Annotated in this window: 53 protein-coding genes and 1 riboswitch (2 of these 54 cut by a window edge); of the genes, 36 read left to right on the forward strand and 17 right to left on the reverse strand. The window is 65.7% G+C overall.

The genetic code is table 11. The features are described 5' to 3' along the window. The 8 genes from QA639_RS16690 to QA639_RS16725 form a co-directional block, all read left to right on the forward strand. Positions 1-1,000, forward strand: the final stretch of a protein-coding gene (locus QA639_RS16690) for an ABC transporter permease (protein WP_346283732.1). Its footprint begins 1,133 nt before the window's first position; 1,000 of the gene's 2,133 nt are visible here — the last part of the coding sequence; the start codon falls outside the window, past its left edge; it ends in the stop codon at positions 998-1,000. Then, positions 1,000-2,121, forward strand: a complete 1,122-nt coding sequence (locus QA639_RS16695; RefSeq protein WP_283090249.1) for an SMP-30/gluconolactonase/LRE family protein — start codon at positions 1,000-1,002, stop codon at positions 2,119-2,121. The genes QA639_RS16690 and QA639_RS16695 overlap by 1 nt, the downstream gene beginning before the upstream one ends. Before the next feature lie 11 nt (positions 2,122-2,132). After that, the gene (locus QA639_RS16700) at positions 2,133-3,668 is read left to right on the forward strand and encodes a sugar ABC transporter ATP-binding protein (protein ID WP_283090591.1); all 1,536 of its coding nucleotides are present in this window, start codon (positions 2,133-2,135) and stop codon (positions 3,666-3,668) included. Between the two features lie 347 nt (positions 3,669-4,015). Continuing rightward, positions 4,016-6,331, forward strand: a complete 2,316-nt coding sequence (locus tag QA639_RS16705; RefSeq protein ID WP_283090250.1) for a bifunctional salicylyl-CoA 5-hydroxylase/oxidoreductase — start codon at positions 4,016-4,018, stop codon at positions 6,329-6,331. Then, complete coding sequence (locus tag QA639_RS16710) at positions 6,328-7,107, forward strand: SDR family NAD(P)-dependent oxidoreductase (RefSeq protein WP_283090251.1); 780 nt, start codon at positions 6,328-6,330, stop codon at positions 7,105-7,107. Before QA639_RS16705 ends, QA639_RS16710 begins: the two co-directional genes overlap by 4 nt. A gap of 11 nt (positions 7,108-7,118) precedes the next feature. Then, positions 7,119-7,958 (forward strand): enoyl-CoA hydratase family protein, encoded by an 840-nt coding sequence (locus QA639_RS16715; RefSeq protein ID WP_283090252.1) that lies wholly within the window; start codon positions 7,119-7,121, stop codon positions 7,956-7,958. Position 7,959: 1 nt separating this feature from the next. Next, positions 7,960-8,355: a RidA family protein gene (locus tag QA639_RS16720; protein ID WP_016845838.1), complete on the forward strand. Its 396-nt coding sequence runs from the start codon at positions 7,960-7,962 to the stop codon at positions 8,353-8,355. A gap of 306 nt (positions 8,356-8,661) precedes the next feature. After that, positions 8,662-9,903 carry a flavin-dependent oxidoreductase gene (locus tag QA639_RS16725; RefSeq protein WP_283090253.1) on the forward strand — a complete coding sequence of 414 codons (1,242 nt, stop codon included), beginning with the start codon at positions 8,662-8,664 and terminating at the stop codon, positions 9,901-9,903. Between the two features lie 113 nt (positions 9,904-10,016). Here the strand turns inward: QA639_RS16725 and QA639_RS16730 are convergent, their stop codons facing one another. After that, on the reverse strand, positions 10,017-10,466 hold the full coding sequence (locus tag QA639_RS16730; protein WP_283090592.1) for a cupin domain-containing protein: 450 nt from the start codon (positions 10,464-10,466) through the stop codon (positions 10,017-10,019). Positions 10,467-10,547: 81 nt separating this feature from the next. Continuing rightward, positions 10,548-11,714: an ABC transporter substrate-binding protein gene (locus QA639_RS16735; RefSeq protein ID WP_283090254.1), complete on the reverse strand. Its 1,167-nt coding sequence runs from the start codon at positions 11,712-11,714 to the stop codon at positions 10,548-10,550. Between the two features lie 293 nt (positions 11,715-12,007). On the opposite strand from QA639_RS16735, the gene QA639_RS16740 reads away from it, so the two are divergent. From QA639_RS16740 to QA639_RS16750, 3 genes are all read left to right on the forward strand, one after another. After that, positions 12,008-12,502 carry a MarR family winged helix-turn-helix transcriptional regulator gene (locus tag QA639_RS16740; RefSeq protein ID WP_016845834.1) on the forward strand — a complete coding sequence of 165 codons (495 nt, stop codon included), beginning with the start codon at positions 12,008-12,010 and terminating at the stop codon, positions 12,500-12,502. A 3-nt stretch (positions 12,503-12,505) separates the two neighbouring features. After that, on the forward strand, positions 12,506-13,321 hold the full coding sequence (locus QA639_RS16745) for an alpha/beta hydrolase (protein WP_283090255.1): 816 nt from the start codon (positions 12,506-12,508) through the stop codon (positions 13,319-13,321). Between the two features lie 165 nt (positions 13,322-13,486). Beyond that, positions 13,487-15,130 (forward strand): benzoate-CoA ligase family protein, encoded by a 1,644-nt coding sequence (locus QA639_RS16750; RefSeq protein ID WP_283090256.1) that lies wholly within the window; start codon positions 13,487-13,489, stop codon positions 15,128-15,130. 57 nt (positions 15,131-15,187) lie between these two features. Here the strand turns inward: QA639_RS16750 and QA639_RS16755 are convergent, their stop codons facing one another. Both QA639_RS16755 and QA639_RS16760 read right to left on the reverse strand, forming a co-directional pair. Further along, positions 15,188-16,723: a DHA2 family efflux MFS transporter permease subunit gene (locus QA639_RS16755; protein ID WP_157346105.1), complete on the reverse strand. Its 1,536-nt coding sequence runs from the start codon at positions 16,721-16,723 to the stop codon at positions 15,188-15,190. Between the two features lie 86 nt (positions 16,724-16,809). Then, complete coding sequence (locus QA639_RS16760; RefSeq protein WP_283090257.1) at positions 16,810-17,994, reverse strand: HlyD family secretion protein; 1,185 nt, start codon at positions 17,992-17,994, stop codon at positions 16,810-16,812. A 155-nt stretch (positions 17,995-18,149) separates the two neighbouring features. Here QA639_RS16760 and QA639_RS16765 point away from each other — a divergent pair, with 155 nt between their 5' ends. Continuing rightward, positions 18,150-18,854, forward strand: a complete 705-nt coding sequence (locus QA639_RS16765) for a TetR/AcrR family transcriptional regulator (RefSeq protein ID WP_283090258.1) — start codon at positions 18,150-18,152, stop codon at positions 18,852-18,854. Positions 18,855-18,863: 9 nt separating this feature from the next. Here the strand turns inward: QA639_RS16765 and QA639_RS16770 are convergent, their stop codons facing one another. Together QA639_RS16770 and QA639_RS16775 are read right to left on the reverse strand one after the other, a co-directional pair. After that, positions 18,864-20,558 (reverse strand): ATP-binding protein, encoded by a 1,695-nt coding sequence (locus QA639_RS16770; protein ID WP_080666911.1) that lies wholly within the window; start codon positions 20,556-20,558, stop codon positions 18,864-18,866. Between the two features lie 149 nt (positions 20,559-20,707). Continuing rightward, positions 20,708-21,634: a LysR family transcriptional regulator gene (locus QA639_RS16775; protein ID WP_028331483.1), complete on the reverse strand. Its 927-nt coding sequence runs from the start codon at positions 21,632-21,634 to the stop codon at positions 20,708-20,710. A 155-nt stretch (positions 21,635-21,789) separates the two neighbouring features. Here QA639_RS16775 and QA639_RS16780 point away from each other — a divergent pair, with 155 nt between their 5' ends. The 8 genes from QA639_RS16780 to QA639_RS16815 all read left to right on the forward strand — a co-directional run bounded on the left by QA639_RS16780 (position 21,790) and on the right by QA639_RS16815 (position 30,518). After that, a complete protein-coding gene (locus QA639_RS16780) occupies positions 21,790-22,821 on the forward strand; it encodes a class 1 fructose-bisphosphatase (RefSeq protein ID WP_428841179.1) in 1,032 nt (343 codons plus the stop codon). 10 nt (positions 22,822-22,831) lie between these two features. Beyond that, positions 22,832-23,707: a phosphoribulokinase gene (locus QA639_RS16785; RefSeq protein WP_028331481.1), complete on the forward strand. Its 876-nt coding sequence runs from the start codon at positions 22,832-22,834 to the stop codon at positions 23,705-23,707. Next, entirely contained in the window at positions 23,704-25,725 is a 2,022-nt protein-coding gene (gene tkt, locus QA639_RS16790; protein WP_283090259.1) for a transketolase, read from the forward strand. Before QA639_RS16785 ends, tkt begins: the two co-directional genes overlap by 4 nt. Before the next feature lie 15 nt (positions 25,726-25,740). Then, positions 25,741-26,823, forward strand: a complete 1,083-nt coding sequence (gene fba / locus QA639_RS16795) for a class II fructose-bisphosphate aldolase (protein ID WP_283090260.1) — start codon at positions 25,741-25,743, stop codon at positions 26,821-26,823. Positions 26,824-26,859: 36 nt separating this feature from the next. Then, on the forward strand, positions 26,860-28,317 hold the full coding sequence (locus tag QA639_RS16800; RefSeq protein ID WP_038377118.1) for a form I ribulose bisphosphate carboxylase large subunit: 1,458 nt from the start codon (positions 26,860-26,862) through the stop codon (positions 28,315-28,317). A 12-nt stretch (positions 28,318-28,329) separates the two neighbouring features. Then, positions 28,330-28,755, forward strand: a complete 426-nt coding sequence (locus QA639_RS16805) for a ribulose bisphosphate carboxylase small subunit (RefSeq protein WP_028331477.1) — start codon at positions 28,330-28,332, stop codon at positions 28,753-28,755. A gap of 108 nt (positions 28,756-28,863) precedes the next feature. Beyond that, the gene (gene cbbX / locus QA639_RS16810) at positions 28,864-29,805 is read left to right on the forward strand and encodes a CbbX protein (protein ID WP_057015875.1); all 942 of its coding nucleotides are present in this window, start codon (positions 28,864-28,866) and stop codon (positions 29,803-29,805) included. Further along, entirely contained in the window at positions 29,802-30,518 is a 717-nt protein-coding gene (locus QA639_RS16815; RefSeq protein WP_283090261.1) for an HAD family hydrolase, read from the forward strand. Before cbbX ends, QA639_RS16815 begins: the two co-directional genes overlap by 4 nt. 25 nt (positions 30,519-30,543) lie before the next feature. Here the strand turns inward: QA639_RS16815 and QA639_RS16820 are convergent, their stop codons facing one another. Beyond that, complete coding sequence (locus QA639_RS16820) at positions 30,544-30,993, reverse strand: hypothetical protein (protein WP_283090262.1); 450 nt, start codon at positions 30,991-30,993, stop codon at positions 30,544-30,546. Between the two features lie 140 nt (positions 30,994-31,133). On the opposite strand from QA639_RS16820, the gene chvE reads away from it, so the two are divergent. From chvE to QA639_RS16840, 4 genes are all read left to right on the forward strand, one after another. Continuing rightward, a complete protein-coding gene (gene chvE / locus QA639_RS16825; protein ID WP_050386983.1) occupies positions 31,134-32,207 on the forward strand; it encodes a multiple monosaccharide ABC transporter substrate-binding protein in 1,074 nt (357 codons plus the stop codon). 163 nt (positions 32,208-32,370) lie between these two features. Then, complete coding sequence (mmsA, locus tag QA639_RS16830; protein ID WP_028331473.1) at positions 32,371-33,951, forward strand: multiple monosaccharide ABC transporter ATP-binding protein; 1,581 nt, start codon at positions 32,371-32,373, stop codon at positions 33,949-33,951. Next, a complete protein-coding gene (gene mmsB, locus QA639_RS16835; RefSeq protein ID WP_283090263.1) occupies positions 33,948-35,138 on the forward strand; it encodes a multiple monosaccharide ABC transporter permease in 1,191 nt (396 codons plus the stop codon). The genes mmsA and mmsB overlap by 4 nt, the downstream gene beginning before the upstream one ends. A gap of 57 nt (positions 35,139-35,195) precedes the next feature. Then, complete coding sequence (locus QA639_RS16840; RefSeq protein ID WP_346283733.1) at positions 35,196-36,029, forward strand: inositol monophosphatase family protein; 834 nt, start codon at positions 35,196-35,198, stop codon at positions 36,027-36,029. Positions 36,030-36,295: 266 nt separating this feature from the next. Here QA639_RS16840 and QA639_RS16845 read toward each other — a convergent pair whose 3' ends face one another. Then, positions 36,296-37,663: a glycosyltransferase family 87 protein gene (locus QA639_RS16845; protein WP_157346020.1), complete on the reverse strand. Its 1,368-nt coding sequence runs from the start codon at positions 37,661-37,663 to the stop codon at positions 36,296-36,298. Positions 37,664-37,874: 211 nt separating this feature from the next. Between QA639_RS16845 and QA639_RS16850 the strand changes: the two genes are divergently transcribed. Beyond that, positions 37,875-38,570: a DUF4336 domain-containing protein gene (locus tag QA639_RS16850; protein WP_157346109.1), complete on the forward strand. Its 696-nt coding sequence runs from the start codon at positions 37,875-37,877 to the stop codon at positions 38,568-38,570. Positions 38,571-38,602: 32 nt separating this feature from the next. Here the strand turns inward: QA639_RS16850 and QA639_RS16855 are convergent, their stop codons facing one another. Continuing rightward, a complete protein-coding gene (locus QA639_RS16855) occupies positions 38,603-39,529 on the reverse strand; it encodes a GlxA family transcriptional regulator (protein ID WP_157346022.1) in 927 nt (308 codons plus the stop codon). A 104-nt stretch (positions 39,530-39,633) separates the two neighbouring features. Between QA639_RS16855 and QA639_RS16860 the strand changes: the two genes are divergently transcribed. Beyond that, entirely contained in the window at positions 39,634-40,461 is an 828-nt protein-coding gene (locus QA639_RS16860; protein WP_157346024.1) for a dienelactone hydrolase family protein, read from the forward strand. Here QA639_RS16860 and QA639_RS16865 read toward each other — a convergent pair. From QA639_RS16865 to cobU, 5 genes are read right to left on the reverse strand one after another with little or no spacing between them, the layout of a single operon-like run. Further along, the gene (locus tag QA639_RS16865) at positions 40,444-41,202 is read right to left on the reverse strand and encodes a CbtA family protein (protein ID WP_028331467.1); all 759 of its coding nucleotides are present in this window, start codon (positions 41,200-41,202) and stop codon (positions 40,444-40,446) included. The two genes, QA639_RS16860 and QA639_RS16865, sit on opposite strands and share 18 nt — an antisense overlap. 10 nt (positions 41,203-41,212) lie before the next feature. Beyond that, positions 41,213-41,425 carry a CbtB domain-containing protein gene (locus QA639_RS16870; protein WP_244978649.1) on the reverse strand — a complete coding sequence of 71 codons (213 nt, stop codon included), beginning with the start codon at positions 41,423-41,425 and terminating at the stop codon, positions 41,213-41,215. Beyond that, positions 41,422-41,766, reverse strand: coding sequence for a hypothetical protein (locus tag QA639_RS16875; protein WP_157346026.1), 345 nt, complete (start codon positions 41,764-41,766; stop codon positions 41,422-41,424). Before QA639_RS16875 ends, QA639_RS16870 begins: the two co-directional genes overlap by 4 nt. Next, positions 41,744-42,376 (reverse strand): 5,6-dimethylbenzimidazole synthase, encoded by a 633-nt coding sequence (bluB, locus tag QA639_RS16880; RefSeq protein WP_157346110.1) that lies wholly within the window; start codon positions 42,374-42,376, stop codon positions 41,744-41,746. Before bluB ends, QA639_RS16875 begins: the two co-directional genes overlap by 23 nt. Before the next feature lie 32 nt (positions 42,377-42,408). Beyond that, a complete protein-coding gene (gene cobU, locus QA639_RS16885; RefSeq protein ID WP_028331465.1) occupies positions 42,409-42,912 on the reverse strand; it encodes a bifunctional adenosylcobinamide kinase/adenosylcobinamide-phosphate guanylyltransferase in 504 nt (167 codons plus the stop codon). 147 nt (positions 42,913-43,059) lie between these two features. Between cobU and cbiB the strand changes: the two genes are divergently transcribed. Both cbiB and cobD read left to right on the forward strand, forming a co-directional pair. Next, positions 43,060-44,001, forward strand: a complete 942-nt coding sequence (cbiB, locus tag QA639_RS16890; RefSeq protein ID WP_028331464.1) for an adenosylcobinamide-phosphate synthase CbiB — start codon at positions 43,060-43,062, stop codon at positions 43,999-44,001. An 11-nt stretch (positions 44,002-44,012) separates the two neighbouring features. After that, entirely contained in the window at positions 44,013-44,981 is a 969-nt protein-coding gene (gene cobD, locus QA639_RS16895) for a threonine-phosphate decarboxylase CobD (RefSeq protein WP_157346030.1), read from the forward strand. A 201-nt stretch (positions 44,982-45,182) separates the two neighbouring features. On the opposite strand, the gene QA639_RS16900 is transcribed toward cobD, so the two are convergent. After that, positions 45,183-46,631 carry a cobyric acid synthase gene (locus QA639_RS16900; protein ID WP_157346032.1) on the reverse strand — a complete coding sequence of 483 codons (1,449 nt, stop codon included), beginning with the start codon at positions 46,629-46,631 and terminating at the stop codon, positions 45,183-45,185. Between the two features lie 11 nt (positions 46,632-46,642). Further along, positions 46,643-47,296, reverse strand: a complete 654-nt coding sequence (gene cobO, locus QA639_RS16905) for a cob(I)yrinic acid a,c-diamide adenosyltransferase (RefSeq protein WP_051375969.1) — start codon at positions 47,294-47,296, stop codon at positions 46,643-46,645. 36 nt (positions 47,297-47,332) lie between these two features. Next, positions 47,333-47,542, forward strand: a riboswitch (cobalamin riboswitch). A gap of 94 nt (positions 47,543-47,636) precedes the next feature. Here cobO and QA639_RS16910 point away from each other — a divergent pair. The 7 genes from QA639_RS16910 to cobJ are packed head-to-tail and all read left to right on the forward strand — an operon-like array spanning position 47,637 to position 55,544. Beyond that, positions 47,637-48,011 carry a DUF1636 family protein gene (locus tag QA639_RS16910; protein WP_028331460.1) on the forward strand — a complete coding sequence of 125 codons (375 nt, stop codon included), beginning with the start codon at positions 47,637-47,639 and terminating at the stop codon, positions 48,009-48,011. Then, positions 48,008-49,042, forward strand: a complete 1,035-nt coding sequence (cobW, locus tag QA639_RS16915) for a cobalamin biosynthesis protein CobW (RefSeq protein ID WP_157346034.1) — start codon at positions 48,008-48,010, stop codon at positions 49,040-49,042. The genes QA639_RS16910 and cobW overlap by 4 nt, the downstream gene beginning before the upstream one ends. Next, the gene (gene cobN / locus QA639_RS16920) at positions 49,042-52,290 is read left to right on the forward strand and encodes a cobaltochelatase subunit CobN (RefSeq protein WP_283090264.1); all 3,249 of its coding nucleotides are present in this window, start codon (positions 49,042-49,044) and stop codon (positions 52,288-52,290) included. Before cobW ends, cobN begins: the two co-directional genes overlap by 1 nt. Continuing rightward, positions 52,287-53,450 (forward strand): precorrin-3B synthase, encoded by a 1,164-nt coding sequence (cobG, locus tag QA639_RS16925; protein WP_283090265.1) that lies wholly within the window; start codon positions 52,287-52,289, stop codon positions 53,448-53,450. The genes cobN and cobG overlap by 4 nt, the downstream gene beginning before the upstream one ends. Continuing rightward, on the forward strand, positions 53,450-54,079 hold the full coding sequence (locus QA639_RS16930; RefSeq protein ID WP_283090266.1) for a precorrin-8X methylmutase: 630 nt from the start codon (positions 53,450-53,452) through the stop codon (positions 54,077-54,079). Before cobG ends, QA639_RS16930 begins: the two co-directional genes overlap by 1 nt. A gap of 2 nt (positions 54,080-54,081) precedes the next feature. Beyond that, complete coding sequence (locus QA639_RS16935) at positions 54,082-54,813, forward strand: precorrin-2 C(20)-methyltransferase (protein WP_028331455.1); 732 nt, start codon at positions 54,082-54,084, stop codon at positions 54,811-54,813. Then, positions 54,810-55,544 (forward strand): precorrin-3B C(17)-methyltransferase, encoded by a 735-nt coding sequence (gene cobJ, locus QA639_RS16940; RefSeq protein WP_283090267.1) that lies wholly within the window; start codon positions 54,810-54,812, stop codon positions 55,542-55,544. Before QA639_RS16935 ends, cobJ begins: the two co-directional genes overlap by 4 nt. Here the strand turns inward: cobJ and QA639_RS16945 are convergent. Continuing rightward, positions 55,520-56,269, reverse strand: coding sequence for a cobalt-precorrin-6A reductase (locus QA639_RS16945; RefSeq protein ID WP_283090268.1), 750 nt, complete (start codon positions 56,267-56,269; stop codon positions 55,520-55,522). The two genes, cobJ and QA639_RS16945, sit on opposite strands and share 25 nt — an antisense overlap. On the opposite strand from QA639_RS16945, the gene cbiE reads away from it, so the two are divergent. Next, positions 56,268-56,548 carry the beginning of a precorrin-6y C5,15-methyltransferase (decarboxylating) subunit CbiE gene (gene cbiE / locus QA639_RS16950; protein WP_283090269.1) on the forward strand. 901 nt of this gene lie beyond the right edge of the window, so only the first 281 of its 1,182 coding nucleotides appear in the window; the start codon lies at positions 56,268-56,270; its stop codon lies off the right edge, out of view. The two genes, QA639_RS16945 and cbiE, sit on opposite strands and share 2 nt — an antisense overlap.

Genomic DNA, 56,548 nt, shown 5'->3' on the forward strand with positions numbered 1-56,548 from the left:
GATCGGCGTCGATCAGGTCGAGGGGCCCGAGGACGTCATCCTCGATCGCCAGGGCCGGCTCTACGGCTCGACCCGCGACGGCAATGTGATCCGTTTCTCCGGGCCGAACTTCGAGACCCGCGAAGTGTTCGCCCATATCGGCGGCCGGCCGCTCGGCATGCAGTTCGATCGCGACGAGAACTTGATCGTCGCGGTCGCCGGCATGGGCGTCTACGGCGTCGCGCCCGACGGCCGCATCTTCAAGGTCACCGACGAGACCAACCGCACCTGGTACAAGCTGAACGACGATTCCCGCCTGCGCATGGCCGACGACCTCGACATCGCGCCCGACGGCAAGATCTATTTCAGCGACTGCACCACGCGCTACGAGATGACCACCAACACCCTCGACATCCTCGAGGGCAGGCCGAACGGCCGCGTGGTCTGCTACGACCCCGCGACCAGGACCACGCGCACGGTGATCAACCACTTCTATTTCCCGAACGGGATCTGCGTCTCGCATGACGGCAAATCGATCCTGATCGCGTCGACCTCGCTGTGCAAGGTGTTCCGGCACTGGATCGGCGGGCCGAACAAGGGCAAGACCGAGGTGCTGATGGACGAGCTGCCGGGTAATCCCGACAACATCAACCGCGCCTCCGACGGCACCTACTGGCTGGCGCTGGTCGGCATCCGCACGCCGACATTCGACCTTGCCGCGCGAAAACCCGGCTTCCGCCTGCGCATGGTGAAGCAGGTGCCGACCGACGAGTGGCTGGCGCCGGCGCTCAACCATGGCTGCGTGCTGAAATTCAACGAGCAGGGCGAGGCGCTGGAATCCTGGTGGGACCCGACCGGCATCTCGCATTCGACGTTGACCTCGATGCGCGAGCACCAGGGCTATCTCTATCTCGGCGGGCTCGAGAACAACCGGATCGGCCGCATCAAGCTCGACGGCGTCGACGACAGCTGGACCGGCTACGATGCCTATTGGGGCGCAAAGAGCAGGGTGACGACGTAATGGGATTTTTCGATCATCTGCTGCGCGACGTCCGCAGCGTCATCGACCGCGACGGCGGCCAGAACGCGATCCCGCCGCTCGACGGCGCGCTGAGCCCGAACGACCGGCTCGACACCGCCACCCCGATCGGCGAGCCGCTGCCCGGCGTCGACGACGTGATCGCCGCCGGCGACGGCGCGGTCTATGTTTCCGCAGGACGCCAGGTCCTCAAGCTCGGCGGCAATGACTTGTCGACACGTACAGTCGTCGCCGAGTTCGAGGATGATGCCGGCGGGCTCGCGCTGCATCCGGACGGCCGCCTGCTGGTCTGCGTCGCGAGCAGGGGCCTTGCGGCGATCGATCCGGCGAAGCCCGATCCGCGCTGGCTGGAGGCTGCCGGCGGTGGCGCGCTCACGGGGCTGTTGTCGGTGACGGCGGCGCCCGATGGCCGCATCTATGCCGTCGAAGGCAGCACCAGCCGGCGCCCGGGCGAATGGCGGCACGACCTGATGGAGAAGCGCGCCAATGGCCGGCTTATCGGCTGCGGCGCCGGCCTCGACAATCCGCAGGTGCTGCTGCGCGATCTGCCCTATCCCTATGGCGTGAGTGTTTCGGCCGACGGCAACAGCCTGTGGCTCACCGAGAGCTGGGCGCATCGCCTCAGCCGGTTCGCGCTCGGCGGCAACGGGCTTGGTCCGCGCGAGACCGTCGCCGCCAACATGCCGGGCTATCCGGCGCGGCTGCATCCGGACGGCCACGGCGGCATGCTGCTCGGCATCTTTGCCCGCCGCACCCATCTGATCGAGTTCGTACTCAAGGAAGACGATTTCCGCGAGGAGATGATGGCGACGATGCCGCCGGATTACTGGGTCGCGCCGGCGCTCGCCGGCGGCAGCGATTGCCTTGAGCCGATGCAGATCGGCAGCGTCAAGGCGCTCGGCATCCAGAAGCCGTGGGCGCCGCCGCGCTCCTACGGTCTGCTGGTGCATCTCGACGCCGAGGGCGATGCGACCGACAGCCTGCACAGCCGCGCCGGCGGCCGCTTCCACGGCATCACCGCCGCCTGCGCCACGCCATCGGGCGTCGTGATCGCGGCGCGCGGCGCCGGACGCCTGCTGCGCACTACGGGAGAGCTGCGATGAATGACGGTGTGATGCAGGCGGCCCCCGGCGCCAAGACGGCAGAGACCTCCGCAGCCCGCGAGCCGGTGCTGCGGATCACCAACGGCTCGAAAATCTATGGCGGCGTCCACGCCATCGAGGGCGTCAATTTCGACCTCTATCCCGGCGAGGTGCATGCGCTGGTCGGCGAGAACGGCGCCGGCAAATCGACGCTGTGCAAGGCGATCGCGGGCGCGATCCAGCTCACCTCCGGCGACTATCTGCTCGACGGCAAGCCGACCGGTTTCGAGCAGCCGCGCGACGCGCTCAATGCCGGCATCTGCATGGTCTATCAGGAGACCAGCCTGGTGCCGACCATGACCGCCGCGCAGAATATCGAGCTCGGCAACGAGAAGCTGCTGACCCGGTTCCGCACCCTGAACATCCAGGCCCAGCAGCTGTTGCAGTCGCTCAACTTCCACGTCGATTCGGCAACGCCAGTGGCGCTGCTCGGCACCGCCAAGAAGCAGATGGTGGAGATCGCGCGCGCGATCTACAACAAGGCGCGCATCATCATCTTCGACGAGCCGACCGCGTCGCTGACGCCGGAGGAGATCGTCCATTTCTTCCATCTGGTGCGTGACCTGCGCGCCCGCGGCGTCTCGATCATCTACATCTCGCATGCGCTGGAGGAGTCGCTGCAAATCGCCGACCGCATCACCGTGCTGCGCGACGGCAAGCTGGTGATCACGGCGCCGGCCAAACAGCTCACCCGCGACGCGCTGGTGCAGCACATGGTCGGGCGCGAGGTGGCGCAGGCGGTCTATGGCGGCAAGGCGAAAACCCATCAGCGCCGCGAGAAGGTGCTGACGGTCGAGAACGTCACCATGGGCATGGCGGTCAAGAACATGTCGTTCTCGGTCTATGCCGGCGAGGTGGTCGGCATCGCCGGCCTGATTGGCTCCGGCCGCACCGAGATCGCCAAGATCATCTACGGCGCGCTGAAGCGCAATTTGGTCAATGGCGGCACCATCCGGCTGCGCGGAAAGCCGATCCGCTACCGCGTGCCGCGGCAGGCGATCAATGACGGCATCGCCTACATCACCGAGGACCGCAAGGCCAACGGCTTCTTCGAGACCATGGTGGTCGACGACAACGTCTATATCGGCAGCCTCGCCACCGGAAAAGGCTGGAGCTTCCTGCTGTCGCGCGCGCGGCGCAGCAAGCTCGCCAGCTACTGGGTCGATCGGCTCAAGATCAGCGCATTGCAGCGCAAGGCCAGGATCATCGAGCTCTCCGGCGGCAACCAGCAGAAGGTGGTGCTGGCCAAGACGCTGGTGCAGGACCCCTCGATCATCATCTTCGACGAGCCGACGCGCGGCGTCGACGTCGGCACCATCCCGCACATCCACGGCGAAATCCGCCGTCTCGCCGACGAGGGCAAGGCGGTGGTGGTGATCTCCTCCTACCTGCCGGAGATCCTCGCGGTCTCCGACCGCATCCTGGTCGCCCGCACCGGCCGCATCGTCGCCGAGTTCGATGCGGCGGATGCGACGCAGGACAAGATCCTGTACGCCGCGGTGCATTGAGGGCGCAGTGGGTACGTCCTCGGCGTAGGGCGGATCAGCGCAACGCGATCCGCCACCTTGCCACGCCTTCGACGGGCAAATCAGCAGCAACAAGTTCGGTGTCGTCCCGGCGCAGGCCGGGACCCATAACCACAGATTGTCATTGTTGTACGTTGCTGGAACGACGAGTCCCGTCGACAACATCTGCTGCGGCGTATGGGTCCCGGCCTGCGCCGGGACGACAGCGTGGGGTGCAGCGCCAACTCCCTTGACAATTATTTTAAGTATAAAATATTATCCCTTGTCGGCTCCAGGGGGAATGTGCCTCGTCCGCAACCCCGATCCGCCGAAGCCAACGGGAGAACGCCATGCGTATCGTTTGCATTGGAGGCGGGCCGGCCGGGCTTTATTTCGGCATCCTGATGAAGATGCTGGATCCCGCGAACGTCATTTCGGTGGTCGAGCGCAACCGGCCTTACGACACCTTCGGCTTCGGCGTGGTGTTTTCAGATGCGACCATGGACAACATGCGCAAATGGGATCCGGTCACCGCTGACACGATCGAGCAGGCCTTCAACCATTGGGATGACATCGAGGTCCTGATCAAGGGCCGGCGCATGCGCACCACCGGTCACGGCTTCGTCGGCATCGGCCGCAAGCGGCTGCTCAACATCCTGCAGGCGCGGGCCGAGGAGCTTGGTGTCGAATTGATCTTCGAGCGCGAGGTGAATTCCGATCTCGAATTTCCCGACGCCGACCTCATCGTGGCGTGCGACGGCGTCAATTCGAAGGTGCGCGTCAAATATGCCGAGACGTTTCAGCCCGACATGCTGATGCGGCCGAACCGCTATATCTGGCTCGGCACCGTCAGGCCGTTCGACGCCTTCACCTTCGACTTCCGCAAGACCGAGCACGGCTGGTTCCAGGCGCACATCTACAAGTTCGAGGAGGGCGCGGCGACCTTCATCGTCGAGACCACCGAGGAGGCCTATCTCGCCCACGGTCTCGACAAGATGGAGCAGGGCGACTCGATCGCGTTCTGCGAGAATGTGTTCGCGGAAATCCTCGAGGGGCATCATCTGGTCTCCAACGCGCGGCATCTGCGCGGCTCGGCCTGGCTGTCATTCCCCAGGCTGATCTGTGACAAATGGACCGCGTTCAACGGCAACAGCCATGTCGTGCTGATGGGCGATGCCGCCCACACCGCGCATTTCGCGATCGGCTCGGGAACCAAGCTCGCGCTGGAGGATGCGATCGAGCTCACCAACCAGTTCAAGATCCACGGCGCGACGCGGGACAGCATTCCCGCGGTGCTCAAGGCCTACGAGGAGCTGCGCCGGGTCGACGTGGCGCGGATCCAGAACGCCGCGCGCAACGCGATGGAATGGTTCGAGGTGGTCGGCTCGCGCTATGCCGACACGCTGGAGCCGGAGCAGTTTATGTATTCGCTGCTGACTCGCTCGCAGCGCATCAGCCACGAGAACCTGCGGCTGCGCGACAAGACCTGGCTCGAGGGGTATGAGCGCTGGTTCGCGGAGCGCAGCGGCGTGGCCGCGACCAACGACCGCGTCACGCCGCCGATGCTGACGCCGTTCCACATCCGCGGCCTGTCGCTTCACAACCGGATCATCGTCTCGCCGATGGCGATGTATTCGGCGGAGGAGGGCGTGCCGACCGACTTCCATTTGGTGCATTTCGGCTCCCGCGCGCTCGGCGGCGCCGGCCTTCTCTTTACTGAGATGACCTGCGTCTCGCCGGAGGCGCGGATCACGCCCGGCTGCTGCGGTCTCTGGAACGACGCGCAGGCGGCGGCCTACAAGCGCATCGTCGACTTCGTGCACCAGAATTCGCAAGCCAGGATCGGCATCCAGCTCGGCCATGCCGGCCGCAAGGGCTCAACGCGCGTCGCCTGGGAAGGCATGGACGAAGCGCTGCCGGACCACAACTGGCCGCTGGTGTCGGCTTCGTCGGTGCCTTATCTGCCCGACGGCCAGATCCCGGAGCCGATGAGCCGCGCCGAGATGGACGAGGTGCGCGACCAGTTCGTCGCGGCGGCACGGCGCGCTGCGGCCGCCGGCTTCGATATCCTGGAGCTGCACTGCGCGCACGGCTATCTGCTGTCGAGCTTCCTGTCGCCGCTGACCAACCGCCGCACCGACGACTATGGCGGATCGATCGAGAACCGCGCGCGTTATCCGCTGGAGGTGTTCCGCGCCGTCCGCGCGGTGTGGCCGGAGGACAAGCCGATGTCAGTCCGTCTGTCGTGTCACGACTGGGCCGAGGGCGGCAACACGCCCGAGGATGCACTGGCCTTCGCCAAGCTGTTCAAGGAGGTGGGAGCCGACCTGATCGACTGCTCCTCGGGGCAGGTCTGGGCCGACGACCATCCGGTCTATGGCCGGCTTTACCAGACCCCATTCGCCGACAAGATCCGCAACGAGGTCGGCATCGCCACCATCGCGGTCGGCGCGATCTCGGAGGCCGATCACGCCAACTCGATCATCGCCGCCGGCCGCGCCGATCTCTGCGCCATCGCGCGGCCGCATCTCGCCGACGCCGCTTGGACGCTGCATGAGGCCGCGAAGATCGGCGTCAAGCAGATTGCCTGGCCGAAGCAGTATCTGTCGGGCAAGTCGCAATACGAGGCCAATCTCGAACGCGCGGCCGCGGGAGTGAAGGCATGATGAGGTTCTGGTCCAACGCACATGCGCTGGTGACCGGTGCCGGTTCCGGCATCGGCGCCGCGACGGCAATCGCGCTGGCAAAAGCCGGCGTGCGCGTCAGCATTGCCGGACGGCGGATCGACGCGCTGAAGGCGACCGCGGCATCGCTCGACAAGCAGACAGGCGCCGCCGTTTCGATTGACGTGACTGATCAAGCCGCGGTGAGCAAGGGTGTCGCGCAGATCGAGGCTGAGGCGGGGCCGATCGATATTCTCGTCAACAATGCCGGCAAGGCCGCGAGCGCGCCGTTCGACAAGACTGGCGCGGCGCTGTGGACCGACATGCTGGCGAGCAACCTCTCCAGCGTGTTCCTGGTGACGCATGCCGTGTTGCCCGGCATGGCGCAACGCGGCCGCGGGCGGGTGATCAACGTCGCCTCGACCGCGGGCCTCACCGGCTATGCCTACGTCTCCGCCTATGTCGCGGCCAAGCACGGCGTCATCGGCCTGACGCGCTCGCTGGCGCTGGAATATGCACGGCGCGGCGTCACCGTGAATGCGGTCTGCCCCGGCTACACCGATACGCCGCTGGTGGCGGATGCCGCCGCGAACATCGTCGCCAAGACCGGCCGCAGCGCGCAGGAGGCGCGCGCCGCGCTTGCCAAGGTCAATCCGATGCAGCGGCTGGTGACGCCGGAGGAGGTCGCCGACGCCATCCTCTGGCTTGCCGCCGAGGGCGCATCGTCAATCAACGGACAAGCCGTCGCGGTCGCCGGCGGCGAAGTCCTTACCGGGTGAAGGAACACGTCATGTCCGAGATGAAAGCAAAGCTCCGGCCGTTCAAGGATTATCCCGCAAAGCACTTCCGCTGGCAGGTCGATGCGAGCGGCCGTGTCGCGACCATCACGCTGAACCGGCCGGACAAGAAGAACCCGCTGACGTTCGAGTCCTATGAGGAGCTGCGCGATCTCTTCACCAACCTCAAATATGCCTCCGATGTCCGCGCCATCGTGCTGACCGGCGCCGAGGGCAATTTCTGCTCCGGCGGCGATGTGTTCGAGATCATCGAGCCATTGACGCGGATGGCGATGCCGGACCTGCTCGCCTTCACGCGGATGACCGGCGAGGTGGTGCGCGCGATGCGCAAATGCCCGCAGATCATCGTCGCCGCGATCGACGGCATCTGCGCCGGGGCCGGCGCGATGCTGGCGCTGGCATCCGACCTGCGGCTGGCGACGCCGCAGGCCAAGACCGCGTTCCTGTTCACCCGCGTCGGCCTTGCCGGCGCCGACATGGGCGCGTGCGGGTTGCTGCCGCGCGTGATCGGGCAGGGCCATGCGGCCGACCTGCTCTACACCGGGCGTGCGATGAGGGCCGAGGAAGGTTTTGCGTGGGGCTTCCACAACCGCCTGGTGCCGCCGGCGGAGCTCGCCGGTGCCGCGCAAGACCTGGCGCGCTCGCTCGCGGATGGGCCGTGGTTCGCGCATGGCGTGACCAAGACGATGTTCAACCAGGAATGGGCGATGGGCGTCGACGAGATGATCGAGTCGGAAGCGCAGGCGCAGGCGATCTGCATGGTCACCGGCGATTTCCGCCGCGCCTTCGAGGCGTTCGCCGCCAAGCAGAAACCGGCCTTCGAGGGCAATTGAGATGATCGAGATCCTGCAACCGGAAGGATGGGCCAAGCCGATCGGCTACGCCAACGGCATGGCCGCGCGCGGCAAACAGCTCTTCATCGCGGGCCAGATCGGCTGGAACGGACAATGCGTGTTCGAGACCGACGATCTCGTCGCGCAGATCGGCCAGACCTTGCGCAACATCGTCGCGGTCGCCGCCGCCGGCGGGGCCGGGCCCGAGCACATCGTGTCGATGACCTGGTACTTGCTCGACCGCAAGGAATATTCGGCGCGGCTGAAGGAGATCGGCACGGTCTATCGCGACATTATTGGCCGGCGCTTTCCGGCGATGACCGCGATCCAGGTTGCCGGCCTGATCGAGGATCGCGCCAAGGTGGAAATCCAGGCGATTGCGGTGGTGCCGGAGTGACGGGAATGCGCTCCTACCAGTTTCGTCATCCTGAGGTGCGAGCCTTGCGGCGCACTTGCGCCGCTGGGCGAGCCTCGAAGGATGAACGGCCCCGCTGGTGGCCCGTCGACCCTTCGAGACGCGCGTTCCGCGCTCCTCAGGGTGACGGGGATAAATTGGAGTTCGCTGAAGTAATGTTAAGCCTAAGCCCAATCATCGCGGGCGCGCCCAAGTCCCAGACGACAAACCTGCTTGCGGCCGGGCGAGCGGGCATGCGACCCTAGGCCAAAGCGTAAAAGCGTCCTGTTGTGAGTGGAGGTGAGGACGATGAAGGCGATTATCGTCGGAGGCGGAATCGGAGGCCTCACCACTGCGCTGATGCTGCGCTCGCGCGGTATCAGTTGCGAGCTGTACGAGCAGTCCGAGACGATCCGCGAGCTCGGCGTCGGCATCAACACATTGCCGCATGCGATCCGCGAGCTGGCGGGGCTTGGCTTGCTCGACAAGCTCGACGAGGTGGCGATCCGCACCTATGAGCTGTTCTATCTGACGCGACATGGCCAGCAGGTCTGGCACGAGAAGCGTGGGCTCGATGCCGGCCACGACGTGCCGCAATTCTCGATCCATCGCGGCCGCCTGCAAAGCGTAGTCCATCAGGCCGTGGTCGATCGGCTCGGCGCGGATGCGATCCACACCGGCTGCCGGCTCGGCTCCTTCACCCAGGATGAGGGCGGCGTCTCGGCCTATTTCTTCGACCGCAGCGGCGCCCATGTGCATACGGCGCGCGGCGACATCCTGATCGGCGCCGACGGCATCCACTCAAAAGTGCGGCAGACGCTGTTTCCGGACGAGGGCGGGCCGTGCTGGAACGGCCTGATGCTGTGGCGCGGCGCGACCGACTGGCCGGCGTTCCTGACCGGGCGCTCGATGATCATCGCCGGCGGGCTGAACGCCAAGGCCGTAATCTATCCGATCGCGCCGGGCTCGAGCCCGGCAAGCCGCCTCACCAACTGGGCGGTGCTGGTGCGGATCGGCGACGGCACCTCGCCGCCGCCGCGCCGCGAGGGCTGGTCCAATCTCGGCCGGCGCGACGAGATGATGCCCTATGTCACGAGCTTCACGATCCCGCAGGTCGACTTCACCGGACTGATCAACGCGACGCCGGAATTCTGGGAGTATCCGTGCTGCGACCGCGATCCCTTGCCGTATTGGTCGAGCGGCCGCGTCACGCTGCTCGGCGACGCCGCGCATCCGATGTATCCGGTCGGCTCGAACGGCGCATCGCAGGCCATTCTCGATGCGCGCTGCCTGGCCGACATGCTGGCGCGATCGGAGCATCCGCGGCAGGCGCTGGCGGCCTATGAGCGGCAGCGGCTGCCGATGACCGCCGACATCGTCGCCTCCAACCGCCGCGGCGGGCCAGAAGGCGTGATCGACGCAGTAGAGCAGCTCGCGCCGCAGGGCTTTACCGACGTCGACACCATTCTCAACTATGAAGCCCGCGAGGCGATCGTGCGCGGCTATGCCGCCAAGGCCGGCTTTGCCGCGCGCGTGGTGGCGCGGCAGTAGGAGGCAAGGTAGTCATATCCACGTCATTGCGAGCGAAGCGAAGCAATCCATCGCTCGCATGTGCGGTGGAATGCATTGTTTCGTCGCTTCGCTCCTCGCAGTGACGGAGTAAACTACGCCGGCGGCGGCAGGAAGTGGATGTTGTGCTCGGCGGCGAGCCGCACCACGTCATCCGGGTTCTGCTCCTTCATGTTGTGGATCGCCCAGAACAGGTCGTAGAGCCTCCGCGTCGGCGACACCCAGAACAGCGTCTTGGCCGGCTGCTGCGACTTGTTGAAGATGCCGTGCGGCTTGCCCATCGGCAGGCGCACCAGATCGCCAGGAGTTGCGGATTCGTCGGCGCCGTCGAGCATGAAGTCGAGCTTGCCCTCGAGGATGTAGAGGTACTCGTCCTGGTCGGGGTGGATATGCGGAGGAACGAAGGTGCCCGGCGGGAAGGTGGCGTGCCAGGAGAATGAATGCTCGGTGCGGCTCTTCGGGACGTAGGTCTGGCCGAGGATGCTCCAGGATATGCCCTGGATGCCTTCATTGGCGCGGGTGATGCCGGCGATCTCGTCTTTCATCGTCATGTCTCTTGATCTCCATTTGACGCGTTTTCTTCACGCGAACCGGTACCCACTTCGCTCGAAAACGCTTTGAGTGCCTTACTTGGCGGCGCAGTCCTTGGCGTAGCGATCGCCATAATTCGAGAACACCTTCTCGACGATCTCGGTCTGGAATTTGCCGTCCGGGCGCTTCGCGACCTTGGTGAGGTAGAAATCCTGGATCGGATAGCCGTTGTTGCTGAACTTGAAGTCACCGCGCAGCGAGGTGAAGTCGGCCTTCTTCAACGCGGCCGCGACCGCGTCCTTATTGGAGAGGTCGCCCTTCACGGCCTTGACCGCGCTGTCGATCAACAGCGCCGCATCATAGGCCTGCATGGCGTAGGTGCCGGGCACGCCGTTGTAGGTCGCCTCATAGGCGGCGACGAACTTCTTGCTTTGGGGATTGTCGAGGTTCGGGGCCCAGTTCGCCCCGCCGAACATGCCGACCGCTGCGTCCTGCTGCGCGGGCAGGGTGGATTCATCGACGGTGAAGGCGGAGAGCACCGGCACGGTGGCGCCAGCCTGCTTGTACTGCTTCACGAGATTGACGCCCATGCCGCCCGGCATGAAGGTGAACAGCGCGTCCGGCTTCTGCGCGGCGATCTTGGAGAGTTCAGGCTGGAAATCCAGCGTGTTCAGCGGCGTGTAGGATTCCTCTGTTATCTCGCCCATGTAGTCGAGCTTGAAGCCGGCGACGGAATCGCGGCCGGCCTGATAATTCGGCACCAGGAGGTAAACGCGCTTGTAGCCGCGGTCCTGCGCCACCTTGCCGAGGATCTCGTGCACCTGGTCGTTCTGGTACGACGTGACATAGAAGAACGGGTTGCACTCCTTGCCGGCGTAGCTGGAGGGGCCGGCATTCGGGCTGATCAGGAAGGTCTTGCTGTCGGTGACCGGGCGGTGGATCGCCTGCAGGATGTTGGAGAAGATCGGGCCGACCACGAAATCGACCTTGTCGCGCTCGAGCAGGCCGCGCACCTTGACCACCGCGCCGTCGGGCTTCAGTTCGTCATCGGCGTTGACGATCTCGACATCGCGGCCGGCCATCTTGCCGCCGAGGTCCTTGATCGCGAGCGCAAAGCCGTCGCGGACCTGCTGGCCGAGCGCCGCGGCCGGGCCCGACGTTGTGACCAGCACGCCGATCTTGATCTTCTCCTGCGCGGTCGCCGGGGTGACGGCGACACCCAGCAGCGCCGCCAATCCCGCGAGCTTCGTCAATTGTTTCATGTCTCTCCCCCGACCACTGCTTTGATGTTTCGGCTTCGGCCCAATTGGCCTCAGCTTAGTCTGACGCGCGCAACCGCTGCAAGCGATGTGGCATCGCGTCAGGGCGATCGTCGCGCATCATGCAGGCGCTGCCCATGCAAGCGCCGCGCCAATTGCTTGAAGTATAAAGAAATTGCAGGATTGCCCAGACGGATCAGGCACGATTCGCAATTGTCCTTGCGGGACGCCGCGAATTGCTTGAAGCTCAAAACAATTGGTCCGACCGGAACCCGCCGCGGAGGCACGATCGCCGCATGATCCTCGATTCCGAAACCAAAGCCGTCGAACTGCCCGACGATCACGGCACCGAGCTGCGGCTGTGGCTGCGCCTCTTGACCTGCACCACGCTGATCGAAGGCGAGGTGCGCAGCCGGCTGCGCGAGAAGTTCGACGTCACGCTGCCGCGCTTCGACCTGATGGCCCAGCTCGACAAGGTGTCCGACGGCATGACGCTGTCGGACCTGTCGAAGCGGATGATGGTATCGAACGGCAACGTCACCGGGCTGGTCGAGCGCCTGGTTGAATCAGGCCATCTCGATCGCCGCACCTCGGAGACGGACCGCCGCGTGCAGTTCATCCGGCTCACAAAACTCGGCCGCGCCGAATTCCGCAAGATGGCCGCCGAGCACGAGAAGTGGATCGCCGATATCTTCGGCGATCTCTCGCCGAAGGATATCCGCGAACTGATGCGGCTGCTCGCCAAGGCCAAGGGCTCGGCGCAGCGCTCCGCCAAGGCGAGGAGCGCTTAAGCCGTGACTGAGGTCGATTACGAGGTCGAATACAACAACCGGGCGCGGGTGCCGGAAAATCCGGCGCTTATGGCCGGCTGGGCGAGGGACTCCGCGGCCTATCGCGAGCAGCATCCGCCGCGGCGGCTGACCTATGGTCCGGGCAGCCGCAACGTCATCGACCTGTTCGAAGGCGATCGTGACGGGCCGCTCGTGGTCTTCATCCATGGCGGCTACTGGCAGGTGCTCGACGGCTCGTCATCGAGCCACTGCGCGCGAGGGCTCAACGGCCACGGCATCAGCGTCGCGGTGCCGAGCTACGATCTTTGCCCCAATGTCACGGTCGGCGACATCATCGGCGAGATGCGCGCGGCGTGCCGCGAACTGGCCAGGCTCGGGCGGCCGCTGGTCGTGTCGGGACACTCCGCAGGCGGACATCTTGCCGCATGCATGCTCGCGACCGATTGGCCGGCCTATGATGCGTCGCTGCCGAAGGACCTGGTCAGGGCTGCTTACGCGATCTCCGGCCTGTTCGAGCTTGAGCCATTGGTCGGCACCTCCATCAACAAGGCGCTTGGCCTCGACCGCGCCGCAGCACGGGCGTCGAGCCCGCTGTTCTGGGCGCCGCCTGCCGGCGCAACGCTCGATGCCGTCGTCGGCGGCGCCGAGAGCGCGGAATATCACCGGCAGAGCCGGACCGTCGTCGATGTCTGGGGCAAAGCGGGCGTTGCAACGCGGTTCGGCGTTGTGCCCGACGCCAATCATTTCACCGCGATCGCGCCGCTCGCCGACCCGGGCTCGGCGATGGTCGCGCGGTTGAAGCAGCTTACGCAAATCTGAGGTTGTGAAGGATCGGCCGGCGATTGCCCCGCGATTTCCACCCTTGCGCCGAATTATTTTAAGTATAAAATGATTGGCGGTTGGAACGCTGCCGGGCGTCCTCGATATGTTGGTCTTCTCGATATTGGTCTTGGCCTTTCTGGATGGAAAGCGAGGGGCGATCGAATGTCAGGTGAATTTCCCGGGCTCGGCCCATCCGGGCATGTCGACGATTTCGCACGGCGCAACCTGCCGCCATCAGAGCAATGGCCGCAGCTCGTGCTCGACCGGCCCGAATTCAAATATCCCGACTATCTCAACGCCGCGGTCGAGCTGACCGACCGCATCGTCGCGCAGGGGATGGGCGATCGCATCGCGCTGATCGGCAACGGCCGCCAGCGCACCTACAAGGAACTGACCGATTGGTCGAACCGCCTGGCGCACGCGCTGGTGGAGAATTACGGCGTCAAGCCCGGCAATCGCGTGCTGATCCGCTCGGGCAACAACCCGGCGCTGGTCGCGGCCTGGCTCGCGGCGACCAAGGCCGGTGCCGTCGTCGTCAACACCATGCCGATGCTGCGCGCCGGCGAATTGGCCAAGATCGTCGACAAGGCCGAGATCTCGCTGGCGCTGACCGACAGCCGCATCGCGGATGAACTGGTGGCCTGCGCCAAGACCAGCAAATTCCTCAAGCAGGTCGTCAATTTCGACGGCACGCAGAACCACGACGCCGAGCTCGACCGGATCGCGCTGAACAAGCCGGTCAAGTTCGATGCGGTGAAGACCGGCCGCGACGACGTTGCGCTACTGGGCTTCACGTCGGGCACGACGGGCGAGCCCAAGGCGACCATGCACTTTCACCGCGATCTCCTGATCGTTGCCGACGGCTATGCGAAGGAAGTGCTCAAGGTCACACCCGACGACGTGTTCGTCGGCTCGCCGCCGCTTGCGTTTACGTTCGGCCTCGGGGGGCTCGCGATCTTCCCGCTGCGCTTCGGCGCCACCGCGACGCTGCTGGAGAATGCGGCGCCGAGCGAGATGATCCGGATCATCGAAACCTACAAGGCGACGATCTGCTTTACCGCGCCCACCGCCTATCGCGCGATGATGGCCGCGATGGACAAGGGCGCCGATCTGTCGTCGCTGCGGCTCGCCGTCTCGGCCGGCGAGACGCTGCCCGCGCCGGTGTTCGAGAGCTGGACCAGGAAGACCGGCAAGCCGATCCTCGACGGCATCGGCAGCACCGAGCTGCTGCACATCTTCATCACCAACCGCACCGGCAGCGCCGTCGGCGGCTCCACGGGCACGCCTGTCTCGGGATACGAGGCCAAGATCGTCGACGAGGACATGAACGAGCTGCCGGCGGGCCAGGTCGGCAAGCTGGCGGTGCGTGGTCCGACCGGCTGCCGCTATCTCGCCGACTCCCGGCAGACCAAATATGTCCGCGACGGATGGAACATCACCGGCGATGCCTTCGTCCGCGACGAGAACGGCCGGCTGTCGTTCGTGGCGCGGGCCGACGACATGATCATCTCGGCGGGCTACAACATCGCCGGTCCCGAGGTCGAGGCCGCGCTGCTCGGCCATCCCGATGTGGCGGAGTGCGCCGTGATCGGCGCACCCGACGAGGAGCGGGGGCAGATCGTCTCGGCGTTCATCGTGCTGAAGCAGGGCGCGCGCTGCGACGAGGTCGAGGTCAAGCTGCTTCAGGATCACGTCAAGGCGACGATCGCGCCGTACAAATATCCGCGCGCGATCGCCTTCGTCGAGGCGCTGCCGAAGACCCAGACCGGGAAGATCCAGCGCTTCAAGCTACGCGAAGCAAGCTGAGCGGGGACGACGGCCTTTGGCCGTCGCTCAAGAGATCAACAAGAGATCACCAAGCGATCAATGCGCCGCGCCGCCGCCGGCGGCGTTCTTCGGCTTGCCGGTCAGGAGGATCGCGATCGCGGCGAATACCAGCACGATGCCGATCACGGCAAAGGTGTCGCTGAAACCAAGCACCAGAGCCTGGCGCTTCACGATATTGCCGAGCGCCACGATCGCCTGGTGATGCGCGGTCGCCGGATCGGAGATGCCGTGGCTGAGGAAGTAGTTGGTGACCTCGGCGATCCGGGTGCGCACCTCCTCGCGGCCGAGGTCGACCGACTGGCCGATGATGTTGGAGTGGAATTGCTCGCGTTTGGTGACGATGGTGGCGAGCAGCGCCGTGCCGATCGCGCCGCCGAGGTTGCGCATCATGTTGGAGATGCCGGAGGCCGCCGCGGCATCCTGCGGCGCGACGCTGCCGAGGCTGACGGCGGACAGTGGCGCCAGCATGATCGCCTGGCCGACCGCACGGACGATGTTCGGGACGAAGAACTGGTCGCCAGAGTAATCGAGCGACATCGCGATGTTCATGAAGGACGAGACCGCGAACAGGATCATGCCGGTGAAGGCGATGAAGCGCGGATCGAAACGCTGCATCAGCTTCGGCACCAGCGGGATCAGGATCAGCTGCGGCAGGCCGGTCCAGGCCAGCACCTGGCCGATCTGCTCGGCGTTGTAGCGCTGCACCTGGCCGAGATAGGCCGGCAGCAGGTACACCGAGCCGAACAGCGCGAAGCCGACGAAAACCGCCGAGATGGTGCCGAAGCCGAAGCTGCGCTGGGTCAGGAGGCGCAGCCGGATCAGCGGCTTTTCGACGACGAGCTCGATCCAGACGAACAGAGTGAGGCTGACGGCGGCGATCACCGCGAGCTTGACGATGAAGGGCGAGCCGAACCAGTCGTTCTTGTTGCCTTCCTCGAGCACGGCCTGCAGCGACGATAGGCCGATCGCCATCGTGACGATGCCGAGCCAGTCGCCCTCACGGAGCAGATGCAGCTGCATCGGCTGACGTTCCAGCGTGAAATAGAGCGTGATGACCATCACCGCGGTCGGGATCACGTTGACGAAGAAGATGGTCTGCCAGCCGTAATTCTCGGTGAGGTAGCCGCCGATTGTCGGTCCGATCGCGGGGGCGAAGGTCACGGCGAGCGCGAACATGGCAAGGCCGACCGGCTGCTGGGCCTTCGGCAGCTTGGTGAAAACAAGCGTGAAGGCCATCGGGATCAGCACGCCGCCAAAGAAGCCCTGCAGGCCACGCATCGCGATCATCGACGGCAGGTCGTGGGTGAAGGCACAGGCGACCGAGAAGATCGCGAACAGGGTGGCGAAGCCAATGATGATCTTGCGGAAGGAAAACACCCGGCTGAGATAGTCGGTCAGCGGGATCACCACGATCTCGCCGATCAGATAGGAGGTCGAGATCCAGGAGCCGTTGTCGACGCCGGTTCCGATGCCGCCCTCGATGTTGAGCAGCGAGGCGTTGGTGATCTGGATGTTGAGGATCGCCATGAAGGCGCCGATCATGGCGGCGACGATGGAAATCCAGACCGCCATGCTGGCGCGGTTGGGATCTGCCGCTGCGGCTGCCGCGCGGGGCGCAGCAGCCGGGGAGGAGAGCGCGAGGTCGGACATGACATCACCTATTTGAATGCGGCGACAGCGAGCTTGGGAGAGGCGCTGGAGCGCGGCGCCTCGCCGGGTTGCGACAAGGTTGCGATGGTCGGGATGACCGACATGCCGGGCCGCAATTCGACCGCGGTCGCATCGAGCGCGATCTTCACCGGGATGCGCTGCACCACCTTGGTGAAGTTGCCGGTCGCATTGTCTGGCGGCAGCAGCGCGAACTCCTGGCCGCTGGCGGGCGCGAGACTGTCGACATGGCCGCGCACCACCTGTCCCGGGAACATGTCGACCGCGATCTCGACCGGCTGACCCTTGCGGACATTGGTGAGCTGCGTCTCCTTGTAGTTCGCGATCACATAGGCGCCGGTGGCGGGCACCAGCGACATCAGCTGCGTGCCGGCCTGGACGAACTGGCCGGTGCGCAGCGTGCGGTTGCCGACCACGCCGTCGATCGGGGCTGATATGGTGGTGTAGCCGAGGTTCAGCTCGGCCTGATGCTGGAGCGCGGTTGCGCGCGCCTGCGCCGCGACCGCCTGGGCAATGTCGGCCTTGAGCAACTCGACCTGGCGGAGCGCGGAGGCGAGGTTTGCGGTATCGCGCGCGACGGCGGCCTGTGCGCTGGCGTAGCGCGACTGCGCCTGCTGCGCGTTCTGCACGCTGCCGAAGCCGGTGCCGGCGAGGTCGGTGTAGCGCTTGTTCTCCTGCTCGGCGAAGGTCTGCGTCGCGGTGTCCACGGCGAGGGTCGCGCGTGCCGCTTCGATCACCGACTGCTGCACATCGAGCTGCGCATGCTTGCTGGCGATCGCGGCTTCGGCTGCCGCGACGTCAGCCTTGGCCTGATCCAGCGCGACCCTGAAATCGCGATCGTCGATCCGCGCCAGCATCTGGCCGGCGCGCACATGCTCATTGTCGCCCACCAGCACCGCGCTGAGATAGCCGGAGACTTTTGGTGCGATCGTCGTGTTATCGGCCTTCACATAGGCGTCGTCGGTCGAGACCTGGAAGCGGCCGACGGTCCAGTAGTCCCAACCGTACCAGGCTCCGCCCGCGAGCATGGCGAGCGCCGCGCCGGCCAGCAGCAGGCGGCGAAGCCTGCCCTTGGCGGCGGGCGGTTTGGCGGCTTCCGGGTTGGCGATCAATTGCTTGGCGGTCTCGGCCGGAACCTGGCTCTCGGCCCTGAATGACGTCTCATGCTGGCTCATGGCGGTGCTCCTGATCCGTCTATCCTTTTGGAAAGTCTTGCCAATTCCGGCCGACGTCCGCGAGATTAATTAGGAAACTTGATGTTTTCCAAAATAAAGCCCATATTGGGAGTGTCAATAGAATGACAGGCATCATTTAAAAGCATGGCTCGCGGATGAACCGGAATGACAAGGATCAGACTGAGCAAGACGTACCGCCGCGGCGCGGCCGCGGGCGGCCGCAGCTGCGTTCCGACGACGAGACGCGCGCGCTGATCTATGACGCCGCGCGGCGCGAGTTCTCCGAGCGCGGCTTCGCCGCGGCCAACATCGCCGACGTGGCCTGCCGCGCCGGCGTCTCCACCAAGACGCTTTACCGGCTGATCCCGACCAAGCTGGCGCTGTTCGAGGGCACGGTGACGGACCGGATGGACCGGTTCATATCCGCCGTAAATCTCGGCGCCTGCGACGGCCGCGATATCGCGGCGGCCCTGGAGGCCGCACTCTCGACCTGTGGTGAGCTGATACTCGATGCCGAGGTCATCGCGCTCCAGCGCATCATCCTGGCCGACAGCGACAAATTCCCCGACATCGCCGAGATGTTCTACGAGAAGGCGATGCAGCGGACCCTTGGCGCGCTGGCTGCGTGGCTAAGCGTGCAGCAGCGGCGGGGACGGATCGCGGTGGACGACGCGGAAGCTGCTGCGGGCATGCTGCTCGGCATGCTCGTGTTCCAGCCGCAACGCGACGTGATGTACGGCCACAGGCCGCCGCCGTCGCGGGCGCAGATCGAGGCCCGCGCCAGGGCCTGTGCGGCACTGTTCCTGTCGGGATGCGCCGTGCCGGCCGACCAGATCAAGAAGCAAAGCGGAGACGCGTGACGCCCCGCGTCACTTGCCCATTGCCGCCGCCGGCGGCTGGGCCAGCACCTGCCGGATCATCCGCGCGAGATCGGATTTGCGGTAGGGCTTCGGCAGCAGCGTCACATCCGGGTCGAGACGGCCGTGGTGGATGATCGCGTCCTCGGTGTAGCCGGAGGTGAAGAGCACGCGCACCGAGGGCAGTTTGGCGATCACGGCATCGGCGACCTGCCGGCCGTTCATGCCGCCGGACATGATGACGTCGGTGAACAGCACGTCGCAGACGAACCCCTTGTCGACCGCGGCCAGTGCTTCCGGGCCGTTGGCGGTGACCATGGTGCGATAGCCAAGCTGCTCGAGCTGGGCGCTGACGTAATTGCGCACCAGCGGATCGTCCTCGACGACCAGGATGGATTCATTGCCGCCGCGCGTGTCGACCGGAGGAGGCGGCTCGACGTCGATCATGTCGCCACTGCTGCGCGGCAGATAGAGCTTGATCGAGGTGCCGTGGCCCTCCTCGGAATAGATCTTGAGGTGTCCGTTGGACTGCTTGATGAAGCCGTACACCATGCTGAGCCCGAGGCCGGTGCCCTTGCCGGTGTCCTTGGTCGTGAAGAACGGCTCGAACACCTTGTCGCGGATTCCCGCCGGGATACCACCGCCGGTGTCGCTGACCGCGACCATCACATATTCACCCGCCCGCACATCGGGGTTGGCGACGGCATAAACCTCGTCGAGGATGACGTTGCTGGTCTCCAGCATCAGCTTGCCGCCATCGGGCATCGCGTCGCGGGCATTGACCGCGAGATTGAGCAGCGCGGTCGCCATGTGGTTCGGATCGATGAAGGCCGACCAGGCATCGGGCTCGAGCGCGGTATCGATCTCGATCTGCTCGCCGAGCGAGGGGCGCAGCAGCCGCGCGGTGTCCTGCACCAGCGTGTTGAGGTTGGCTTCACGCGGCTGCAGCGGCTGCTGCCGCGAGAAGGCCAGCAGGTGCTTGGTCACTTCGGCGCCGCGAAACGCCGCGTCGCTGATCATCTTGGTGACCGACGATAGCGCGGCATCGTGCTCGACGGCTTCGGCGAGGATGTCGATCAGGCCGGTGATGACGGTCAGGATATTATTGAAGTCGTGGGCGATGCCGCCGGTAAGGTGCCCGACGGCCTCCATCTTCTGCACCTGGCGCAGCTTCTGCTCGGCCTCGAGCTGTTCGCGGGCGGCCTCGACTTCGCGGGCGCGCATGAAGATTTCCGCTTCCATCTGCTCGGTGCGCTCGCGCAACCGGTCGGTCAGCTCGTCCTGCTCGGCACCGCGCTGCTTCAACTGGATGAAGCTGGTGACGTCTTCGACACGATGGATGATGTAGGTGAACTGCCCGTTCGGCCCCAACACCGGCGTATTGCGCGGGCTCCAGTAGCGTTCCTCGAAGCCGCCGCCCTCCGACTCGGGCTTGCGGATATCGTATTTCTGCACCGTCATGGTGTCGGGACGGCGGAACTGGACCACGCGCTCGAGCGAGGCGCGCAGGTTCCGCACGCCGTCGGCGGCCGGGTCGTCCGGATTGTCAGGGAACACCTCGAACAGCCCGCGCCCGAGGATCGCGGCGCGCTCGGTCTTGGTGGCGCGCAGATAGGCGTCGCTTGCTGCCACGATGCGGAAGTCGGGCTGGGTCAGCACCAGATAGAGGCCGGGCGCCGCCTCGAATAACGCCTTGAAGTCAGGCATCGGCGGGGACTGGTTCTGCAGTTCATCCTCCCTCGCAGGGATACGGTCCGCCACTGACCGCACTCAAGATGTGACATGCGCTTGCCGGAACTTCAATGGTTAACATACGGTACCAGCTCGATTTTTCGCGTCGCGGCGGCTCCGGCGCGCTAGTTTGAATTCGGCAGATAGCGCCAGCCCTCCTTGCCGAGGAAATCCAGCATGGCTTGCGCGGGCGGCAGCAGGATCTTGTCGGCGCGCCTGATCGCGTGCCACTGCCGGACGATCGGCAGGCCCTTCACCTTGAGCACCACCAGCCGGCCATCCTCCAGCTCATGGAACACCGTGTGCTGGGAGATGAAGGCGATGCCGAGCCCCGCCATCACCGCCTGCTTGATGGTCTCGTTGCTGTCCATCGCCATGCCGAGTTTCGGCTCCAGCCCGACCCGCTCGAAATATTGCTGCATCAGCATCCGCGTGCCCGATCCTTGCTCGCGAGTAATGAAGGTTTCGTTGGCGAGTTCCGACGGGGCGACGTGCCGCCGCCGCGCCAGCCGATGATCGGGCGCGGCGACGATGAAGTGCGGATGCCGGCCGAGCGGCTTCATCTCGACCTCGACATCGGCCGGCGGCCGGCCCATCACCGCGATGTCGAGATCATAGCCGCGCAGCGCGTCGCGAATCTCCTCGCGGTTGCCGATCCTGAGCGTGACCTCGATCTTGGGAAAGCGGCGCGAGAACGCCGCGATCGCGAACGGCACGAAGTATTTCGCGGTGGAGACCGCGCCCATCGCGACGCGGCCGCCGCTGCGGCCGGCGATCATGTCGAGCGACTGCTCGCAATCCTTCAGCGCCGCCTCGATCCGCTCGACCAGCGTCAGCACATGCGCGCCGGCATCCGTCAGCGCCATGCCGTCGCCGGTGCGCTGGATCAGCGGCAACCCGGCGAGCGCCTGCAGATTGCGGAGCTGCAACGTCACCGCGGGCTGCGTCAGGTTCAACCGGTTGGCGGCCGACGTGATCGAACCGGCCTCGTGCAAGGTCGACAGTGCGCGCAGCTGGCGGATGGTGAGATCCCGCGAGAAGTTGCCGGCCATGACAAACTCCATAAGAAATACTTTGCCCGGACCAAAGATAATAAAATTTCCCTAATTGGGCAATTCGCGCGTTGATAGGGCGAAGGCGACTCCCCTGAGGTCGCCTCTCGAAGCCTCGGGACAGAGGGCGCGATCATAGGGAGAGGCCGGTGGAGATTCGTCCTGCATTGCATGCCCATCTGGAGTGGCCGACGCAACACAACCCGTTGCGTGCCGCGACCGTTGTGGTGATCGAAGCCCTTGCGCGTGCGGCGATCGAGCTCTCGCACATCATTGCCGCCGGGCCGCTCGCCGGAATCGGCGGCGAGAGCGGCGGCGTCAATCCCGACGGCGATCGCCAGAAGACGATCGACATCGTCGCCGACGATCTGATGCGGAACGCGCTGCGCACCGCGCCGGTCGCCGCGGTGCTGTCGGAGGAGGTCGAGCTGCCCGAGACGCTCGATCCCGACGCGCCGCTCTGCGTCGCGATCGATCCGCTCGATGGATCCGCCAATCTCGAAAACAACATCTCGATCGGCACGATCTTCTCGATCCGGCCGAAGGGAAACGACGTCATCTCGACCTTCTTCGAGCCCGGCACGGCGCAATGCGCCGCCGGCTGCTTCATCTACGGTCCGCAGACCGTGCTGGTGCTGGCGCTAGACCAGCGCGTCGACTGCTTCACTCTGGACCCGCGAAGTGGCGAATTCGTCCTGACCGCGCGCGATCTGCGCGTGCCGCGGGATGCGTCGGAATTCGCCATCAATGCCTCGAACCGGCGACACTGGAGCGGCCCGGTGCGCAGCTACATCGACGATTGCCTCGCCGGAGTGAACGGCGAGCGCGGGCAGGACTTCAACATGCGCTGGATCGGCTCGCTGGTCGCTGAAGCCTACCGCATCCTGATGCGCGGCGGCGTGTTCCTGTATCCGGCGGATGCGCGCCAGGGCTATCGCGAAGGCCGGTTGCGTCTGCTGTACGAGGCGCATCCCATCGCACTCATCATGGAATGGGCGGGCGGCGCCGCGTCGAACGGCCGGTCGCGCATTCTCGAACTGTCGGCACGCACGCCGCATCAGCGCGTGCCGCTGATCATGGGATCTGCGCGCGCCGTGCGCGACGTCGATGCGATCCACCTGACCGTCGAGCCGTTGTTCGAGAGCAGCGATGCCCCGCTGTTCGCGCGGCGCGGCCTGTTCCGCTGAGGAGGACCGCATGTCACGCCGGCATCCCATCATCTCGATCACCGGCTCCTCCGGGGCCGGCACCACCTCGGTGAAGAAGACGTTCGAGAACATCTTCCGCCGCGAGAACGTGGTCGCCGCCTATATCGAGGGCGACGCGTTCCACCGCTACGACCGCGCCGAGATGCGCAGCCTGATGGCGGAAAGAGCCGAGCGCGGCAACAAGCACTTCAGCCATTTCAGCCCCGAGACCAATTTGTTCGAGGAGCTGGAGAAGCTGTTCAGCGACTATGCCGAGACCGGCACCGGAACGACGCGGCACTATGTGCACGACGAGGAGGAAGCGCGGCTCTACGGCGCCAAGCCCGGCACCTTCACCGCATGGGAGGCGCTGCCGGAAAATTCCGACCTCTTGTTCTACGAGGGCCTGCATGGCGCCGTGGTCACCGACAAGGTGAATGTCGCGCAGCATGCCGACCTCAAGATCGGCGTCGTGCCGGTCATCAACCTCGAATGGATCCAGAAGCTGCACCGCGATCGCAGCCATCGCGGCTACTCCACCGAGGCGGTGACCGACACCATCCTGCGCCGCATGCCGGACTACGTGAATTACATCTGTCCGCAATTCACCGAGACCGACATCAACTTCCAGCGCGTGCCGACCGTCGACACGTCGAACCCGTTCATCGCGCGCTGGATCCCGACGCCGGACGAATCGATGGTCGTGATCCGCTTGAAGAACCCGCGCGGCATCGACTTCCCCTATCTGCTCTCGATGATCCCGAACAGCTTCATGTCGCGCGCCAATTCGATCGTGGTGCACGGCGCCAAGCTCGACCTCGCGATGCAGCTCATCCTGACCCCGCTGATCCTGCAATTGATCGAACGAAAGAGGCGAACGATATGACCGCACTTGCGTCCGTTGCCAGCCGCCCCGAAATCAGCCACGACGAGATGGCCAACGCCATCCGCTTCCTCGCCGTCGACGCGGTGGAGCAGGCGAAATCCGGCCACCCCGGCATGCCGATGGGCATGGCCGACGTCGCGACCGTGCTGTTCACGGACTTCCTGAAGTTCGATCCGGCCGATCCAGCCTGGCCCGACCGCGACCGCTTCGTGCTGTCGGCCGGTCACGGCTCGATGCTGCTCTACGCGCTACTTTATCTCACAGGCTACGAGAGCATGACGCTCGACCAACTCAAGGCGTTCCGGCAGTGGGGATCGAAAACCCCGGGCCATCCCGAGTACGGCCACACCCCTGGAGTCGAGACCACGACCGGGCCGCTCGGGCAGGGGATTGCGACCGCGGTCGGCATGGCGCTCGCCGAGCGGCTGATGAACGCCCGCTTCGGCGACGACCTGGTCGACCACTACACCTATGTGATCGCCGGCGATGGCTGCCTGATGGAAGGCATCAGCCATGAGGCGATCTCGCTCGCCGGCCATTTGCGGCTGAACCGCCTGATCGTGCTGTTCGACGACAACCATATCTCGATCGACGGCGCCACCTTGCTGTCCTGCTCGGACGACCAGACGGCGCGGTTCAAGGCCAGCGGCTGGAACGTCAACCGCATCGACGGCCACGATCCGCAGGCGATCACCGCGGCGGTCAGGCAGGCACGATCGAGCGATCGTCCGTCGCTGATCGCCTGCCGCACGGTGATCGGGTTCGGTGCGCCGAACCGGCAGGGCAGCGAGAAGGTGCATGGCGCGCCGCTCGGTGCCGATGAGGTGGCGAAGACACGCGCCGCGCTGCGCTGGCCGTATCCGGCCTTCGAAATTCCCGATGCGGTGCTGGCGGAGTGGCGCGACCTCGGCGGCCGCGGCCGCGACGCGCGGCGGGCCTGGATCGAGCGTTCGCGCAGCGCCTGCAAGGGCGACAAGGCCGAGCGGTCTCCGTTCCATGATGCGCTGAACCGGAAATTGCCCTGCGCCTATGCCGAGGCGATGGCAAAGCTCTTGGCGCGGTTCGCGACCGAGCGGCCGAAGCTTGCCACCCGCCAAGCCTCGCAGCAGGTCATCGACGTGATCGCGGAGGCCTTGCCCAACCTGCTGGGTGGCTCGGCGGATCTGACGCACTCCAACCTGACGCTGGCGAAGTCGCAGGTTTCGGTGCGGCCGGAAACGCTCGACGGCAGCTACATCCACTACGGCATTCGCGAACACGGCATGGCCGCGGCGATGAACGGCATCGCGCTGCACGGCGGGTTCATTCCCTATGGCGGCACCTTTCTCAGCTTTGCCGATTACAGCCGGCCGGCGATCCGCCTTGCGGCGCTGATGGGGATCCGCGTCATCCATGTGATGACCCACGATTCCATCGGGCTCGGCGAGGACGGACCGACCCATCAGCCGGTCGAGCATCTGGCCGCGCTGCGGGCAATCCCGAACGTCCTGGTGTTCCGCCCGGCCGACGCGGTCGAGACAGCGGAAGCGTGGGACTGTGCGCTGAAGGCAGAGACCTCGCCGTCGATCCTCTGCCTGTCGCGGCAGGCGCTGCCGACGGTTCGCGACGGCAGCAAGGACAACCAGGTCGCGCTCGGCGCCTACGTTCTCGTCGAGCCGGCCTTCGCGCGTGACGTCACCCTGATTGCAACGGGTTCGGAGGTGGCGATCGCGCTCGAAGCCGCAAAGCTGCTGGCGGAAGACGGGGTACAGGCCGCGGTCGTCTCGGCCCCGTGCTTCGACCTGTTCCGCCAGCAGCCGAGCGACTATCGCGCCCAGGTGCTGGGCGGCGCTCCGCGCCTCGGCGTGGAGGCTGCGGTCGAGGGCGACTGGGCGCGCTGGCTCGGCGACGACGGTGCGTTCGTCGGCATGGCCGGCTTCGGCGCCTCCGCGCCGGCCGACGTGCTCTACCGCGAATTCGGCATCACGCCCGCGGCAATCGCTGCTGCAGCAAAACAGCTCATTCAACGAGCGAATTGAAAGGAGGACGCCACCATGGCGCGGATAACCCTGAGGCAGTTGCTGGACCACGCCGCCGAACGCGGCTACGGCGTTCCGGCCTTCAACATTAACAATATGGAGCAGGGCCTCGCCATCATGGAGGCGGCGGCTTCCTGCGATGCACCTGTCATCATCCAGGCCTCGCGCGGCGCGCGGTCCTATGCCAACGACATCATGCTGGCGAAGATGATCGACGCGCTCGAGGAGATGCATCCGCAGATTCCGCTCTGCCTGCATCTCGATCACGGCAATGAAGAGTCGACCTGCGCCACCGCGATCCGCTACGGCTTCACCTCCGTCATGATGGACGGCTCGCTCAGGGCCGACGCCAAGACCGCGGCCGACTATGACTACAATGTCGATATCACCCGCCGGGTCGTCGACATGGCCCACTGGGTCGGCGCGTCGGTCGAAGGCGAACTCGGCGTGCTCGGCTCGCTCGAGCATGGCGGCGGCGAGCAGGAGGACGGTCACGGCGTCGAAGGCAAGCTGAGCCATGACCAACTGCTCACCGATCCCGACCAGGCGGTCGATTTCGTCCGCGCCACCAAGGTCGATGCGCTCGCGATCGCGATGGGCACCTCGCACGGCGCCTACAAGTTCACGCGGCGGCCCGACGGCGAGATCCTGGCGATGCGCGTGGTCGAGGAGATCCACAGCCGCCTGCCGAACACGCATCTGGTGATGCACGGCTCGTCCTCGGTGCCGCAGCCGCTGCAGGACATGTTCAACCAGTTCGGCGGCGAGATGCCGCAGACCTGGGGCGTCCCGGTCGAGGAGATCGTCCGCGGCATCAAGCACGGGGTGCGCAAGGTCAATATCGACACCGATTGCCGCCTGGCGATGGCGGCGGCCTTCCGCAAGGTCGCCGTCCAGTCGAAGAGCGAGTTCGATCCGCGCAAATTCCTGAAGCCGGCGATGGATGCGCTGCGCGAACTCTGCCGTGACCGCTTCGAGCAATTCGGCACGGCCGGCAATGCCGCCAGGATCAAGGTGGTTGCACTGCCGGAGATGGCCCGCCGCTATCGCGCCGGCGCGCTCGATCCGCAAATTGGAAAGATGACCCAGGCCGCCTGAGCAAATGGCGACGAACCACAGGAGATTTCGATGAATATGCAGCAGTCGATCACCGTGCGCGGCAAGGATCGCTACAAGTCCGGCGTGATGGAATACAAGCGTATGGGCTATTGGGAGCCGAACTACGAGCCCAAGGACACCGACGTTATTGCCTTGTTCCGCGTCACGCCGCAAGACGGCGTCGATCCGACCGAAGCCTGCGCGGCGGTGGCGGGCGAATCCTCGACCGCGACCTGGACCGTGGTGTGGACCGACCGCCTGACGGCCGCGGAGAAATATCGGGCGAAGTGCTACCGCGTCGATCCGGTGCCGAATTCGCCGGGCAGCTACTTCGCCTATATCGCCTATGACCTCGACCTGTTCGAGCCGGGCTCGATCTCGAACCTGACGGCCTCGATCATCGGCAATGTGTTCGGCTTCAAGCCGCTGAAGGCGCTGCGGCTCGAGGACATGCGGCTGCCGACCGCCTATGTGAAGACGTTCCAGGGCCCGGCGACCGGGATCGTGGTGGAGCGCGAGCGGCTCGACAAGTTCGGCCGTCCATTGCTCGGCGCCACCGTGAAGCCGAAGCTCGGCCTGTCCGGCCGCAACTACGGCCGCGTTGTTTATGAAGCCTTGAAAGGTGGGCTCGACTTCACCAAGGACGACGAGAACATCAACTCGCAACCCTTCATGCACTGGCGCGAGCGCTTCCTCTACTGCATGGAGGCGGTCAACCGCGCGCAGGCCGCGACCGGCGAGATCAAGGGGACCTATCTCAACGTCACCGCGGCGACCATGGAGGACATGTACGAGCGCGCCGAGTTCGCTCATGAGCTCGGCTCCAACATCGTCATGATCGACCTTGTGATCGGCTACACCGCGATCCAGTCGATGGCGAAGTGGGCACGCAGGAACAACATGATCCTGCATCTGCATCGCGCCGGCCACTCGACCTACACGCGGCAGCGCAGCCACGGCGTCTCGTTCCGCGTGATCGCGAAATGGATGCGGCTCGCCGGCGTCGATCACATCCATGCCGGCACGGTGGTCGGCAAGCTCGAGGGCGATCCGAACACCACCCGCGGCTATTACGACATCTGCCGCGAGGACTTCAATCCGTTGCATCTGGAGCACGGCGTGTTCTTCGATCAGAACTGGGCCAGCCTCAACAAGCTGATGCCGGTGGCCTCCGGCGGCATTCATGCCGGCCAGATGCACCAGCTGCTCGATCTGCTCGGCGAGGACGTCGTGCTGCAGTTCGGCGGCGGCACCATCGGACATCCCCGCGGCATCCAGGCCGGCGCCACCGCCAACCGCGTCGCGCTGGAAGCCATGATCCTCGCCCGCAACGAGGGGCGCGACTACGTCCATGAGGGGCCGGAGATCCTGGCCAAGGCGGCGCAGACCTGCACGCCGCTGCGCGAGGCGCTCGACGTCTGGAAGGACGTCACCTTCAACTACGAGTCGACCGACGCTCCCGATTTCGTTCCCACGCCGAGCATGGCGGTCTGAGAGGAGATACTCATGCGCGTTACCCAAGGCTGCTTCTCGTTCCTGCCCGATCTCACCGACGAGCAGATCGCCGCGCAGGTGCAATACTGCCTCGACAAGGGTTGGGCGGTGAACATCGAGTTCACCGACGATCCGCACCCCCGCAACACCTATTGGGATATGTGGGGCCTGCCGATGTTCGACCTGCGCGACGCGGCCGGCATCATGAAGGAACTCGCCGACTGCCGGCGGGTCTATGGCGACCGCTATATCCGGGTCTCCGGCTTCGATTCCAGCCCGGGCTGGGAGTCCGTACGCATCTCCTTCATCGTCAACCGGCCGCGCGAGGAGCCGGGCTTCCGGCTCGACCGCTCGGAGGCTGCCGGACGCAACCTGCGTTACGCGACCCATTCCTACGCAGCGGGCCGCCCCGAGGGCGAACGCTACGCAGATCAGTAACCGCGTCCGGCTTGCAAACCAGGCGGATTGCTCCCTCGACCGTCTGGTCCGGATGCACTTCTCCGTCGTCGCCGCCGCGGCGACGGAGCTTTTCCAGGCGAGAGGACAATGACGCAAGCGCAAGAACAGATCAGCGAACAAATCCGCGAGACCCCGCTCGAGACCATCGACCTCCGGCATGAATTCGCCGACCTCGGTATCGGCGACGTGCTCGACCAGCTCGATTCCGAATTGATCGGCCTGAAGCCGGTGAAGACCCGCATCCGCGAGATCGCCTCGCTGCTGCTGGTCGAACGCATCAGGCAGAAGATGGCGTTGGCAACGACGTTTCCGACCCTGCACATGTCGTTCACCGGCAACCCCGGCACCGGCAAGACCACGGTCGCGCTGCGGATGGCCGGCATTCTGCACAAGCTCGGCTTCGTGCGCCGCGGCCACGTCATCAGCGTCACGCGCGACGACCTCGTCGGCCAATATATCGGCCACACCGCGCCGAAGACGAAAGAGATATTGAAGAAGGCGATGGGCGGCGTGCTGTTTATCGACGAGGCCTATTACCTCTATCGCCCCGAAAACGAGCGCGACTACGGGCAGGAGGCGATCGAGATCCTGCTGCAGGTGATGGAGCAGCAGCGCGAGGATCTGGTGGTGATCCTGGCCGGCTATGGCGACCGCATGGAGAAATTCTTCCAGAGCAATCCGGGCTTCCGCTCCCGGATCGCGCATCACATCGACTTCCCGGACTATTCGGACGGCGAGTTGCTCTGGATCGCCGAGCTGATGTTGCAGCAGCAGAATTATCGGTTCTCTCCGGAAGCGCGCGAGGCCTTCATCCGTTACATTGCCGTGCGCAAGGAACAGCCGCTGTTCTCCAATGCACGCTCGATCCGCAATGCGCTCGATCGCATCCGGCTGCGCCAGGCCAACCGGATCGTGGCGAAGCTCGACCGCACGCTCACGGCCGACGATGTGATGTCGATCGAGGCCGGCGACGTGCTCGCTAGCCGGGTGTTCGTCAAAGGCGCCGGTGCGCCGGGCGAGGGACGATGAACGAGGCGCTCGCCGTGATCCGGACCGCCGGGATGCGCGACATCATCGCGAGCGCCCGCGCCTTGATCTTCGATGTCGACGGCACGCTCGCCGAAACCGAGGAGGTGCACCGCCGCGCCTTCAATGAAGCCTTTGCCGAAGCCGGCCTCGATTGGTTCTGGGACCAGGTCACTTATGCGCGGCTGCTTCGGGTGGCCGGAGGCAAGGAGCGCATCCGTGCCTTCGACCAGCGCAACGCGGTCCCAATGCTGACATTCGCCGAGATCGCTGACCTGCACAGGATCAAGACCGCGCGCTACGCCGCGCTGGTTGCCGCCGGCGGCTGCCCGTTGCGGCCGGGCGTCAGGGCCTGGCTCGCCGGCGCGCGCGGCCGCGGCCAGCGCCTGGCGATCGCAACGACCACCTCGCACGGCAATATCGATGCCCTGCTTTCGGTTTCGCTCGGGCCGGACTGGGCCAATCAGTTCGAGGCGATCGTTGCCGGAGACGACGTGCCGCGGAAGAAGCCGGCGCCGGACGTCTACACCGAGGTCCTGATCCGGCTCGGGCTCGGGCCGGGAGATTGCGTCGCAATCGAGGATTCCGGCAACGGCCTCGCCGCCGCGGCGCGCGCCGGCATCCCCGTCGTCATCACCCGCAGCACCTATTTCAGCGACGACGATTTTGCCGAGGCTCTGCTGGTTGTTGACGATCTCTCCGACATCGACGCCTGAAGGTCGCTGCCGCCGGCCGGGCAGCTCAGACAAATTTCTTCGGATGGTGAAATAAATGGCGCTTGCATCCACGGCAGGGTGAAGGCACAATCACGCCAAAGGTTGTCAGAAGCAGTGCCGTGCCACCTGGAGGCTTTGAGACTTGCCAGTGATTCCAGATATTACTCCCGCGACCCTCCACATCTCCGATTAATTTCTTCGGATAGTTAAATAAATGGCCAGTCGGTGCCTGCGTCCATATGGTAGGGGCAATATCAACCAAAGGATGCAGAATACGGCGGCGCACCGCCAGACGTCCCGTCGGACGCTGGCGCTCGCCAACGATTCCGGGAGACCGGCGCCTCATGACCCTCCACGTCATTCCTGCGCCTCGTTCGCCCCACGACATGACTCGCGGCTGAACCCGGCATTGCGGGATCGACATGGCCGACCATGCGGAGTGAGCATTGGCGCTGTTGACGAGTTCGATCGACATTCCGCAATTTCAGTTCGTGACGGTCCCGGCGCCGATCCGGCGCCGCCGTAGAATCCGCGGCCGGCCCACGAACGATAGCCGTCGATTGACGCTGTCCACGGCAACTGGAATCCCAACTCAAAAAAGCAGGGGAGTGAAGCATGTTCAAATTGAAGACCACCTTGTTCGCGCTTGCGCTGGCCGGTCTTGCCGCGACGGTGTCCGATCGCGACGCGCTCGCCCAGAGCAAGCCGACCATCGGCATCGCGATGCCGACCAAATCCTCGGCACGCTGGATCGACGACGGCAACAACATGGTCAAGGTGCTGAAGGAGCGCGGCTACGGCACCGATCTGCAATATGCCGAAGACGACATTCCGAACCAACTCTCCCAGGTCGAGAACATGGTGACCAAGGGCGCCAAGGTGCTGGTCATCGCCGCCATCGACGGCACCACCTTGTCCGATGTCCTGAAGCAGGCCAAGGCCCAGGGCATCACGGTGATCGCCTATGACCGCCTGATCCGCGACACCCCCAATGTCGACTATTACGCGACCTTCGACAATTTCCAGGTCGGCGTGCTGCAGGCCCAGTCGATCGAGAACGCGCTCGGGCTCAAGGAGGGCAAGGGGCCCTTCAACATCGAGCTGTTCGGCGGCTCGCCCGACGACAACAACGCGTATTTCTTCTACGACGGCGCGATGTCGGTGTTGAAGCCCTATATTGACAGCGGAAAGCTCGTGGTCGGCAGCGGCCAGACGGGCATGAACAAGGTCGCGACGCTGCGCTGGGACGGAGCAACCGCGCAGGCGCGGATGGACAACCTGCTCAGCGCGTTCTACGGCAAGAAGCGCGTCGACGCGGTGCTGTCGCCCTATGACGGCCTGTCGATCGGCATCATCTCCTCGCTGAAGAGCGTCGGCTATGGCAGCAAGGACCAGCCGATGCCGTATATCAGCGGACAGGACGCCGAAGTCCCCTCGATCAAGGCGATGCTGCGCGGCGAGCAATATTCGACCATCTTCAAGGACACCCGCGACCTCGCCAAGGTCACGGCCGACATGGTCGACGCCGTGCTGAGCAAGAAGGAGGTCAGCGTCAACGACACCAAGACCTACAACAACGGGGTCAAGGTGGTTCCGTCCTATCTTCTCAAGCCGGTCGTGGTGGATAAGACCAATTGGGAGAAAGTCCTGATTGACAGCGGCTATTACAAGCGCTCGCAATTCGACTAGAGCGTTTTCGGGCGAAGTGGGTACCGGCGTGAGGAAAACGCATCAAAACTAGAATCTGGAGCCCCGTTCCGATTTAATCGGAACGGAATAGGCTCTAGGGCGGATCGCCGGCAAGCGGCGGCGGACCGCGCCGGGGACGACCGACGTTGCGGGACCTGATCCGATGACGGCAATGCTTGAGATGCGCGGCGTCAGCAAGAGCTTTGCGGGCGTGCAGGCGTTGCGCGACGTCAGCTTCACTGTCGAGGCCGGGCAGATCCATGCGCTGGTCGGCGAAAACGGCGCCGGCAAGTCGACCTTGATGAAGGTGCTGAGTGGGGTCTATCCGGCCGGCAGCTACGATGGGTCGATCGTGTTCGACGGCGAGGAGCGGCGCTTCCGCGACATCAACGACAGCGAGGCGCTCGGGATCATCATCATCCATCAGGAGCTGGCGCTGATCCCGCTGATGTCGATTGCCGAGAACATCTTTCTGTCGCATCCGCCGTCGCGGTTCGGCGTCATCGACCGCAACGCGGTGCATCGGCGGACCGCCGAGCTGTTGGCGCAGGTCGGCTTGCGGGAGCCGCCGGATACGTTGATCACCGACCTCGGCGTCGGCAAGCAGCAGCTCGTGGAAATCGCCAAGGCGTTGTCCAAGCGGGTGCGTCTCCTGATCCTCGACGAGCCGACCGCAAGTCTCAACGAAGCCGACAGCGCCGCCTTGCTCGAGCGTCTCCTGGCCTTCCGCGAGCAGGGCATCGCCTCGATCCTGATCTCGCACAAGCTGAACGAGGTTGCACGCGTCGCCGACCGCATCACGGTGCTGCGCGACGGCCGCACCGTCGACAGCATCGACTGCCGCACCGAGCGGATCGAGGAGGACCGCATCATTCGCAGCATGGTCGACCGCGATCTGGCGCATCGTTTTCCCGAGCGAAAGGCGGAGATCGGCGAACCCGTGATGACGGTGGAGAACTGGTCGGTGTATCACCCGCTGCATACCGAGCGGCAGGTGATCAAGAATGTCGACTTCACGCTGCGGCGCGGCGAGGTGGTCGGCATCGCCGGCCTGATGGGCGCCGGCCGCACCGAGTTCGCCATGAGCCTGTTCGGCCGCGCCTGGGGTACCAACGTCTCCGGCAAGGTCCGCCTCGATGGACGCGAGGCCGATCTGTCCAGCGTGCCGGCCGCGATCGATGCCGGCATTGCCTATGTCACCGAAGACCGCAAGCAGCTCGGGCTGATCCTTGCCGCCGACGTCCGCAAGAACGTGACGGTGGCGAGCCTGCGCCAGGTGTCGGAGCGCGGCGTGATCGACGACGTCGCCGAGCTGAAAGCCGCGAGCGACTACCGCACCCGGATGCGGATCCGCTGCTCCGACGTCTATCAGGCGACCGGCGACCTCTCGGGCGGCAACCAGCAGAAGGTCGTGCTGTCGAAATGGCTGATGACCGATCCGAGGGTGCTGCTGCTGGACGAGCCGACACGCGGGATCGACGTCGGCGCGAAATACGAGATCTACTCCATCATCAACGAGCTGGCCGAGGCCGGCAGGGGCGTCGTGGTGATCTCCTCGGAGATGCCCGAACTGCTCGGCATCTGCGACCGGATCTGCGTGATGAATGACGGCGCCTTCGTCGGCGAGTTCGCTGCGCACGATGCGACGCAGGAGAAGATCATGCGCGCCATCATGCGCAATGTCAGAATGTCCGGACGCGGCGCCGACGAGAGGGCGGCACGCGCCGGAGGAGGGGCACCATGACCGACAAGACGGTATCACTTCCCGAGGCCCCCAAGCATTCCGGCTTCATCAAGAACAATCTGCGCAACTACGGCATGCTGCTGTCGCTGCTCGCGATCATGCTGTTCTTCGAGATCGTGACCGACGGCACGCTGTTGCAGCCGCTCAACCTCACCAATCTCGTGCTGCAGAACAGCTACATCGTCATCATGGCGCTCGGCATGCTGCTGGTGATCGTCACTGGGCATATCGATCTTTCGGTCGGCTCGGTCGCGGGCTTCGTCGGCGCGGTCGCGGCGGTGCTGATGGTGCACTACCATGTCAGCTACCCGATTGCCTTCGTCGCCTGCCTCCTGGTCGGCGCCGCGATCGGTGCGGCGCAGGGCTACTGGGTGGCCTATTTCGGCATTCCGTCCTTCATCGTGACGCTGGCGGGCATGCTGGTGTTCAAGGGCCTCGCGCTCGCGGTCCTGCAGGGCCAGTCGGTCGGGCCGTTCCCGCCGACCTTCCAGAAGCTGTCGTCGGGCTTCATCCCCGAGCTGTTCCCGAGTGCAGGCACGCTCTATCCGACGTCGCTCGCGATCGGCATCGTCCTGGCGTTTGTGCTGGTGCTGGCGACCGCCAGGAGCCGGGCGCGCGAGCAGGCGCACGGCATCGCCGTCGAGCCCTACGCGTTTTTCATCGTCAAGAGCATCGCGCTGGCGGGCGCGGTGCTCTACTTCACCTATCTGATCGCTTCGCATCGCGGCCTGCCCAATGTGCTCGTCATCATGACCGTCTTGATCGCGCTCTATGGCTTCGTCACGCGGCGGACGGTGATCGGGCGGCAGATCTACGCGGTGGGCGGCAATGCCAAGGCGGCGAAACTGTCGGGCGTCAAGACCGAACGGCTCACCTTCTTCACCTTCGTCAACATGGGCGCGCTGGCCGCGCTTGCAGGGCTGGTGTTCGCAGCCCGGCTCAACACCGCGACGCCGAAGGCCGGCCTCGGCTTCGAGCTCGATGTGATCGCCGCCTGCTTCATTGGCGGTGCGTCGGCCTATGGCGGCGTCGGCCGGGTCGGCGGCGCGGTGGTCGGTGCCATGATCATGGGCGTCATGAACAACGGCATGTCGATCCTCGGTATCGGCATCGATTATCAGCAGGTGATCAAGGGCCTCGTGCTGCTTGGCGCCGTCTGCATCGACGTCTACAACCAGCGCCGCTGACCGCCACGCACTCACAATTCCACGATAGGGTGCCGGAGCAACGCAGGAGAATGCCGCGTGAAACTGTCCCATGCCGACGCGCTGAACATCGGAGCCATCCTTGCCGAAGTCGCCCGCAGCGAGATCATGCCGCGGTTCCGCCGCGTGCGGGAGATCGAGGTCCGCACCAAGACATCGGCATTCGACGTCGTCACCGAAGCCGATGAGCTTGCCGAGCAGGCGATATCGGCGGCGCTGCTGCGGGCGTTTCCGAATGCAGTTGTGATCGGCGAGGAGGGCGCCGCGCGTGATCCGGCCGCGCTCGATCAGCTCGGAACCGCGGAGCTTGCCTTCATCATCGATCCGATCGACGGCACGCGGAACTTCACCTCGAGCCTGCCGCTGTTCGGCACCATGGTGGCCGCCACCATGCGCGGCGAGATCGTATTCGGTGCGATCCATGATCCGGTCAGCAACGACACCGCATTCGCGCTGCGCGGCGAGGGCGCGTGGCTCGCGATGCCGGACGGCCGGCGGCATGACCTGAAAGTGGCTCCCGCCGTGCCGGTCAAGCAGATGGATGCGATCGTCGGCGTCAACTTCCTGCCCGAGCCGCTGCGCACGATTGTCGCCGGCAATCTTTCCAGGCTCGGCGGCAGCGCCTGGCTCAGATGCGCCGCGCATGAGTATCGCATGGCGGCGTCCGGACATTGCCATCTGCTGTTCTACAACAAGCTGATGCCGTGGGATCATGCCGCGGGCTGGCTGTTGCATCGCGAGGCCGGCGGCTACAGCGCGCATTTCGACGGATCACCCTACCGGCCGGTCAATCTGACCGGCGGCTTGCTGTGCGCACCCGACGAGGCGAGCTGGCGCGCGGCGCGAGAGGCGATCCTGACGCCGGCTGGATAGCAGCGGACGCGGGTTCGTCGCGTTGCGGCGGTTATGAGCCACATTGGTTTTCGGATTCAACTGTCAAACGGCTTGTTCGGTGTCGTCCCTGCGAAAGCAGGGATCCATACGCCGCGGCAGGTGTTGTGGAAGGACTCGTCGTCCCAGCGTCGCCGTGACAACCGGCTTTTGTGGTTATGGGTCCCTGCGTTCGCAGGGACGACATTGAATGTGTTGCGCTGTCAGCGGCCATATTTTTGCCGCGGGGACTTGCGCCGTCGGGCAAATCAGTGATTGGCGATTTCGGCCGCAGCATCCAGCAGTGGCAGATGCCTGATGCGGCGCACGACAAGGATGGCAACTGCCGCAGCGGCGATCGGTGCCAGTTGCAGGCCGTTGGCGCCCGCAGGCACCATGGCGAAGGGCGTCAAATAAAGCGCCGCGAGGGCGATGCGTTCATAGGGCAGCCAGCCCTGCGCAAGCGCCTGCGCGATCAGCCACGCGCCCGGGATCGCCAGGATCACGACCTCATAGTTGCCGAGCGACGGCACGCACAGGCCGGTCATCGCCACCATCAGCGCGATCTCGGCGGCGCCGCCGGGACGTTTTCGCAGCACCAGGATCATGACGGCGATCGCGATTGCGGCCGCGATCACCTGGACGAGCCAGGCCGTGCTGCTGGATCCGCCGGCCAGCCTGACCGCGGCGTAGGGACTGGCGAACTTCTCGAAACCGGGTCCGCCGCCGAGGCTCCAGGCGCTTGCCTCCGGCAGAACGGCAACGAACTTGATCCACGGGTCGATGCCGAAGAAGGCGGTGGCCGCCAGCACAAGCGCGAGCGTCGTTGCGGCCGCTGCAGCGAGCGCGCGCCAGCGCCGCGCCAGGATCAGCACCAGCGGCGCGAGCAGGGCGATCTGCGGCTTGTAGCTGAAGCACCCGAGCAACGCCCCGGCGATCACCGGGTAGCGGTCCAGCGTGACGGCCGATCCGCCGAGCAGGGCCGCCGAGAACAGCGAATTCTGTCCGAACAGCGCGCACACCCACACGGCGGGAAAGGCGAGCGCGGGAACGACGGAGCCGCGCTCGAGCATGGCTCTCACCGCGGCTGCATAGGCGGCGCCGGTCGCGAAGATCCAGATGACGGCCGCCGTTGCAAAGGGAACCAGTGCGAAGGGCATCCAGAACAACAGCGACGTCGGCGGGTAGAAGAACGGTGCGTAGGTGTTCTGACCGAGCACAGCGGCTACAGCGGCGCGGCCTGCGTCGCCATAGGCGTCGCCGGCGCGGCCTTCGAGCGCGAGCTTTGCCGCGGTCCAGAACGCCGCGAAATCATGGCCGACATCCATCGTCGGCGCAGCCCATGGGATGATCGCGATGCAGCCGATGAACAGGACGAGAAATACGCGGGTGAAGGCGGTGACACGATCAGCCGTGAGCCAGTCGGCCTCACGCAACGCGGAGACCAGCGCGCCCGCGCCGTACCGCGGCGAATGCGCGAGTGCCGCCTGCGGCTGACTTGCGGACGCATTCGAGGTTCGGCTGATGGTCGCGCGCGGCATCGCAGCGCCACGATCCGCGTCATCCGCCGCGAAGTGACGCGCGGCGTCATCAGCGAAGGCCAGCCTGTGTCCCTCGAGGTCCGACTTTTGCGACATCGGCCGCTTCATCCCAATCGCGTCGTGCACGCACAACGTTTGGATCAAATCGTCTAAGGTTGCGTAAACCCGATCGTTGCAATTGGCCGCGGCGCAATCGGAACCGATGATCGACATTGCCCTTGTCCGCGGCCTGTCATGCCGGGCATGGTAAATGAACCCGCAACGCTGGCGGCAGCATGCGGCGCTCGACGGTCAGGGTTCATCGCGAATGGTGGTATTGCAGCAGTTCGGCCACGACATCTGGATTGCCGGGGGGCCGAACCTCGCGGTCGCCGGGTTTCACTATCCGACCCGCATGGCCGTCGTCAGGCTGGCGGACGGCGGCCTTTTCATCTGGTCGCCGGTCCGGTTGACGGAGGAATTGCGGGCCGGCGTGGAGGCGCTCGGTCAGGTCCGGCACATCGTGGCGCCCAACTCGCTGCACCATCTGTTCCTCGCCGAGTGGAAGCAGGCCTATCCGGCCGCTGTGCTCCACGCCCCACCTGGCCTGCGCAAGCGGCGCCGTGACCTCGGCTTCGATGCCGATCTCGCGGATGCGCCGAGCCTCGACTGGGCCGGACAGATCGATCAGGTGGTGATGCGTGGCAACCTGATCACCACGGAGGTGGTGTTCTTCCATGTCGAAAGCGGCACTGTGCTGTTCACCGACTTGCTGCAGCAAATCGCTGCCGAACTGGTCTCCGGCTGGCGGGCGACGATCGCAAAACTCGACCTGATGGTCGGGCCGGAGCCGTCGGTGCCGCGCAAGTTCCGCGTTGCCTTCACCGGCCGCCGCGCCGCGCGTGCGGCCTTGCAAAGGATTTTGGCGTGGCCCGCCGAAAAGGTACTGATGGCCCATGGAACGCCGGTCGAAAAGGATGCGCCGGCATTCTTGCGCCGCGCCTTCGCGTGGCTCTTGGCGTGATGATTTCATCGCGGATGCGGCGTCGTTGCGGATCAACCGCCTGAGCGGAAATGCCGTGGCGAATGCCGCGTTTCGCGCCGGATCAGCCGGCGGAGGGTCGAGGGCTCGGCATATCCAACCTTGCCCGCGATCTCTTCGACCGACAGGCGCGTGGTCTCGAGCAACGACCGCGCCGTCTCGATCCTGATGCGTTGCACGAATTGAATGGGCGACACGCCGCAGATCGACTCGAGCCGCCTGGCAAATGTCCGTGGCGCCAGCGCGACGGCAGCGGCAACGTCCCCGATCGTGAAGTCGCGCGCGATGTTGCTGCGCACCCATTTCTCTGCCCTGGCGACCTTGGGGTCCTGGCTGGCAAGATAATTGATCGCCATGAACGGCGCCTGCGAATGCCGCTCGCCAAGCAGCAGGTAATTGGCGCAGCCCTTGGCCAGCGCCGGGCTGCCGAAACGCGCGATCACCGCGAGCATCAGGTCCATCTGCGCCATCGCCGCGCCGGCGGTTGCGATCGGCCAGTCGGCCACAACCATGCGCTCCGTCATCAGCTCGACTTTCGGATAGCGTTGCCGAAACAGCGGCGCGAACCACCATGTCGTGGTCGCCCGCTTGCCGTCGAGCAGGCCGGTCTCCGCCAGCAGGAAGCTGCTGGCGCAGGACGCGGCGAGCATCGCGCCGCTCTCGAACGCCGTGACCAGCATGTCGCGGGCGTGCCGACATGCCGGTGTCGCCAGCTTCCGCTCCAGTGCATCGGCTGATGCCGAGCCGAGCCCGGGCACGATGACGAGGTCGGCGCCGCGCAATCGGCCGGCGCGCCGCCTCGGCCCATAACGCAGCGTCGTCACCTCGAAGCGCGTGCGCTTCGTCGTACTGATCCGGTTGGCCGTGGCCAGCACGTCGTGGGTGATGGCGGCCGCCGACGCGAGGCAGCCGTCGATCTCGACAACCGCAACCCTGGTCATGTCATAAAATCCGCGATCAATGTCATTTTTGACACTAGCTGCCGGGTCGGAAAATCGCAACTCTGACACCGAGACGCTGCCGATCCCGATCAGGAGGACCGCCGATGCCGAACCGGCCGATGACCCAGGACGATCCGCTCGAGGATTTCGAGCGCCGCCAGATCACCCTCGATGGTGCCGGTAAGACCGTCCATGTTGGCGGCGGCGGTCCTGCGGTGATCGTGATGGCGGAGATGCCGGGCATCAGCCCGCATGTGGCGCGCTTCGCCCGCTGGGTTCGCGATGCCGGATTCACCGTCTATATGCCGTCGCTGTTCGGCCACGACGGCGCTATTGCGAGCGCAGAGCAGGGTGCCGCAGTGTTTCAGCGCGCCTGCGTCAGCGCGGAGTTTCGTGCGATGGCCGCAAACCAGTCCAGTCCCGTGACGCAATGGCTGCGCGCGCTGGCCCGATTTGCCCATGGCGAATGCGGCGGTCCCGGTGTCGGGGCCATCGGGATGTGCTTTACCGGCAATTTCGCGCTCACCATGATGCTGGAGCCGTCGATGCTGGCGCCGGTGCTTTCGCAGCCGTCATTGCCATTGAACGATCCGGCGGGCATCGAGATCGCGCCGGAGCAAGTCAAAGCGGTGCGCGAGCGGTTGGAGCGCGAAGACCTGACCGTGCTGGCCTATCGCTTTGAGGGTGACAAGTTCTGCATGGCGCAGCGCTTTGCGGCCTATCGCGAGGCGCTCGGCGATCGATTCATCGGGCGGGTGCTTCCCGACAGCGCGGCGAACCGCGATGTGCCGCCGTTCTTCCGGAATTTCGTCACGACACCGCACAGCGTCGTGACCGTGCATCTGATCGACGAGGCCGGCCAGCCGACCATCGCGGCCCGCGATGAGATCCTGGCGTTTTTCAGGCAGCGGCTGTCACCCGCGAGCGGATGAGCCTTGCGATGGGCCTTGCCGGTCGAAATAGGCGAATGCGGCGCTCGTCAGGCTGCCCAGCAGGGACCAGAACACCAGACTGGTCAGCGTGACGGCGACCACGAACTGGTGCGACAGCGACGAGGGCACGTTGGTCTCGACATGCTCCAGCTCGGGCGCGCCGATCAGATGCGGCAGCATGATCAGGACCACGCCGGCGATGGCGGCCGGCACCGAGCGCCGGAACACGATCAGCCCGAGGCCGGCTGCGGTCGCCAGCACCGCCGTCACCCACCAGATCTGGCGCGAGAGCAATGGAGCGGTGGGAACGCCCGGTAATTCAGGCGGCAGTCCGAGGCCCGGAGCAATGGTGAAGACGGCAAAACCCGCGAGGCCCCACATCAAGCCTTCATGCCACGACATCTGCTCGCCGGTCGCGCCGCTGCGAACCGCGACGAAGCCGCAGAGCAGAAGCGCAAAACCGATCGCGGTCAGGATGTTTGCCCCCGCGGTATAGACGTTGCGTTCCAATCCATCGCGCGGCTCCCAGGCCTCCGCGCCATGATCATGATCGGCATGATCATGGACGAGGATCGCCTGCGGTGGCGCGGCGGCTTCGTGCTTGTGCGTGGCCGCCTTCTCGTAGACCTCGGCCCTGAGGATCAGGGGAACGGTGCCGAATTGCTGGACCGCCGTGACGACCAGGCCGACGATGAACCCGGCAATGACCGACGAGAAGACGATCGAGCGAAACGTGCTCATGCCAACGAGATCAGTGGCAGGGAAAGGCGTTGGAATGGCGCACGTCATGCGCGGCGTTGTGGATCACGTCGATGTGCGAGAAGCCGACCACGCCGACAATGAACAGGCCGAACGTCATGGCCATCAACGACTGTGCAAGCCGTCCAACCTGTCGGGTAGCGATTGGCAGATGCGTGACCTGAGCTTGAGTAACCTGGGTTTGCGCGGTCCGGGACTGGCTCATGGTCGTTCTCCACATTCGATTTGATCGGCTTCTAGCAGCTTTCGGGTGATGTCGCGACTGGTAAGATGCAAATTTGTTCCAAGGGGAATGCGCTTGCGCTCGATCTTGGCGCGCGCGGCTGCCTTGAAGGTTGGTTCAAACCGCCTGAAATGGACGAGACATGCGTCCACCGTCGGATCGGTGCCAAGCAGCGTGCGAAACGCGCCCCGATGCACGGCGCAGATGGCGCGGTGCTCCGGCACGGGAAAGACCAGCGAGGCGATGTCGGCGCGCCAGTGCGCGTCACAGCTTGGGGTGCCGTCGCTGGCAGGGAGGCGGTCAGCGTCGGATGGTGAATTCATCCGGACCTCGCCGCGATTCCCACTTGGCCTGTTCGAGCTCCGGACGGTCGCACTCGGTCTGTGGGTAACCGATGCAGAGATAGCCGATGAATTTCCAGGAGTCCGGGATTTCCAGAACGCCATGAATGCGGTCTGGATTGAGGATCGACACCCAGCCGATGCCGATGCCTTCGGCGCGCGCGGCAAGCCACATCGAGCAGATCGCGGCCACCACGGAATATTCCGACGTCTCCGGCATCGTCACGCGGCCGAGACCGGCGCCGATCCGGTCGGTCTTCTCGGCAAACACGGCGAGATGGCCCGGCGCCTCCTCGAGGCCTGATAGTTTCAACGCGGCATATTTGGCGGCGCGCTCGCCCGAATAGGACCGCAGCGCATCGGCGTTGCAGGCCTTGAAGTCGTCGATGACAGCGCGGCGTCGTGCCTCGTCGTCGACAATGACAAACCGCCAGGGCTGGCTCAGGCCGACCGAAGGCGACAGGCAGGCGATCTCGATCAGCCGCTCGATGGTGCCATCCGGCAGCGGATCGGTTCGGAACCGCCGCACGTCGCGCCGCCACACGAACAGTTCGTGCAGTTGCCGGCGAAACGTATCGTCGAATGAGACCATTGCGGGGCCTTTGGCAGGATCGATCTCGGACTTCATTTAAGCTTCATCGGCAGGCCCGCAACGACGAACTCAACCTCGTCCGCGATGCCGGCGATAGTCTGGTTCATGATTCCTGCGGCGTCGCGGAAAGCCCGCGCCAATGCATTGTCCGGCACGATGCCGAGACCGACCTCGTTGGTGACCAGCACGACCGGGCCGCGCTGGCGCGACAGCGCATCCGCCAGCCGAGTCACTTCCTGCGACCAGTCGCGCCCGGCATGCAGCAGATTGGATAGCCAGAGCGTCAGGCAATCGACCAGCCTCGCACCAGCGCCATCGGTCCCGGACACCGCTTCAACCAGATCGAGCGGCACCTCGCGCTCGATCCAGTCGCTGCCGCGCCGCGCGCGATGTCTGGCGATCCGCTCATCCATTTCTGCGTCGAGCGCCTCGGCGGTCGCGATATAGATCGGCTGTCCCGGAAAGCTGCGCGCACGAAGTTCGGCGCGCCGGCTTTTGCCGGACCGGGCTCCCCCCGTGATCAGAATGACGGCCATATCATCTCCTGTGCGACCAGTACGCACTTCGCTCGGAAACGCTCTAACCACCAATCGCGGAGAAAGACAAAGCCGAAATCCGTCACGGAGGGCTTGCGCTCGGCCGATGTCTTGCGCATCAGGGGACCGCGGCGAGGAGAGGGTCAAGTGGGTTTTGCGGGAGCGATGGCGGTGGCGATGGCGATGGATGCCTTGATCGGCTGGCCGGCGTGGCTGTTTGCCCGCATCGGCCATCCCGTGACCTGGCTCGGCCGGCTGATCCATCTCGTCGATAGCGCCTGGAACCGCGCCTCCGATCCGCCGGCGTTTCGTCGCGTGGCTGGCGTCGCGGCCGCCGTTTCGGTGATCGCGCTGGTGATTGGGCTCGGTTGGGCCGTTCAGTCTGTGCTCGCATCCGGATGGGTGCGCGTTGTCCTTGTCGGTGTGCTGACGTGGCCGCTGGTTGCCGTGCGCTCGCTGCATGACCACGTCGCCGCGGTGGCCAATCCTCTTGTATCCGGCGACATTGCGGCCGCACGTTCGGCGGTTGCGCAGATTGTCGGGCGTGATCCGGCAATGCTCGATGACGCCGGCATCGCGCGCGCCACCATCGAGAGCCTCGCCGAGAATGCATCCGACGGCATCGTGGCGCCGGTGTTCTGGGGCGCGCTGTTCGGCCTGCCGGGAATCCTTGGCTACAAGGCGATCAACACGCTGGACTCCATGATCGGTCATCGTACCGAACGGCACGAAGCCTTTGGTTGGGCGGCCGCCCGGATCGACGATCTCGCCAATCTCGTTCCGGCACGGTTGACGGGTGTTCTGTTCGTGCTGCTCGCGCCGAACCGTTCGCAGGCGTGGTCATGCGTGTTGCGCGATGCGCAGCGGCATCGCTCGCCGAATGCCGGGTGGCCGGAAGCCGCGATGGCCGGCGCGCTCGGCGTGCGGCTCAGCGGTCCTCGCATCTATCACGGTCACATCGCCGATGAGCCCTGGCTGAACGAGGGGGCGCGCGATCCGGCTGCCGCTGACGTCCTCACCGGGCTGAAACTCTATCGTTACGCCATGATTCTGTTGGCCGGGGCGTTGCTAGTCCTGGCGCTGGCGTGAAGGAACGGCGTATGCGTGAGCACGGCGGGAATCTTGATGTCGCCCGGCAGCGCTTCGGCGGCGCTGCGGACGACTGGATCGACCTGTCGACCGGGATCAATCGGGTGCCGTATCCCCTGGTCGATGTCGAGCCGCGCAACTGGAGCGCGTTGCCGTCGCGATCCGATCTTGAATCGCTGCACGACGCCGCGCGGCAGGCCTATGCGACCGACGCGTCGATCGTGGCGATGGGCGGTGCGCAGGCCGCCATTCAGTTGCTGCCGCATCTGGCGCCCCTGGGGCGGGCGCGGATTCTGGCGCCGACCTACAATGAGTATGCCGCGGTGTTGTCGGCCGCCGGCTGGGACGTCGCCGAGGTGTCCGATCTCGCCGCGCTCGCGGGTGCGGACATTGCCGTCGTCGTCAACCCGAACAATCCCGACGGACGACGCCATGACCGGCGCGAGTTGCTGGCACTGCTGCCGCGCGTTGGCCGGCTCGTCATCGACGAGAGCTTTGCGGATGCCGTTCCTGACCTGTCCCTTGCACCGGAAGCAGGACGCGCGGGGCTCCTGATCCTGCGCTCCTTCGGAAAGTTCTACGGACTTGCCGGCTTGCGGCTCGGCTTTGCGATCGGCAGCGAGGCGGACATCGCCGCGCTTGCCGCGATGGCGGGCCCATGGCCGGTTTCGGGCGCCGCGATTGCGATCGGACGGCGCGCGTTGCTCGATCACGACTGGGCCAAGGCCACGGCCGCGCGGCTGGTAGACGACTGCGTCAGGCTCGACGCAATGGCGCGATCGCAGGGCTGGACGCTGGTCGGCGGCACGTTGCTGTTCCGGCTGTACCAGACCGACGATGCGTTGGCCGCGCAGGAGATACTTGCGCGTGCGCAGATTTGGTCGCGGGTCTTCCAGCAAAAGCCGGGATGGCTGCGGCTCGGCTTGCCGGGCAGCGAGGCCGAATGGTCTCGCCTTTCCGCCGTGCTGTCTTCGGTCTAGCGACGATCTCAGCGTCGCCTCGCCCCGCGTGCGGGGAGAGGTCGGAACGCATCGCCAGATGCGTTCCGGGTGAGAGGGAGTCTCCGCGAACGCAGCTATCACCGGATATACGGAGACGGCCCCTGACCCCGACCCTCTCCCCGTGAAGAACGGGGAGAGGGGTACAGCGCCGTCGCTGTTCGACCCAGGAATTATCTCGCTTTAACGCGCCAGCGCGAGCAGGCCTTCGACATCGAGATGGGTCTCGATGTGCCCGGCAAGCGCGTCGAGCGCGCTCTCGACCCTGGCGCCGTAGGGCTGATCAGCCGCCGCGATGTCGAGTTGCGCGAGGAAGGCCTTGCGAAATTCGTCCGAGGCGAACAGTCCGTGCAGATAGCTGCCGTGAACGCGCCCGTCACTCGAAATGGCGCCTTCCGGCGCGCCATCAAGCGATGCAAAAGGACGCACGCGATCCGGGCCGTCGGTGCGGCCGATATGGATCTCGTAGGCGCTGATCGGCTGGCTGGTCGCTTCATGCACTGCGCTGACGCGCGTCAGTGTCTTCTGTTCGGTCATGGTGGTCGTGACATCGAGCAGCCCAAGGCCGCGCGTTTCACCGGCGGGACCCTCGATCCCATCGGGGTCGGCGACGCTCTGTCCGAGCATCTGGTAGCCGCCGCACAGGCCGAGGACATGGCCGCCGCGGCGACGATGAGCGAGGAGATCGATGTCCCAGCCCTGCGCGCGCAGGAAGGCGAGATCGCCGCGGGTCGATTTCGAGCCGGGCAGGATGACGAGCTTCGCATCACCCGGGACGGCTTCGCCCGGACGCACCATCATGAGATCGACGCCGGGCTCGAGCTTCAGCGGATCGAGGTCGTCGAAATTGGCGATCCGCGGCAGCGCAAGGAACGCGATCTTGCACTGGCCCGGCTTGCGCGACTCGCCGAGCCCGAGCGCATCTTCAGCCGGAAGTTCGCCGGCGCGGACGAACCAGGGCAGCACGCCAAACCCGCGCCAGGCGGTGCGCTCTTCGATCAGGCGGTAGCCGTCGTCGAACAATGTCGGATCGCCGCGGAATTTGTTGATGACAAAGCCCTGGATCATCGCGGCATCATCAGGATCGATCACCGCCTTGATGCCGACCAGCTGCGCGATCACGCCGCCGCGGTCGATGTCGCCGACCAGCACCACGGGCACGTCGGCCCGGCGTGCAAACCCCATATTGGCGATATCGGACTTGCGTAAGTTGACCTCGGCGGGGCTGCCGGCGCCCTCGACCAGCACCAGATCGGCGCGCTGCTTCAGGCGCGCAAAACTCCCCAGCACCGCGGCCATCAGCGATGGTTTCATGGCGGCATATTCGCGCGCGCGTGCGGTGGCGATCCGTTTGCCGTGCACGATGATCTGGGCGCCGACATCGGTTTCGGGCTTGAGCAGCACCGGGTTCATGTCGGTGTGCGGCTCGACGCCCGCGGCGAGGGCCTGCAAGGCCTGCGCGCGGCCGATCTCGCCGCCGTCGACGGTCACGGCGGCGTTGTTCGACATGTTCTGCGGCTTGAACGGCAGCACGCGCAGGCCGCGTCGTCGCGCGGCGCGCGCGAGGCCGGCGACGATGAGCGATTTGCCCACGTCCGAGCCGGCTCCCTGGATCATCAATGCGCGCGCCATCGTGATGTCCGTCAGAACTCGACGCCCGGCTGGGCCTTGATGCCTGAGCGGAACGGATGCTTCACCAGCGTCATCTCGGTGACGAGGTCGGCAATCTCGATCAATTCATCCTTGGCATTGCGCCCGGTGAGCACGACATGGGTCATCGGCGGCTTCGACGTGGTCAGAAAGTCGACGACATCTGATATCGCGAGGTACTCGTAGCGTAGCGCGATGTTGATCTCGTCGAGCACGACCATGCGCAGGCTCGGGTCTGCGATCAGCTGCTTGGCCTTTTCCCAGCCGGCTTGCGCTGCCGCGATGTCGCGGGCGCGATCCTGCGTCTCCCAGGTAAAGCCTTCGCCCATGGCGTGAAATTGACAGAGATCGCCGAAATGCCCGGTGAGCAGGCGGCGTTCGCCGGTATCCCAGGCGCCCTTGATGAACTGCACCACGGCGCAGGGAAAGCCGTGCGCCACACAGCGCACGATCATGCCGAACGCGGAGGACGATTTTCCTTTGCCGGCGCCGGTATGAACGATGATCAGGCCCTTTTCACCGCTCTTGGTCGCCATGATGCGGTCGCGGGCGGCCTTTTTTTTCGCCATCTTGTCCGCGTGGCGCGTGTCCAGCGAAAGATCGGTGCCGACGGTGCCGTCTTCAGCGTCGTTTCCATCTGAAATCATCACGTTCCTTCGGCTTGACAAGTGCGAGGCTTGGACGAATGGTGGTCCCGCGTTGGTTCCTGTCCTACGACAGGCGAAGAGGGAATGCGATAGGGCTCCGCTAAATCGGGCCCGAAGCGCAGCCGCCCCCGCAACCGTGACCGGAGAGATGCCCAAGCCACTGATTCCATGGAGTCGGGAAGGTGGGCATCGAAGGGTAAAACCTGCTCCGCAAGCCGGGAGACCTGCCAACGCAGCATGTTGTGAAACCGGCGGACGGGGTGTTCCGCGACGGGGAACGAACCTGTCCAAAATCGGTTCGTGTGCCTCATCGCTTCCCGCTGTCAATCCAGGAAGGGCGATGAGCGTTACACTTCATGTCTGCATCACCTGCCGCGCCGGCCAGACGCCGGCGGAAGGTGAGCTCGCGCCCGGTGCACGCCTGCATGCCGCGCTTGTCGAGGCCGGCGTGCCCGATGACGTCAATCTGGTTCCCGTCGCATGCCTGTCGGCCTGCAGCCAAGGGTGCTCAGTCGCGCTCAGCGCGCCGGGGCGCTGGTCCTATGTCTACGGCCGACTGTCCGCCGATAATGCCGCGGATGTGATCGCCGGTGCCTCCGCGTATGCGGCGGCGCCCGACGGCATCGTGCCGTGGCGCAGCCGTCCGGAAATCTTCCGCAAGCAATCGCTCGCCCGCATTCCACCTCTTCCCGTCGTGCCGGAGGCCGCAGAATGAACACGCTCGCCAAAATTCCGGTCACGGTCGTGACCGGCTTTCTCGGCTCCGGCAAGACGACGCTGATCCAGCATCTGATCCGCAATGCTAACGGCAAGAAGCTCGCGGTGCTGGTCAACGAATTCGGCAGCGAAGGCGTCGACGGCGACATCCTGAAGTCGTGCGCCGACGCCAATTGTCCGGCCGAGAATATCGTCGAGCTCGCCAATGGCTGCATCTGCTGCACCGTCGCCGATGATTTCATCCCGGCGATGGAGCAGTTGCTGGCGCGGAACGTGAAGCCCGATCACATCGTGATCGAGACCTCGGGGCTCGCCCTGCCGAAGCCGCTGCTGAAAGCGTTCGACTGGCCGGAGATTCGTTCGCGGATCACGGTCGACGGCGTGATCGCGCTCGCCGACGCCGAGGCCGTCGCCGCCGGCCGGTTTGCGCCTGATCCGGCCGCGGTGGATGCGCAGCGTGCGGCGGACGACAATCTCGACCACGAGACGCCGCTGTCGGAAGTGTTCGAGGATCAGATCGCATGTGCCGATATCGTGCTGCTGACCAAGGCCGATCTCGCCGGGGCGGAAGGGATCAAGGCGGCGAAAGAGGTGATCGCGGCCGAGATGCCGCGCGAGGTGCCGATGTTGCCCGTCGTCGACGGCACGATCGACGCACGCGTGATCCTCGGGCTCGAGGCGGCGGCGGAAAACGACCTCGCGGCGCGGCCGTCGCATCACGATGGCGAAGAGGAACACGAGCACGACGATTTCAATTCCGTCGTGATCGATCTTCCGGAAGTTTCGGATGTCGACGCGCTGGTCGCCTCGATCAAGGGGCTGGCGCGCGAGCAGAATGTGCTGCGCGCCAAGGGCTACATCGCGGTCGAGGGCAAGCCGATGCGGCTGCTGGTGCAATCGGTCGGCGAGCGGGTGCGGCATCAGTTCGACATGCCCTGGGGCGCCCGGGCGCGGCAGTCGAAGCTCGTCGTGATCGGCGAACATGCCGACATCGATGAAGCCGCGATCAGGGCACGGCTTGGTGTCTGATGCACGTCGTCTTCCGCGAGAGCCGCGGCCTTGAGGAGACCGCGACGCCAAGGGACCTCGGCCAGGATCCGGCCGATCTCGTGGTGTTGTCGTTTTCCGACAGCGATCTTGCTGCCTTCGCGGCCGGCTGGCGGCGCGGCCGCGCTGCGTTGCCGTCGCTGCGGCTCGCCAATCTCGCGGAGTTGCGCCATGCGCTGTCGGTCGATACCTACATCGAGCGGACGCTGTCGCACGCGCGCGGCATTCTGGTGCGGCTGATCGGCGGCGAGCCCTATTGGTCATACGGGTTGGCCGCGGTGCATCGGCTGGCGAAGGAGCGCGGCATCGCCCTGGTCGTGCTGCCGGCCGATGGCCGCGACGATCAGCGGCTGGATGAATTCTCGACCTTGCCGGTCTCGACGTTGCGCCGTCTGAAGGTGCTGTGCGACAAGGGCGGCCCCGTTGCCGCGCAGGCCGTGATCGCGCAACTGGCGCTGGCGTCCGGACTCTATGCCGGGCCGGTGGTCGGCGAGATCGATCTTCCCGAGATCGGCGTCTACGATCCCCGGCGCGGTGCCGTCGCGGCGTTGCCGGCACCGGATGGCCGGCCGCGCGTGCTGGTGACGTTTTATCGTTCCTACCTCGCGGCCGGCGATACGGCGCCGGTCGATGCATTGATCGATGCATTGCGCGAGAAGGGCTTTGATGCCCACGGTGTCTTCGTCACCTCGCTGAAGGCGGCGGGCGTGGCCGACTGGCTGCGCGCTCAGTTCGCGCAATGCGCTCCAGCGGCCATCGTCAATGCGACCGCGTTCTCCGCGGCCGGTGACGACGGTACGACGCCGTTCGACGCCGCATCATGCCCGGTGTTCCAGGTCGCTTTGTCGACCGCGCGGCGCGAGGATTGGGCCTTGTCGCTTCGCGGGCTTTCGCCCGGCGATCTCGCGATGCATGTGGTGCTGCCGGAGGTCGATGGCCGCCTGTTCACAGGGGTCGTGAGCTTCAAATCGCCTGGTGAGCGCGATCCTGAGCTGCAATTCGCGCATCTTGCGCATCGACCGGATGCCGAGCGCGTCGCTGCAATTGCCGCACGCGTGGCCGCCTGGCATCGGCTTGCCGGCAAGCACGCACAGGATAAGCGGCTCGCGCTGGTGCTCTCGAACTATCCCGGCCGGCCGCATCAGATCGCGCATGCCGTCGGCCTCGATGCGCTTGCCTCGGTCGAGGCATTGCTGACCGATCTCGCGGCTGCGGGATTTGACCTTGAGCCGGTTGAGTCGCTGGGCGACATTCTTTTGCGCAGGACTTTGACGTGGAACGTCGCCGACTACCGTGCGGCGCTTTCCGGCCTTCCGCGGCAACTGGAGGATGATCTCGGCCGCGCATGGGGCGCGCCGGAGGACGATCCCGGTTGCCGTGACGGCGCATTTCATTTCGCGGCGATCTGCTGCGGCAAATCGGTCATTGCCGTTCAGCCGGAGCGCGGCGAGGTGGGGCAGCGCGACGCCGACTATCACGATCTGGCGCGCACGCCGCGCCATGCCTATGTCGCGTTCTATCTGTGGCTCAGGCAGCAGGCCATCGATGCCGTCGTCCACATCGGTGCGCATGGAACGCTGGAATGGCTGCCTGGCAAGTCGGTTGCGCTGTCGTCCGCATGCTGGCCGGAGGCGCTGATCGGCGATCTGCCGGTTGTCTATCCCTTCATTGTCAACGATCCCGGCGAGGCGGCGCAGGCCAAGCGCCGGATCGGTGCCGTGACGATCGGTCACCTGCCGCCGCCGCTCGCGAAGGCCGCAGTGCCGGAAGGCCTGCGCAATCTCGAGCGCTTGCTCGATGAGTATTCGACCGCCGATGGTCTCGATCCGCCGCGGCGGCAGCGCCTGATCGCCGCGATCCGCGACGAAGCACGCATCGCAGGGCTGGAAGACGATCTCGGTCTCGCCGCGTCGGTCTCGGCGGCCGAGGCCATTCCGCAGATCGATCGTTTCGTCTGCGACCTCAAGGAAAGCCAGTTCGGCGACGGCTTGCATGTGTTCGGACGGGGCGCTTGCGGCGAGGCGGAGAGGGCGGCGCTGTGCGATGCGCTCGCGGGTCGGCGCGTGGCGCCGGGGCCGTCGGGCTCGCCCTATCGCGGAAGCCGCGACGTGCTGCCGACTGGACGCAACCTGTTTGCGGTCGATCCGCGCGCGGTGCCGACGCCGTCGGCGCATGCCCAAGGCGTGAAACTCGCCGAGGAGCTGTTGCGCCGTCATTTGCAGGATCACGGCGACTGGCCGAAGGGACTCATGGTCGACCTCTGGGGCTCCTCGACGATGCGCACCGCCGGCGAGGATTTTGCGATGGCCTTGCACCTCGCGGGCATCGCGCCGCGCTGGGATCACGGCTCGGGGCGGGTGTCGGGCTACGACATCATCGCGCCGGCGGAACTCGGCCGGCCGCGCATCGACGTCACGCTGCGGGTGTCGGGGCTGTTCCGCGACGTCTTCTCAGGGCTGGCCCAGTTGTTCGAAGCCGCGGCGGAGGCGTTGTCCGAACGCAGCGACGAGGCGGACGAGAATCCTTACCGGCAGCGCATCGCGCGCGTGTTCGGTCCTCGCCCCGGACATTATGGCGTTGGCATTGCGTCGCTGTCAGATGTCTTCACCGAGGAGGCGCGCGAGGCGGCCGGCGAAGCCTGGCTGTCGGCATCGTCGTGGGCTCTCGCATCCGACGGCGAGATGCGGCCCGATCGCGCCGGCATCGAGGCGCGGCTCGCGGCTGCGGACAGTTTTGTTCACACTCAGGATTTGCCGGAGACCGATCTGCTGCTGGCGGCGGACTATGCCGCGCACGAGGCGGGCATCGCGGCGGCTGCCCGGCGCCTTGGCACGAAAGCCCCATCGCTCTATCACCTCGATGTGACGCGGCCGGATCAGCCGCATGCCCGGGCGTTGACCGAGGAAATCTCGCGGGTGGTGCGGGTGCGTGCCGCCAACCCTGCCTGGATCGCGGGCATGATGCGCCATGGCTTTCGTGGTGCCGCCGAGATATCGGCGACGCTGGAGCACATGGCGGCGTTCGCCCATCTCGCCGGCGCGGTGCCGCCGCATCTGTTCGATCTCTACTACGATGCGACGCTCGGCAATGACGAAGTTCGCGGCTTCATGGCGCGCGAGAATCCGGCGGCGCTGGCTTCGATCGAAACCTGCTTCATGAGATTGCATGAAGCCTCGCTCTGGCAGACACGGCGCAATTCGATCGCGGCTGCCCTGCAGGAGGCCTCATGAGCGCGGTTGCAGTCAAGGGCTGGTGTCCAGGCGCGCTGCGGCCGATGCTATCAGGCGATGGCCTCGTGGTGCGCATTCGCCCGCGCGGCGGACGGCTGGACGTGGCGCAGGCAGCGGGAATCGCCGAGCTGGCGGCGCGATACGGCAACGGCCTGATCGACCTGACCAGCCGCGCCAATCTCCAGATCCGCGGCGTCCGCGATGAAGCTTATCCGCGCCTGGTCGATGGGCTCGCTGAGCTCGGGTTGCTGGACACAGACTCGAATACCGAGGCGCAGCGCAACATTCTGGTGACGCCGTTCTGGACTGCCGCCGACGAGACGCGCTCGCTTGCGACCGAGCTTGAGCAGGGGCTTGCCGGTGCCTCGCTTGATCTTCCAACCAAGTTCGGCTTCGCAATCGATGATGGCAATGCGCGGATGTTGGCGGATGCGTCCGCCGATATCAGGATCGAGCGCGATCGCAACCGCGGACTGCTGGTGCGGGCCGATGGCGCGCAAGTCGGCCTCTCCGTCACGCGGAGCGAGGCTGTTCAGGTCGCGGTGGCGTTGGCCGAATGGTTCGTCACCTCCGGCGGGGCCAGGGGTGAGCGGCGACGGATGGCGGCTCATCTTGCCGGCGGCGCGAGCCTGCCGGAGTCGCTTCGCGGTGATGCCGAACCAGCCGGCCAATCATCGAGTCCTGTGCCGGGCATCCATCCAATCGGCGCGATGGTTGGCGTCGCCTTCGGGCAGATGCCGCACCAGACGCTCCGCGATCTCGCTGCGGGCGCGCGGGCCCTCCGCATGACGCCGTGGCGGATGATGCTGGTGGAGGGGATGCGCGAGATGCCCCGTGGGGCGGACTTCGTGACTGATGCCGGCGATCCGAGGCTGCGCGTGGTCGCCTGCAGCGGCGCACCGCGCTGCGGCGATGCGCATGCGGACACGCGTATGCTGGCATCGGCGCTCGCGCGGCATGTCCCACCCGATGCGCGGCTCCACGTCTCCGGCTGCGCCAAGGGCTGCGCCCATTCCGGTCCTTTGGATGTCACCCTCGTTGCGACGATTGACGGCTTTGATCTGATCCGCCGCGGCACGACGCGGGATGCGCCGGTCCTCCGAGGGTTGACCAGTTCGTACCTCGTCGCAAATCCCTCCGTGCTGACGGGAGGCCATTGATGCCGCACGTCTACGAGACCGATGGCGCAGCGATCTATCGCCAGTCCTTTGCCACCATCCGCTCCGAGGCCGACCTTGCCCGCTTCACGCCAGACGAAGAGCCGGTGGTCGTGCGCATGATCCATGCCGCCGGCATGGTGGGCCTGGAAGCGCATGTGCGCTTCACATCGGGCATGGCCGCGAGCGCACGGGCGGCCTTGCAGGAGGGCGCGCCAGTCCTCTGCGACGCGCGCATGGTGTCGGAAGGAATTACGCGCGCGCGGCTGCCGGCGGGTAATGCCGTCATCTGCACGCTCGGTGATGTCAAGGTGCCTGCACTCGCGCAATCGATGCGCAACACACTTTCCGCGGCGGCGCTCGAGCTGTGGCGGCCGCATCTGGGCGGCGCCATCGTCGCGATCGGCAACGCGCCGACGGCGCTGTTCCATCTGCTCAACATGCTGGAGGATACCGATTGCCCAAGGCCGGCGGCGATCATCGGCTGTCCGGTCGGCTTTGTCGGCGCGGCGGAATCCAAGGCGGCATTGATGGCTGAGCCCCCCGTGCCGGCGCTGACGGTCGAGGGACGGCTCGGTGGTTCGGCGATCACGGTTGCCGCCGTCAATGCGCTGGCGAGCCGGAGCGAATAGCGATGGGACGTATCATCTGCTGCGGCCTCGGCCCAGGCGATCCGGACCTGATGAGCGTGCGCGCCGACCGCATGGTGCGTGCCGCGAAGCATGTCGCTTACTTTCGCAAAAAGGGCCAGCCGGGGCAGGCGCGCCGCATTGTCGAGGGCTTGCTCGCCGCTGACGTCAGCGAATATCCGATGGAATATCCGGTCACCACGGAAATCGCGTTCGACAGTCCGGACTACGCGCGGTTGCTTGCCGACTTCTATGACGAATGGGCGGAGCGCCTGGCGCGAATTGCGCGCGCGATCGACATCGTCGTGCTCTGCGAGGGCGATCCCTATTTCTATGGCTCGTTCATGCATCTGCATGCGCGGCTGCAGGGTCGTGTCGAGATCGAGGTGATCGCTGGCATTCCCGGCATGGTCGGCTGCTGGAATTCGGTGGGGCAGCCGATTGCGCTGGCCGACGATGTGACGACCGTTCTGATGGGGACGCTGCCGGAGCCGGAGCTCGCCGAGCGGATGCGCAGCTCCGACGCGCTGGTTGTGATGAAGACTGGTCGCAATCTTCCGAAGATTCGCCGCGCGCTGGCGTCCGCGGGGCGCCTCGATGATGCGTGGCTCGTCGAACGCGGCACCATGCCGGATCAGCGCGTCGCACGGCTTGCGGATATCGGCAAGGCCGAGTGTCCGTATTTTGCGATCGTGCTGGTGCATGGGCAAGGACGGCGCAGGGAGGCCGCGCAATGACCGGCACGCTGACCATCGCGGGGCTTGGACCGGGCAATGAGGCGCTGATCACGCCGGAGGTCGCTGCTGCGCTCGCGGCTGCGACCGACATCGTCGGCTATGCGCCCTATGTGACGCGCGTGCCGCCGCGCGCCGGGCTCACGCTGCATCCCTCGGATAATCGTGTGGAGTTGCAGCGCGCCGCTGACGCGTTGCGGCTCGCGTCGGAAGGGGGCCACGTCGTCGTGGTGTCCTCGGGCGATCCCGGCGTGTTTGCGATGGCATCGGCCGTGTTCGAAGCGCTGGAGGACGCGCCGCAGTGGCACGACCTGCCGATCCGCGTTCTGCCTGGCGTGACGGCGATGCTGGCGGCAGCCGCAAGCGCCGGCGCGCCGCTCGGTCATGATTTCTGCGCGATCAACCTCTCCGACAATCTCAAGCCATGGGCGCTGATCGAGAAGCGCCTACGGCTTGCGGCCGAAGCGGATTTCGCGATCGCGATGTACAATCCGCGCTCGGCCAGCCGGCCGGACGGTTTTGGTCGCGCGCTCGAGATCTTGCGCGAGGCGGGCTGCGACGAGCGCATCATGATTTTTGCGCGCTCCGTCAGCACGCCCGGGCAGCGGATCGAGACGGTCGAACTGCGCGACGCGCGGCCAGAGATGGCCGACATGCGGACGCTGGTGATCGTCGGCAATTCGGCGACACGACGGGTCGGCCGCTGGGTCTATGCGCCGAGGTGGGTCCGATGACCGAGCCATTGCATCACCTCGCTCACGCTTTCCACCCGTGGTCTGTCGGGCAGCAGCGGCCGCGTGATCATGATGACGGGAAGGCCGAGCGCGCGGGCGGCGTCGATCTTGGCGCGCGCGCCGGTTCCACCGGAATTGCGGGCGACGATCCATTCGATGTGACGCGCGCGCATCATCGCGAGCTCCCCCTTGAGCGTGAAAGGTCCGCGCGACACAATGACGTCCGCGTTGGGCAACGACGGCGTTTCGTCGGGCGGGTCGACAAAACGCAACGTATAGGCATGCTGCGGCCGTGCGCCGAAGGGCGCGATGTGCTGGCGGCCGATCGCGAGGAATACGCGGGCGGGGCTGTCCGGCAAGGCCGCGGCCGCGGAGATGACGTCCGTGACTTCGATCCAGCGATCGCCGGATGTCTTGTCCCAGGGCGCGCGTTCGAGCGCGAGCAACGGCGTTGCGCTTTGTGCGCAGGCGGCGATGGCGTTGCGGCTCATCTCGGCCGCGAAGGGATGCGTCGCATCGACCACATGCGTGATTGCTTCGCGTTGCAGATAGTCGGCAAGACCGCTGACGCCGCCGAAACCACCGCTGCGGACCGGCAATGGCTGGTCGGCCGGCGCACGGGTGCGGCCGCCATAAGAATAGACCGCGTCGATCCCCGCGCTTGCGATCGCAGCGGCGAGCAGATTGGCATCGGCCGTTCCGCCAAGGATCAGGGCGCGCATCATGGGTAATCCGTGGTTGACCATCATCGGCATCGGCGAAGATGGCCTTGCCGGCCTCTCCGATGCAAGCCGAAAGGCACTCCGTGACGCCGAAACAGTTTTCGGCGGCGAACGGCACCTCGCGCTCGCCGGCATCGCCGACCGCGGCCGTGGCTGGCCGGTGCCGTTCGATGCGGACATCGTGCTGAGCTGTCGCGGCCGTCCGACGGTGGTGCTCGCGTCGGGCGATCCGTTCTGGCATGGCGTCGGCGGAAGCCTTGTCGAGAAGCTGCAGGCCGGTGA

The sequence above is a fragment of the Bradyrhizobium pachyrhizi genome (assembly GCF_029714545.1).
In the GTDB taxonomy this organism is placed as follows: domain Bacteria; phylum Pseudomonadota; class Alphaproteobacteria; order Rhizobiales; family Xanthobacteraceae; genus Bradyrhizobium; species Bradyrhizobium pachyrhizi.

Excerpts from the sequence above, each read along its gene's own strand:
- QA639_RS16740 (WP_016845834.1), top strand. The coding sequence starts at position 12,008 with ATGATCCTCGATTCCGAAACCAAAGCCGTCGAACTGCCCGACGATCAC.
- QA639_RS16900 (WP_157346032.1), bottom strand. The coding sequence starts at position 46,631 with ATGGCGCGCGCATTGATGATCCAGGGAGCCGGCTCGGACGTGGGCAAA.
- fba (WP_283090260.1), top strand. The coding sequence starts at position 25,741 with ATGGCGCGGATAACCCTGAGGCAGTTGCTGGACCACGCCGCCGAACGC.
- mmsB (WP_283090263.1), top strand. The coding sequence starts at position 33,948 with ATGACCGACAAGACGGTATCACTTCCCGAGGCCCCCAAGCATTCCGGC.
- cobO (WP_051375969.1), bottom strand. The coding sequence starts at position 47,296 with ATGATTTCAGATGGAAACGACGCTGAAGACGGCACCGTCGGCACCGAT.
- bluB (WP_157346110.1), bottom strand. The coding sequence starts at position 42,376 with ATGGTCTCATTCGACGATACGTTTCGCCGGCAACTGCACGAACTGTTC.
- cobJ (WP_283090267.1), top strand. The coding sequence starts at position 54,810 with ATGACCGGCACGCTGACCATCGCGGGGCTTGGACCGGGCAATGAGGCG.
- cobU (WP_028331465.1), bottom strand. The coding sequence starts at position 42,912 with ATGGCCGTCATTCTGATCACGGGGGGAGCCCGGTCCGGCAAAAGCCGG.
- chvE (WP_050386983.1), top strand. The coding sequence starts at position 31,134 with ATGTTCAAATTGAAGACCACCTTGTTCGCGCTTGCGCTGGCCGGTCTT.
- QA639_RS16850 (WP_157346109.1), top strand. The coding sequence starts at position 37,875 with ATGGTGGTATTGCAGCAGTTCGGCCACGACATCTGGATTGCCGGGGGG.
- QA639_RS16815 (WP_283090261.1), top strand. The coding sequence starts at position 29,802 with ATGAACGAGGCGCTCGCCGTGATCCGGACCGCCGGGATGCGCGACATC.
- QA639_RS16765 (WP_283090258.1), top strand. The coding sequence starts at position 18,150 with ATGAACCGGAATGACAAGGATCAGACTGAGCAAGACGTACCGCCGCGG.
- QA639_RS16710 (WP_283090251.1), top strand. The coding sequence starts at position 6,328 with ATGATGAGGTTCTGGTCCAACGCACATGCGCTGGTGACCGGTGCCGGT.
- QA639_RS16870 (WP_244978649.1), bottom strand. The coding sequence starts at position 41,425 with ATGAGCCAGTCCCGGACCGCGCAAACCCAGGTTACTCAAGCTCAGGTC.
- cobG (WP_283090265.1), top strand. The coding sequence starts at position 52,287 with ATGAGCGCGGTTGCAGTCAAGGGCTGGTGTCCAGGCGCGCTGCGGCCG.
- QA639_RS16785 (WP_028331481.1), top strand. The coding sequence starts at position 22,832 with ATGTCACGCCGGCATCCCATCATCTCGATCACCGGCTCCTCCGGGGCC.
- cobN (WP_283090264.1), top strand. The coding sequence starts at position 49,042 with ATGCACGTCGTCTTCCGCGAGAGCCGCGGCCTTGAGGAGACCGCGACG.
- QA639_RS16935 (WP_028331455.1), top strand. The coding sequence starts at position 54,082 with ATGGGACGTATCATCTGCTGCGGCCTCGGCCCAGGCGATCCGGACCTG.
- mmsA (WP_028331473.1), top strand. The coding sequence starts at position 32,371 with ATGACGGCAATGCTTGAGATGCGCGGCGTCAGCAAGAGCTTTGCGGGC.
- QA639_RS16805 (WP_028331477.1), top strand. The coding sequence starts at position 28,330 with ATGCGCGTTACCCAAGGCTGCTTCTCGTTCCTGCCCGATCTCACCGAC.
- QA639_RS16715 (WP_283090252.1), top strand. The coding sequence starts at position 7,119 with ATGTCCGAGATGAAAGCAAAGCTCCGGCCGTTCAAGGATTATCCCGCA.
- QA639_RS16845 (WP_157346020.1), bottom strand. The coding sequence starts at position 37,663 with ATGTCGCAAAAGTCGGACCTCGAGGGACACAGGCTGGCCTTCGCTGAT.
- QA639_RS16735 (WP_283090254.1), bottom strand. The coding sequence starts at position 11,714 with ATGAAACAATTGACGAAGCTCGCGGGATTGGCGGCGCTGCTGGGTGTC.
- QA639_RS16700 (WP_283090591.1), top strand. The coding sequence starts at position 2,133 with ATGCAGGCGGCCCCCGGCGCCAAGACGGCAGAGACCTCCGCAGCCCGC.
- QA639_RS16860 (WP_157346024.1), top strand. The coding sequence starts at position 39,634 with ATGCCGAACCGGCCGATGACCCAGGACGATCCGCTCGAGGATTTCGAG.
- QA639_RS16800 (WP_038377118.1), top strand. The coding sequence starts at position 26,860 with ATGCAGCAGTCGATCACCGTGCGCGGCAAGGATCGCTACAAGTCCGGC.
- QA639_RS16770 (WP_080666911.1), bottom strand. The coding sequence starts at position 20,558 with ATGCCTGACTTCAAGGCGTTATTCGAGGCGGCGCCCGGCCTCTATCTG.
- QA639_RS16755 (WP_157346105.1), bottom strand. The coding sequence starts at position 16,723 with ATGGCGGTCTGGATTTCCATCGTCGCCGCCATGATCGGCGCCTTCATG.
- QA639_RS16695 (WP_283090249.1), top strand. The coding sequence starts at position 1,000 with ATGGGATTTTTCGATCATCTGCTGCGCGACGTCCGCAGCGTCATCGAC.
- QA639_RS16705 (WP_283090250.1), top strand. The coding sequence starts at position 4,016 with ATGCGTATCGTTTGCATTGGAGGCGGGCCGGCCGGGCTTTATTTCGGC.
- QA639_RS16750 (WP_283090256.1), top strand. The coding sequence starts at position 13,487 with ATGTCAGGTGAATTTCCCGGGCTCGGCCCATCCGGGCATGTCGACGAT.
- cobD (WP_157346030.1), top strand. The coding sequence starts at position 44,013 with ATGCGTGAGCACGGCGGGAATCTTGATGTCGCCCGGCAGCGCTTCGGC.
- QA639_RS16945 (WP_283090268.1), bottom strand. The coding sequence starts at position 56,269 with ATGATGCGCGCCCTGATCCTTGGCGGAACGGCCGATGCCAATCTGCTC.
- cobW (WP_157346034.1), top strand. The coding sequence starts at position 48,008 with ATGAACACGCTCGCCAAAATTCCGGTCACGGTCGTGACCGGCTTTCTC.
- QA639_RS16820 (WP_283090262.1), bottom strand. The coding sequence starts at position 30,993 with ATGTCGATCGAACTCGTCAACAGCGCCAATGCTCACTCCGCATGGTCG.
- QA639_RS16775 (WP_028331483.1), bottom strand. The coding sequence starts at position 21,634 with ATGGCCGGCAACTTCTCGCGGGATCTCACCATCCGCCAGCTGCGCGCA.
- QA639_RS16855 (WP_157346022.1), bottom strand. The coding sequence starts at position 39,529 with ATGACCAGGGTTGCGGTTGTCGAGATCGACGGCTGCCTCGCGTCGGCG.
- QA639_RS16725 (WP_283090253.1), top strand. The coding sequence starts at position 8,662 with ATGAAGGCGATTATCGTCGGAGGCGGAATCGGAGGCCTCACCACTGCG.
- QA639_RS16760 (WP_283090257.1), bottom strand. The coding sequence starts at position 17,994 with ATGAGCCAGCATGAGACGTCATTCAGGGCCGAGAGCCAGGTTCCGGCC.
- QA639_RS16875 (WP_157346026.1), bottom strand. The coding sequence starts at position 41,766 with ATGAATTCACCATCCGACGCTGACCGCCTCCCTGCCAGCGACGGCACC.
- QA639_RS16910 (WP_028331460.1), top strand. The coding sequence starts at position 47,637 with ATGAGCGTTACACTTCATGTCTGCATCACCTGCCGCGCCGGCCAGACG.
- tkt (WP_283090259.1), top strand. The coding sequence starts at position 23,704 with ATGACCGCACTTGCGTCCGTTGCCAGCCGCCCCGAAATCAGCCACGAC.
- QA639_RS16730 (WP_283090592.1), bottom strand. The coding sequence starts at position 10,466 with ATGAAAGACGAGATCGCCGGCATCACCCGCGCCAATGAAGGCATCCAG.
- QA639_RS16865 (WP_028331467.1), bottom strand. The coding sequence starts at position 41,202 with ATGAGCACGTTTCGCTCGATCGTCTTCTCGTCGGTCATTGCCGGGTTC.
- QA639_RS16720 (WP_016845838.1), top strand. The coding sequence starts at position 7,960 with ATGATCGAGATCCTGCAACCGGAAGGATGGGCCAAGCCGATCGGCTAC.
- cbbX (WP_057015875.1), top strand. The coding sequence starts at position 28,864 with ATGACGCAAGCGCAAGAACAGATCAGCGAACAAATCCGCGAGACCCCG.
- QA639_RS16930 (WP_283090266.1), top strand. The coding sequence starts at position 53,450 with ATGCCGCACGTCTACGAGACCGATGGCGCAGCGATCTATCGCCAGTCC.